Origin of the sequence: Yersinia enterocolitica (assembly GCA_002082245.2) — a bacterium.
Taxonomy (GTDB): Bacteria; Pseudomonadota; Gammaproteobacteria; order Enterobacterales; family Enterobacteriaceae; genus Yersinia; species Yersinia enterocolitica_E.
In genome coordinates this window covers 4,613,549-4,671,219 of the sequence record NBTC02000002.1, presented here as the reverse complement: position 1 = coordinate 4,671,219, position 57,671 = coordinate 4,613,549, and the positions used below count along the sequence as shown (strand labels likewise).

Genomic DNA, 57,671 nt, shown 5'->3' with positions numbered 1-57,671 from the left:
GCATGGGCCAATACCCAGCAGGCGATTGTGTTGAATATCCAGCGCCAGCCGGGGGTCAACGTCATTGCCACCGCGGACAGTATTCGCGAGATGCTGCCGGAGTTGATCAAAAGCTTGCCCAAGTCGGTTGATGTCAAGGTACTAACCGATCGCACTACCACCATCCGCGCCTCCGTCAGTGACGTGCAGTTTGAGTTATTGCTCGCCATTGTGCTGGTGGTGATGGTGATTTATCTGTTTCTGCGCAATGCCGCAGCCACCATTATCCCCAGTGTCGCAGTACCGCTGTCACTGATCGGGACCTTTGCGGCGATGTATTTTCTCGGGTTTTCAATCAATAACCTGACGTTAATGGCGCTGACCATTGCCACGGGCTTTGTGGTCGATGACGCCATCGTGGTGATAGAGAATATCTCCCGTTATATCGAAAAAGGCGAGAGACCGCTGGATGCGGCGCTGAAAGGGGCCGGAGAGATTGGCTTTACCATTATTTCACTCACCTTCTCATTAATTGCAGTGTTGATTCCGTTGCTATTTATGGGCGATATCGTGGGCCGGCTGTTCCGCGAATTTGCCGTAACACTGGCGGTGGCGATCCTGATTTCAGCGGTAGTTTCGCTGACGCTGACCCCAATGATGTGCGCGCGGATGCTCAGTTATGAGTCACTGCGTAAGCAAAACCGCCTGTCACGCGCCAGTGAGAAGTTCTTTAACTGGGTGATCGCCCATTATGCCGTGGCACTAAAAAAAGTGCTTAATCATCAATGGATAACCTTGGGTGTAGCGGTGAGCACACTGGTCCTGACGGTGCTGCTTTACTTGCTGATGCCGAAAGGTTTCTTCCCGTTGCAAGACAATGGTCTGATTCAAGGAACCCTGGAAGCACCGCAATCCGTTTCATTCAGTAATATGGCGGAACGCCAGCAACAAGTGGCCGCCATTATCCTTAAAGATCCAGCGGTAGAAAGCCTGACCTCATTTGTCGGCGTTGACGGTACCAATGCCACGCTGAACAATGGCCGGTTGCAGATTAACCTTAAACCACTCAACAGCCGTGACGATCGCATCCCACAGATCATTACCCGCTTACAGGAAAGCGTTACCGGCGTCCCAGGGATTAAACTTTACTTACAGCCGGTACAAGATCTGACCATTGATACGCAACTGAGCCGGACACAATATCAGTTCACCCTGCAAGCCACGACACTTGAGGAGTTGAGTACTTGGGTACCGAAGCTGGTTAGTCAGTTGCAGCAACAAGCTCCCTTCCAGGATGTCACCAGTGATTGGCAGGACCGAGGATTGGTGGCGTTTGTTAATGTCGATCGCGATAGCGCCAGCCGTTTAGGTATCACGATGGCAGCTATCGACAGCGCACTATATAACGCCTTTGGTCAACGCCTGATTTCCACCATTTATACCCAAGCCAACCAATACCGCGTGGTGCTAGAACATGACGTGCAGGCCACGCCGGGCTTGGCGGCGTTTAACGATATCCGCCTGACCGGCAGCGACGGTAAAGGGGTGCCGCTGAGCAGTATTGCCACCATTGAGGAGCGCTTCGGGCCATTATCGATTAACCATTTGAATCAATTCCCGTCAGCCACTATCTCCTTCAATCTGGCACCGGGATATTCCTTGGGTGAGGGGGTAAACGCGGTGACACAAGCTGAGCAGGCAATTCAGCTACCGGCGGATATCACCACCCGCTTCCAAGGCTCTACGCTGGCATTTCAGGCCGCACTCGGTAGCACGCTGTGGCTGATTATCGCCGCGATTGTGGCGATGTATATCGTGCTCGGCGTGTTATATGAAAGTTTTATTCATCCGGTCACTATCTTGTCAACTCTGCCCACCGCCGGTGTCGGTGCCTTGCTGGCGCTGATGCTGACCGGCAATGAGCTGGATGTGATTGCCATTATCGGTATTATTCTGCTGATCGGAATTGTAAAGAAGAATGCCATCATGATGATCGACTTTGCACTGGCCGCAGAGCGGGATCAGGGGATGACCCCGTATGATGCTATCTATCAGGCGTGCTTGTTACGTTTCCGCCCGATTCTGATGACCACATTGGCAGCGCTGTTTGGTGCATTGCCATTAATGCTCAGTACCGGGGCCGGGGCCGAGCTACGCCAACCGCTGGGTGTGTGTATGGTCGGCGGGCTGATTGTCAGTCAGGTACTAACCCTGTTTACCACTCCGGTTATCTATCTGTTGTTCGATAAACTGGCACGCAACTCCCATGGCAAAAATCGCTATCGCCATCAGGATACTGACACACCTGAATTACCCCATGGGCAGGAGCAGCCGTGAAATTCTTCGCTCTGTTCATCCATCGCCCGGTGGCTACCACCCTGCTGACACTGGCTATCACCCTCAGCGGAATTATCGGTTTTAGCTTATTGCCGGTATCACCGCTGCCGCAGGTGGATTATCCGGTGATTTCGGTGAGTGCATCGATGCCAGGGGCCGATCCTGAGACCATGGCGTCCTCAATTGCCACACCGCTGGAACGCGCACTGGGCAGAATTGCGGGCGTCAATGAAATGACCTCTACCAGTTCATTGGGCAGCACGCGGATCATTCTGCAATTCTCCCTCAATCGAGATATCAACGGTGCGGCCCGTGATGTGCAGGCAGCGCTTAATGCCGCGCAAAGCCTGCTCCCCACCGGCATGCCAAACCGCCCGACCTATCGCAAGATGAACCCGTCGGATGCGCCCATCATGATAATGACGCTGACCTCGGATACCTTTACCCAAGGTCAGTTGTATGATTTTGCCTCTACCAAATTGGCGCAGAAAATTGCTCAAACCGAGGGGGTCAGTGATGTCTCGGTGGGAGGCAGTTCCCTGCCTGCGGTGCGGGTTGAATTGAATCCTGGGGCGCTGTTTAACCAAGGCGTTTCGCTGGATGCGGTGCGACAAGCAATCAGCGCCGCCAACGTTCGCCGCCCACAAGGTGCTATCGATTCCAGCCAACAGCACTGGCAGGTGCAGGCCAATGATGAGATCAAAACCGCAGAGGGTTATCGCCCACTGGTGATTCATTACAACAATGGTTCAGCGGTACGGCTACAGGATGTCGCCACGGTGGTGGACTCAGTGCAAGATGTGCGTAACGCCGGGATGTCCGATGGTAAACCGGCGGTGCTGTTAGTAATCAGCCGCGAGCCGGGGGCAAATATTATCGCCACCGTCGACCGGATTCGAGCAGAACTTCCGGCCCTGCGTGCCTCGATCCCCGCCTCAATTCAGTTGACTATTGCACAAGATCGCTCGCCGACCATTCGTGCTTCGTTAGATGAAGTGGAGCGCTCATTGATGATAGCCGTAGCTTTGGTGATTCTGGTGGTATTCCTGTTTCTGCGCTCCGGCCGTGCCACGCTTATTCCCGCGGTTGCCGTGCCGGTTTCGTTGATCGGAACATTTACCGCTATGTATCTGTGCGGTTTTAGCCTGAATAACTTGTCATTGATGGCATTGACCATCGCCACCGGCTTCGTAGTTGATGATGCCATTGTGGTGCTGGAGAATATTTCCCGCCATCTGGAAGCGGGGGTAAAACCAATAGCCGCCGCCCTGCGCGGGGTGCGCGAAGTGGGCTTTACCGTGTTGTCGATGAGTATTTCGCTGGTGGCCGTATTTATTCCACTGCTGCTGATGGAAGGGTTACCGGGCCGTTTATTCCGCGAATTTGCCATAACACTGTCGGTGGCTATCGGCATCTCACTGGTCATTTCCCTCACCTTGACGCCAATGATGTGCGCCCATTTGCTACGATCACACCCGGTTGGTCAGCAACCCCGGATTCGCGGGTTTGGTAAAATGCTGCTGTCTATTCAGCAAGGTTATGGTCGCTCACTCAATTGGGTACTGGGTCATACACGTTGGGTGATGGTGGTGCTGCTTTCCACTATCGCGCTCAATGTTTGGCTCTATATCAGTATCCCGAAAACCTTTTTCCCCGAGCAGGATACTGGCCGGATGATGGGTTTTATTCAAGCTGATCAAAGTATTTCGTTTCAGTCGATGCAGCAGAAGCTGAAGGATTTCATGAAGATAGTCAACGATGATCCGGCGGTCGACAATGTCACCGGCTTCACCGGTGGCTCACGCACGAATAGCGGGTCGATGTTTATCTCGCTCAAACCCTTGAGTGAGCGCAGTGAGAGCGCTCAGCAAATTATCACTCGTCTGCGTGCCAAACTAGCCAAAGAACCGGGGGCGAGCCTGTTCCTTGCACCGGTGCAGGACATTCGCGTCGGTGGCCGTCAAGCCAACGCCAGTTATCAATTTACGCTGTTAGCAGACGATTTAGCCGCACTACGTGAATGGGAACCCAAAGTCCGCGCCGCGCTGGCTAAATTGCCGGAGCTGGCAGATGTTAACTCTGACCAGCAGGATAAAGGCTCGGAGATGGCACTGACTTACGATCGCGAGACCATGGCGCGCTTGGGGATTGATGTGTCCACAGCCAATGCCCTGTTAAACAACGCCTTTGGTCAACGGCAGATCTCCACCATTTATCAACCGTTGAACCAATACAAAGTGGTGATGGAAGTTGCCCCCCAATACACTCAGGATGTCAGTTCGCTCGATAAGATGTTTGTGATTAATAGCAGCGGTCAGTCAATTCCATTGTCTTATTTCGCCAAGTGGCAACCGGCCAATGCACCACTGTCGGTTAATCATCAAGGCTTATCCGCCGCCTCGACCATCTCATTTAACTTACCGGAAGGCGGAAGTTTATCTGAAGCAACCGCCGCCGTTGAGCGGGTAATGACGGAACTGGGGGTGCCTGCCACCGTGCGCGGCACCTTTACTGGTACCGCGCAGGTATTCCAGGAAACACTGAAATCGCAGTTGTGGCTGATTATGGCCGCTATCGCTACGGTGTATATCGTGCTCGGGATGTTGTATGAGAGCTATATTCATCCACTGACCATTCTGTCCACACTGCCCTCTGCTGGGGTGGGCGCGCTACTGGCGCTAGAACTGTTCGACGCCCCCTTTAGCCTGATCGCACTTATTGGCATTATGCTATTGATTGGTATCGTGAAAAAGAACGCCATTATGATGGTGGACTTTGCCCTCGACGCGCAACGTAATGGCAATCTCAGCGCCCGCGATGCTATTTTTCAGGCCAGTTTATTGCGCTTTCGGCCGATTCTAATGACCACATTGGCCGCCTTGTTCGGGGCGCTGCCACTGGTGCTAAGCAGTGGTGATGGGGCAGAGTTACGTCAACCACTGGGGATAACCATTGTCGGTGGGCTGGTAATGAGCCAACTGCTAACGCTGTATACCACACCGGTGGTTTACCTCTATTTTGACCGATTACGCAGCCGCTTTAGTAAGCAGCCGCTAATGAAGCTGGAATAGCCTATGGCGATATACCCAGGCGGCAAGCGAGAGAGTCCCGATGAGCTGACTTATATTTTAAGGTCAAAACCCGTAAGTGATTCGGGTAAGCGAATGCAGTCAACACAGCAGCAGGTTGAAAGATGACGGGTATACGCTGGCAACTGTGGATCGTTGCCTTCGGTTTCTTTATGCAGACGCTGGATACCACCATCGTCAATACCGCCCTGCCCTCGATTGCGGCCAGTTTGGGTGAAAACCCATTGCGTATGCAATCGGTCATTGTGTCGTATGTGTTGACGGTGGCTGTGATGCTGCCCGCTAGCGGGTGGTTGGCTGATCGTGTCGGGGTTAAATGGGTATTTTTCTCAGCAATCATTCTGTTTACCCTTGGTTCACTGATGTGTGCGCAATCTGAAACCCTGAATGAGCTTATCGCCTCTCGCGTGATTCAAGGGGTCGGTGGCGCAATGATGGTACCCGTGGGCCGCCTGACGGTGATGAAGATCGTGCCACGCGAACAATATATGTCGGCGATGGCCTTTGTCACCCTACCCGGCCAGATTGGGCCATTGGTTGGCCCGGCGCTGGGGGGATTTCTGGTGGAATACGCCAGTTGGCACTGGATCTTCTTGATCAACCTGCCAGTGGGGGTGATTGGCGCGTTAGCTACTCTGATGCTGATGCCTAACTACACCATGCGTACCCGTCGCTTTGATATCAGCGGCTTTATCATGCTGGCTATCGGCATGGCAACCCTAACACTGGCGTTAGATGGCCATAAAGGGCTGGGTTTGTCACCGCTGGCAATTGCGGGTTTAGTCTTGTCTGGGATGTTGGCTCTGGCCGGATATTGGTGGCATGCCCGAGGTAATAACGCTGCGCTATTTTCACTGCGATTGTTCAAAAACAAATCCTATGCCCTTGGCCTGACTGCAAGTATGACTGCGCGCATTGGCAGTGGCATGCTGCCCTTTATGACCCCGGTTTTCCTGCAAATCGGGCTGGGATTCACGCCGTTCCATGCAGGTTTAATGATGATCCCGATGATTATCGGCAGTATGGGCATGAAGCGAATTATCGTGCAGGTGGTTAACCGCTTCGGCTACCGGCAAGTGTTGGTCAGCGCGACATTGCTGCTGGCGGTGGTTAGTCTGAGCTTCCCACTGGTGGCACTGATGGGCTGGCTATGGCTACTGCCGGTGGTGCTATTTTTCCAGGGAATGGTTAACGCACTGCGCTTCTCCACCATGAATACCTTAACCCTGAAAGATTTACCAAACCGCCTTGCCAGTAGCGGCAATAGCTTGCTGTCGATGGTGATGCAACTCTCCATGAGTCTGGGGGTCAGCACCGCCGGGATATTATTGGGCGTGTTTGCGCATAATCAGGTGGTAACCAATACCTCGGCCACCCACAGCGCGTTCTTGTACAGCTATATGTGCATGGCCATTATCATTGCTCTGCCCGCCCTGATATTTAATCGCGTGCCACCGGATACCGGCACCAATCGTAATCTGGCCCGCCAACCCATTAAACCAGCCAACCGATAGAACAGGTGAAAACATAATGAGAATCGGCATTACCGGAAAACTGTTTATGGCGATATTTGCTACCTGCATGCTGGTGTTGATCACGATGCACTGGGGGGTTAGAGCCAGTTTCGAGCGCGGTTTCATTGACTACATCAAACAGAGCAATGAGCAGCGCATCGCCATGTTGGGAGATGCGCTTGAGGTACAATATCAACGTTACGGTAACTGGGATTTCCTGCGTAATAATGATCAGGTGATTTATCAGATCATGCGCTCTTTCGAGCAGAGCAGTGATAACAGCCGCAATCTGCCGCCACGAGGCTGGCGCGCTCAGTTCTGGGTGGTCGATAATCACAATAATCTACTGGCCGGGCACACCGGTCAGGTGCCGAAAGAAGCCAGCCGTCGCGCCATCAAGGTGAATAAACTCGTAGTGGGCTGGGTGATGTCGACTCCCCCCGAAAAACTGACGCGTAATGCAGATATTAACTTTGACCAGCAACAGCGCCGCACCAGTTGGATTATTGTCGGCTTATCAACCCTGCTGGCGGCAGCGGTGACCTGGATTTTATCCCGCGGGATGTTGGCACCGGTAAAACGGCTGGTGGAAGGCACTCACCGCTTAGCTGCCGGTGATTTCAGCACTCGAGTGGCGGTCAGTAGCCGTGACGAACTGGGCCGTTTGGCACAAGACTTTAACCAACTTGCCAGTTCGTTGGAGAAAAACGAGCAAATGCGGCGCGACTTTATGGCCGATGTCTCGCATGAATTACGCACGCCACTGGCGGTACTGCGCGGCGAGTTGGAGGCGCTACAGGATGGTGTGCGGCAACCAACACCTGAATCCTTGATCTCACTGCAAGCCGAGGTAGGAATTCTGACCAAACTGGTCAACGACCTGCATCAGTTATCGCTCTCAGATCGTGGTGCACTGGCCTACCGTAAAACCCAACTGGATGCCGTGCGTCTGTTACAAATCGCTATCGCCAGCTTCCATGGCCGTTTCCAAAGTAAAAATATCACCATTACTGCCCATCTGCCTGAACAGGCAATAATGTTCGGCGACCCCGACCGATTGAATCAGCTATTTCATAATTTACTGGAAAACAGTCTGCGTTATACCAATGAAGGCGGGCAGCTTGAGATTATCGCACTGCCAGAAGAAGAAACATTAACCCTACACTGGCAGGACAGTAAACCGGGCCTTAGTGATGAACAGCTGCAACGTATTTTTGAGCGTTTTTATCGCACCGAAAGCTCACGTAACCGCGCAAGCGGCGGCTCAGGACTAGGGCTGGCGATATGCCACAATATTGTCGAGGCCCACGGTGGCAAAATCAGCGCCGAACATTCACCTTTGGGTGGCCTGCGGATTACGGTAGTATTTCCGCTATTCCATTCCATAGGGTAATTCATTGTAATGCACGAGCCGCTTCAGTCTGCCAGCCAATCTGGCTCCGTATTGATTGTTGAAGATGAACCGAAGCTCGGCCAGTTATTGGTCGATTACCTACAGGCTGCGGGTTATCAGACCCAATGGCTCACCAGGGGTGACGAGGTAGTGGCGGCAGTCCGTCAGTCGCCACCGGCCATTATTTTGCTGGATTTAATGTTACCCGGTAGCGATGGCATTACCATTTGCCGAGAAATTCGCCGTTTCTCTGATGTGCCGATTATGATGGTGACGGCAAAAACCGAAGAGATTGATCGATTACTGGGGCTGGAGATCGGTGCTGACGACTATATCTGCAAACCCTATAGCCCGCGGGAAGTGGTGGCGCGGGTCAAAACCATTCTGCGCCGCTGCCGACCGCTACCGCAGCAGCCAAGTGATACGGTGCCACTGCTGATTGATGAATCCCGCTTTCAGGCCAGTTATCTGGGCCATCAGTTGGAATTGACCCCGGCAGAATTTCGTCTGCTGAAAATACTGGCAACTCAACCAGGCCATGTGTTTAGCCGTGAGCAACTGCTGAATAATCTGTATGACGATTACCGCGTAGTGACGGATCGCACTATCGATAGCCATATCAAAAATCTCCGGCGCAAGCTGGAATCACTCGATGGCAAGAAGCCATTTATCCGTGCAGTGTACGGTATGGGGTATCGCTGGGAAGCAGAGATCTGTCGTTTACTGTAATGCCGTCTTTGCCAAAGGTGCGTTATGTTGGTGGTGCATAGCGCATTGACCTGACATCCGGTCAACGTTGACTACACTCATTAGAGGTATCACAACCAACAGGAGAACCACTATGACCATGGGTCACTATGAGCTTAATAAGGCAAAGAATGGGCAGCACTATTTCAATCTAAAAGCCAGCAATGGCGAAACTATTCTCTCCAGTGAGATGTACGCCAGTAAGGCTTCGGCTGAAAACGGCATATCATCAGTGCAGAGTAACTCGCCACTGGAAAGCCAATATGAGCTGAAGCACAACGTCAAAAATGAACCTTATTTCGTTTTGAAAGCGAAAAACCATCAGGTTATTGGCGTCAGTGAATCCTACAGTTCTGACGCTGCTGCCAAAAAAGGCATTGCCTCCGTAATAAAAAATGGCCCGACCACCATAATTAAAGATCTGACGCTGTAATTTTTATTTATCTGATAGTGCTATTTTACCTACATTCGTTGCTTAAAGGTACCCGCGCGGGGCGAGTGACCGCGCATCTCATTTCAAACGCTCCTGATCTTCGGTTACCGCTGCAAACTCTTTCGCCAGCATTTTTTTCAATACTTGCTGGTTACGTGGCAATAAACCTATTTTCAAACCAAAAGGCCGAAAAACACGCCCAAGCACAGATAACGTCTGGCCCCCTTTATCAGTTTCAATATCAGACAGAGTACGTCGGCTGATATTAACCAAAGATGAAAACTCGTCCTGAGACATGGTTAGCATCTCTTTTCTAAGTTTGCGCAGTAATTCCCCTGTAGATATCTGTTCACTAAATAGCTGGCTTAGTAACATCAGTAACAAGTTCTCACGCTCTTGCGGTGAAAGTTTCACTTTCATAAATGTGCCCAGCGTTGTAATTTTTCATCCAAATAATCAAAAGCCATTCCCGGCATATTAAGAATGCTGTCCGGTACTCCTCGCATTTTAAGACGAACCTTCAAACCTATTAGATTTTCAGCCACTTGCTGGAATGCCAAAAAGACACTGTCAGGGTCAGCAAGATCAGATAACTCAGTAATAATACCCTTCCAGTCGAAATTCCCTCCCTCTTCATAAGGCGACCCCCATTGAGTCACTCTGGGAATACCTTCAGGATCTGCTTTCATCGGGGCAAAATCATAGATAGGCGAGAGCCAGATCCCCTCAGGCCGTTTAATTAATGCAGTATTGCGGCCATGATTGTCAGAATTACCAAAAGCGACGTTTAATAAATCTCGCTTAATCATTTCAATAACGAGAGCTTCAACATTTAAAGGCCGACCTAATTCATTAACTTGATACTGAGAAGTCAGTTTTTTTACTAAAGTTCGGATTACCTCAAAATGATTTAAATAGCTACCCGAAGCAACATCCATAACTGAATAAAGTGACTCCAGACCATATTGAACTCGCTTATTCTCAATTGAATCAATATCAAAGCGAGGTAACCATAAAGAAGGATAATTATCTCCCTCTATCAGCCTCATCTTTTCAGTCTTTATCGTATCGATACCAATGCTTGCCAGTTCCTGATAAAAGTGATACTCAGTACGTAAAATATCGCAATCAATAGTGCTACGCTTCCCTCTTGGGAATTTAATTAAATAATGAGTATCTTGGTTACTGATGCCATCCTGGAAAGTATCAATCCAGATTTCATCATTATCTGAACAACATAATAGTAGCTTCGGCGCTTCGCCACCGGCCCCTGTCGCCCCCCCTGCCGAGGCCCCTCTTTGCTGCGCATATTCCAAAAAAGATGAGTCACGCTCAACTACGTCCTGCAATGTAAAGCGGATATGGTTTAACTGGCTATCAGGATGTAACTCAGGTATTGCATCTTTTATTCGCATATTGCCAACAGGGGCGATAGTGCCCGTTTTCAGCAAAATATAATCCTGCTCGCTCGCTGACATTGATTGCAGACCAAGTTGGTTAACCCAATAGCGGCGGCTTGCGCCTGCGGGCATTATATCGTCAATAAAAGCAAACCAATGCTTAGACGAATAGGTGTGAGCTAATTCAACCGGTAAATTTATGCTACAACTGAATTCATCATCACGATACATCCACTCAATAGCATAATCGCCGTCATAGCCTAGCACTGCCGCGCCTTGCCTTCCACGAGCCGGCTCTGTAAAAGTCAGTTCAGCAGCATCATGCCAAAGGCCGTGATTGAAGATCTGTATCGTTAGTTTAGCCACAAACACCTCTTGAGCAAAAAACTGCTCATATAAAGAATAAATCAGTATTTATGTGCAAAATATTACTCAAAGAAAATCATTTAGTCAAAAAATGAGCAAAAAATCGCTCAATTAACGAATTTTTCCTTTATGCTCCAAGACATTAAAATCCGCTTAAACTGATCCAGATCATTTAAACCTTACAAAAATTGTGCGATGGCTGATTTTCCTGATTGGCAAGGTTACAATCCCCGGCTTTTAACCACCCCTTCGGGCGTGGTTCTGACTTGAACTCAGACTGAGAGCCACTTATATGTCTTCATCTATTCCTTTTACCCCGGAATTATTATCGCCTGCCGGTACCCTTAAAAACATGCGTTATGCCTTTGCTTATGGGGCAGATGCGGTTTACGCCGGCCAACCACGTTATAGCCTACGGGTGCGTAATAATGAATTTAATCACGAGAACCTGGCATTAGGTATTCAGGAAGCGCATGTCCTCGGTAAGCGCTTCTATGTGGTCGTAAATATTGCCCCCCACAACTCCAAACTGAAAACCTTTCTGCGTGATTTAAAACCGGTGATCGATATGGGGCCGGATGCACTGATTATGTCGGATCCCGGCTTGATCATGATGGTACGTGAGGCATTCCCGCAGATGGATATTCATCTGTCAGTACAAGCTAACGCCGTCAACTGGGCTACCGTCAAATTTTGGCAACAGATGGGGTTGACCCGCGTTATTCTCTCCCGCGAGTTATCACTGGAAGAAATTGCAGAAATACGCGCACAAGTTCCTGATATGGAACTGGAGATTTTTGTCCACGGCGCACTGTGCATGGCCTATTCCGGCCGTTGCCTACTATCTGGTTATATCAATAAACGCGACCCGAACCAGGGAACCTGCACCAATGCCTGCCGCTGGGAATATAATGTTCAGGAAGGCAAAGAAGATGAAATCGGCAACATCGTGCATATTCACCAACCGATTGCGGTAAAGAATATCGAGCCAACACTGGGTATCGGTGCACCAACCGATAAAGTGTTTATGATTGAGGAAGCACAGCGCCCTGGTGAGTACATGACCGCCACCGAAGATGAGCACGGCACTTACATCATGAACTCAAAAGACCTACGCGCTATTCAACATGTGGAACGCCTGACGCAATTAGGTGTGCATTCACTGAAAATTGAGGGTCGGACTAAATCCTTCTACTATTGCGCGCGTACCGCACAGGTTTACCGCCGTGCTATCGATGATGCCGTTGCGGGTAAACCTTTTGATCCAACCTTGTTGACCACACTGGAAGGCTTGGCTCACCGGGGTTATACCGAAGGCTTCCTGCGCCGTCATGTGCATGAAGAGCAACAAACTTACGATTACGGCTATTCAGTTTCTGAACGCCAGCAATTTGTCGGTGAGTTTACCGGAGTGCGTCGTGACGGCTTGGCTGAAGTGGTGGTCAAAAACAAATTCTCGGTTGGTGATAGTGTTGAGCTGATGACGCCAAACGGCAATATCCAGTTTATTCTCGACAGCATGCAAGATAAAAAAGGTCAGCCGGCAGATATTGCACCGGGTAATGGTCATATCATGTATTTGCCCATCCCCGCGGACATTAACGTGGAATATGGCTTACTGGTACGTAATCTAAATGGGACAAATAGCCGAAATCCCCATGAAAAAGCGTAACGTAAAGCGATAAAAAAATAATGCCATCGCCAAGATGGCATTTTTAGCAAATATTAGAAATGGATCACATCAATTATAATTACGCTGGGGTAGCATAGCTCGAGTACAATCAAGAACTAAAAAAGTTTTACAGCAAGACTAGGAACCACCTCCTTGGCTAGCCCAATCTCCCTTGGGCTGGCCTTTTCTTTTTTATGGCCCTATCCATCTGATTACTATTAATTTTTCCTAAATTTTATTATTAATGATTCTTGTTAAGCTATTAACTAATAATAAGAAAGCCTGTTTTATGAATAACCTCACCATCAAATAATAATTATCTCCGTTAAATAAATATCCCAACAAAAATAAAACCTCTTTTTATTAAACTTAAAGATAATTGATATTTGCAATATTGTCGGAATAATCTCATATAGCTAAAGAAGCCAAACCCACTACCAGCAAGTGATTCGCGCTGCATTTATGCTAGCCCCTCACTAATCCTGATGAGCTTACGCAGTCAGGTGATTCGGGTGACAAATCTGTCAGGAGCAGATTTGAATGCCGCTAACCCCGCTGCAAGTTCAAGTAAGAAGGGGATAGGTAAATTAAACAGCTATGGGTTACTGTTACTCCTATCGCAGAAACGATTGGAGCACGTTATGACCTCAATGCCACGTACCCTTCTCATCTTGAACGGTAAGGAATCGGGTAATCTTGAAGTTCGCAATGCCGTCAAGAACTTGCGTGATGAAGGCATTATGCTTCATGTTCGAGTCACTTGGGAACACGGGGATGCGAAGCGTTATGTTGGCGAAGCTGCCGGTCTGGGGGTCGATACGGTAATTGCCGGGGGTGGAGACGGCACTATTAATGAAGTCGCCAGCGCGCTGATGGCCCTGCCCTCCTACAATCGCCCCAATTTAGGTATTGTGCCCTTAGGTACAGCCAACGATTTTGCCACCAGTTGTAACATTCCCCTGCACATAGAAAATGCATTTCAATTGGCAGTCAAAGGCCGGGCGGTCACCATTGATATCGCGCGAGTAAATAGCGAGCACTACTTTATCAATATGGCGACCGGTGGCTTTGGCACTCGCATTACCACTGAGACACCGGAAAAACTCAAAGCCGTACTGGGTGGGGCTTCATACTTTATTCATGGCCTGATGCGCATGGATGCGATTAAAGCAGACAGTTGTGAAATACATGGGCCGGATTTCGAATGGGCGGGTGATGCACTGGTAATAGGTATCGGCAACGGTCGGCAAGCCGGTGGTGGACAGCCTCTCTGCCCCGATGCACTGATTAATGATGGCTTGCTGCAATTGCGGTTGCTGACCGCAGAAGAATTACTTCCTGCCCTACTGACCAGCGTGTTCAGTGGTGAGAAAAATAAAAATGTAGTGGAGGCTACCTTGCCTTGGCTGGAAATCACAGCCCCCCATGACATCACTTTTAATCTGGATGGCGAACCACTGGCAGGCAAGCATTTCCGTATCGAAATAATCCCCAATGCGATTGGCTGCCGTCTGCCGCCAAATTGTGAACTGCTGGGCTAAATATCAATCTGTGGGCTATCTTCGGTTAGCCCATGATTCTTCTAGATTTTATTACCCTTATCGCTCTGCCTAACTCAACGTTGACCTGGCTTTAGCTCGAGTTAACGCATTTTCTTACGCAAAAACCTTTCATTTCAAACCTCTTTTCTTTTACATTTAATTTTCACTTTGAAAGGTTTTACTTTCAAAGTGTGATCCATATGCAATAAATAGATCTAAAAAATGATTATGGTAGTTCACATGGCGACAGACAAGATGCTGAAGTCCATTCTGGAACCTCAGTATTTTGAATACCGCTTTATCACGCGGTTCCTGAAGTTTCTTTTCAAAACAAAAGTTTATAAAAACAGCCATAACCTCGATTACAGGAGAAAAAAATGATTGACCTCATAACCCATGGAGCCGAGTGGTTTATCGGACTCTTCCAAAAAGGGGGCGAAGTTTTTGTTGGCATGGTCACCGGGATCTTACCTTTATTAATCAGTTTGTTAGTAATCATGAATGCACTGATCAAGTTTGTTGGTCAGGATAGGATTGAACGATTGGCTCAACGCTGTGCCGGTAACCCTGTTTCCCGTTACCTGTTGCTGCCGCTGATCGGTACCTTTGTATTTTGTAACCCGATGACCTTAAGTCTCGGGCGTTTTATGCCAGAAAAATATAAACCAAGTTATTACGCGGCCGCCTCTTACAGTTGCCACTCAATGAATGGTTTGTTCCCACACATTAACCCAGGTGAGTTGTTCGTGTTCTTAGGTATTGCCAGTGGTTTAACCACACTGGGCTTACCCCTCGGCCCGCTGGCTGTTAGCTACTTCCTGGTTGGGTTGTTCACCAACTTCTTCCGTGGCTGGGTTACCGATCTGACGACCTCCATCTTTGAACGCAAAATGGGCATCCGTCTGGACCGTAACGTACAACTTTAATATGTAAATTAAATACATACTGTGTGGAGCAGAGCATGAGTGAATTCATCAGGATTGAAAAAGGCGAAGGCGGCTGGGGTGGCCCATTAGTGTTGCCAATCGTACCGGGTAAGAAAATTGTCTATATCACCGCGGGTACCCGCCCGGCCATTATTGACCGTATCAGTGAACTGACTGGCTGGGAAGCGGTGGATGGGTTCAAAGAAGGTGAACCACCAGCCGAAGAGATCGCCGTGGCGATTATTGACTGTGGTGGCACCCTGCGCTGTGGCCTGTATCCGAAACGCCGTATTCCAACCGTTAATATCCATTCAACCGGTCAATCCGGGCCGATGGCGCAATACATACTGGAAGATATTTATGTTTCCGGTGTGCGTGAAAAAAATATCCATAAAGTCAGTGGAACCGATCACGCCACCGCAACGGCTGCACCAGCAGAACCGGCAACCGCAACCGCAAGCAAAGCTGGCCGTGATTACGATACCAGCAAGAAAATTACCGAACAAAGTGACGGGTTACTGGCGAAAGTCGGGATGGGGATGGGGTCTGTTGTGGCGGTATTCTTCCAGTCAGGCCGCGACACCATCGATACCGTACTGAAAACTATCCTACCGTTTATGGCCTTCGTTTCGGCGTTAATCGGCATCATTATGGCATCCGGTTTGGGCGACTTTATCGCTCACGGCTTAACACCGCTGGCCAGCAGCCCGATAGGCTTAGTGCTCTTGGCACTGATCTGCTCCTTCCCGCTGTTGTCACCGTTCTTAGGCCCAGGGGCCGTTATCGCACAAGTTATCGGCGTATTGGTTGGGGTACAAATTGGTTTGGGGAATATTCCACCGCAATTAGCCCTGCCAGCGTTATTTGCAATTAATGCCCAAGCAGCATGTGACTTTATCCCAGTAGGTCTGTCTCTGGCCGAAGCGAAACAAGATACCGTTCGTGTCGGTGTCCCTTCGGTTCTGGTTGGCCGTTTCCTTACCGGAGCGCCAACAGTATTGATTGCCTGGGCAGCATCAGCCTTTATCTATCAGTAAGCACTAAATACAAAATTATCTGTAATACATTCAACGGTTAAGGATGTACGTATGAATACTATTTATCAGACAACTATTACCAATATCGGCGACAGCGCCCGCGAGGCGCTGCTTGATGACATGCTTATCACCTTCCGCGAAGGGGCACCCAAAGATATTGAAGAGTTCTGTTTTATCCATCAGCACAGCGACACCGATGGAGAGCTACAGGCTGGCAACATTATGGAACTGGCTGATCTGCGCTATGTCATCACCGCAGTTGGCGAGGTGGCAACTCAGAACCTGCGTGAATTGGGTCATGTCACCATTCGTTTTAATGGTGATAAGCAACCTGAGTTCCCCGGTTCTATCCATGTAATAGGGCCAACACCCGATGATATTCCTATCGGTAGCTCACTGAAATTTATTCGTTAATTTATTCATTTATACCCGATGTCATTAGCATCGCAGTTAACCCTGCGACAACTTCAAGTACTAAGGGTATTAGCCGAAGTAATTGGAATTGCAAAGGAAGTAGACGAACAAATCCCGATGAGCTGACTCTCGTCAGTGATTCGGGTGAGTGAGTTCGACTAACACCGCTGCAGTTTCAAGTACCAAGGATAATTTTGGAGGTAGTTATGTCACAAGTAGCAGTAGTTATTGGCGGTGGACAAACATTGGGCGCATTCTTGTGTCATGGTCTTGCCGAAGCAGGGTATAAAGTTGCAGTTGCTGATTTAAATTCAGATAACGCACAGTTAGTCGCTGATCAGATTAATGCCGAATACGGCGCAGATAGCGCCCGTGGTTTTCAGGTTGATGCCACCAATGAAAGCAGCGTGCAGATGCTGGCAAAAGCAGTAGATCAAAGTTTCCATCAAACTAACCTGCTCGTTTACAGCGCAGGCATTGCCAAGGCCGCACCGATTACTGATTTCCCACTGGATGATTTTGACCGTTCACTACAGGTCAATCTGGTCGGTTACTTCTTATGTGCTCGTGAATTCTCTCGCCTGATGATCCGTGATGGCGTTGCCGGGCGAATTATCCAGATCAACTCCAAATCAGGTAAAGTGGGCAGTAAACACAACTCGGGTTACAGTGCTGCCAAGTTTGGTGGCGTTGGTTTGACCCAATCATTGGCTCTGGACTTGGCTGACTACGGTATCACGGTACATTCCTTGATGTTAGGCAATCTGTTGAAATCACCGATGTTCCAATCTCTTTTACCGCAGTACGCTGCAAAGTTGGGTATTCAACCGGAAGAAGTTGAAAAATATTACACCGATAAAGTGCCACTAAAACGGGGTTGTGATTATCAGGATGTGCTTAACATGCTGTTGTTCTACGCTAGCGATAAAGCCGCCTATTGCACCGGACAATCAATTAATATTACCGGTGGTCAGGTGATGTTTTAAGTTTGATGTTGTCTGAAAAAACAGTTTGTCATCCCAGCAAGCTAAGGGGACTGTTTCTAGCGGTCTCACAGAGGCGAGGCCCAAGGATGGGCCAAGCAACGAACGCAGCTAACACTGCTGCAACGTCAAGTAAGAAGGATAAAAATATGTCTCCAACATCAGCACTGATCACTATTGTTATCATCGCCTGGGTGCTGCAAATCATGCTTGGCTGGTGGCAAATCAATCGGTTTAACCGTGCTTTTGATCGCCTGTGTCAGCACAGTAAATCAGTTGGTGTTGGCCGATCTGGTGGGCGCTTTAAGCCCCGCGTGGTAATGGCGCTGGCTTTCGATGAGAATATGCGGGTCAGTGACAGCATGATCATGCGTGGCATTAGCGTTTTCGCCCGCCCACGCCCATTACCTCAGCTTCATGGCTTACATCAGCAGGATTTAATCCCGGATGTGATCTTCCCTACGGATAAAGCATGTCAAACTGCACTATTATTAGCGATTAAACCGAAATCATGATATTTTCACAATGAAAGCTATTCTTTTTCATGTGAAAGTTATGCCTGAAAAAGAGGCAATGGAAATACTTGAGCGGGGATCGTTATGAAGCCAAAGCAGCGACAGGTTGCAATACTGGAATATCTCCAACAACACGGAAAGACGGCCGTCGATCAACTCGCCGCACATTTTTCAACCACCGGTACCACAATTCGTAAGGATTTAACCAGTCTTGAAAATGAAGGGGCGGTTATCCGTACCTACGGTGGGGTTGTATTAAATCGTGATGATATAGAACAACCCATTGACCGTAAAACTCACATTAATACCGATAAGAAAAAGCAAATTGCTCAAGCTGCCAGCAAACTGATTAAAGACGGTGATAGCCTGGTTTTTGATGCCGGTAGTACCGTGTTGCAAATGGTTCCCCACCTGACAAAGTTCAACAATATCACGGTGATGACCAACAGCCTGCATATCGTCAATGAACTGGTTGAGCTGGATAACGATCAAACTATCTTGATGCCGGGTGGCACTTACCGTAAAGGTTCAGCCTCTTTTCATGGTAGTCTGGCAGAATCTGCATTTGATAATTTTAGTTTCGATCAACTGTTTATCGGTGCAGATGGTGTCGATCTGAAAGCAGGTGTCACCACGTTTAACGAAGTTTATCATGTTAGTACGGCGATGTGCCGTGCCGCTAGCCGCATTATTTTGCTGGTCGATTCCTCCAAATTTGGCCGTAAAAGCCCAAATGTAGTGTGCCCGTTAAGTGCAGTTGATATCCTGATTACAGATAAGGGTATTAGCCCAGAATATTTGCAAGCGCTACAGGACATGGGCATTAACATCATTCTGGTTGATAAAAATGACTAATCCATTGATTACCTATGCCCGTGAAACACTGGAAATTGAACTGACAGAAGCGCATAAGCTGCTGTCACGTTTAGATGATAATTTTATCCGCGCCTGTGAGTTATTATTAGCCTGCACCGGTAAGGCTGTAGTTTCAGGGATTGGCAAATCTGGCCATATTGGTAAAAAGATTGCTGCATCACTGGCCAGCACTGGCACCCCCTCCTTCTTTGTACATCCGGCGGAAGCATTGCACGGCGATTTGGGCATGATTGGCCCTCAGGATGTGGTGATTTTTATCTCCTACTCAGGGCGCGCCAAAGAACTGGACCTGATTCTGCCCTTGTTGGCGGATAGCCAGATCCCCGTGATTGCCATCACTGGCGGCAAAGAGTCCCCGCTGGCGCTGGGTGCTGCCTGTGTATTGGATATCAGTGTCGAACACGAAGCTTGCCCGATGGGATTGGCTCCTACCTCCAGCGCGGTTAATACCCTGATGATGGGGGACGCTCTGGCAATGGCATTAATGCGCCATCGCGGTTTCGGTGCAGAAGATTTTGCCCGCTCACATCCTGGCGGCAGCTTGGGCGCAAGGCTACTTAATCGAGTCCATCACTTAATGAGAACCGGTGATCGCCTGCCGATGGTGAATGAATCCGACAGCGTAATGGAAGCCATGTTAGAACTGAGCCGTACAGGACTAGGGCTGGTGGCTGTATGTGATCCGGAGCAACGGGTTGTGGGGGTATTCACTGACGGTGATTTACGCCGCTGGCTGGTAAAAGGTGGCACCTTACAGCAACCCTTAGAAAATGCCATCACACGGCCAGGCTACCGATTACCTGAGCAATGGCGCGCAGGAGAAGCGCTGGAGGCACTGCATCAGCACCATCTCAGTGCCGCACCGGTGGTGAATCTGGATGGGAAACTGGTCGGAGCCATTAATCTGCACGACCTGCATCAAGCTGGCGTTGGTTGATATCCCCGTCATCGTTCAAGTTGTAGCTGTGTTGGTTGCATTCACGATTCAGGCCTCGCTGCTGCGAGGCCGCTGCAACCAGCATTCAAATCCGCCAGTGACATCTTCATCAATATAATCAATTAATCTAGATAAATTTACTTATTAGCGGCCTGCCTCAATCAGTGCCAATTAGGATCTTGCTGTAACTGCTTTTTGAGCATGGCCTGGATACTGTCATTGGGACGACCGAGCCATTGATAGGTCGCGAACTCACTCGGTTTATCAAGTGCTTGTGGCTTGTCTGCCACGGAAATACGCATTCCCCATGCCTGCCATACTTGTTTTTTATCCTGACTAAACGCCACCCACATAAAGTTATTACTGCAATCATGAGGTTTACAAATTCGCCCCACCTTATATTGCTGCCCTTGCCAATTTATCACCTCATAAGGTGCTGACGTCCCCACCCCTTTGCGTGCCCAGGCGGGGAGATTCTTTTGGCTTTTCACCATTTTTTGCCAGCTATTTTTATACACCGGCTGTTGCAGCAGATCCGCCGTGGTCGGGCGGCTTTTGACAGGAGAAGTCTGGGCAACTGACGTGGCTGTGACAGTTGTGGTGGCTGGCTGCGCGAAAGCCCAGGAGCTGACACTGAGCATCACCGCAGCCACAAGACAATGGCGGGTTTTGTTACCTTTCATTATCGAAATCCTTATTATCTGATTAATCTACTCGCCGGACAGTGAGCCAGGCTCTGTGCAACGGCTTAGCGGGCGTGGTATTAGCTTGCCTGTCTATGACCATCAACCGGCGAAAAAGTTGATCCATAGCACGAATTTTCATCCTAATTCCAGTTATATCACAATCTGTATGACAGCTTGAGTTAAGCTATGAACCAGATAGCTATCAGCCGAGCCCACCCGATAAAAGGCCATGCCATGTTAACCGTTGAGTTACCCGAAGAACCCGAGAAGCTGTATTACTCTGCCGGGGATGCCCACCCGCTGGCTAAGCTTGAAACGGATAAAATTATCCAGATGGTTATCGATCTGGATGTTGCCAATTCCGACAGCGAGCATTATGTCACTGGCTGGATGGGGCTAAATAGCGTGGTGGTGGTACGTAATTACCAAAATAAGCGCGGTACAGCCAATGGTTTTGTGGTGAATAAAGGCGATCGCTATCGTCTGAGCATTCAATCCATTGAATTTCGCATTCCGAAGGCCGTGTTGTGGATGAGCTTTCGCCGTAAACCCCGCACCATGGAGTTAATCACCTACGAAACATTGGGCGAACAACCCAGCGGTATGCAGCAGTACCGTAATATCCTCGATGAAGAGTTGCTACAGCAACTCGATGCCGATTGGCGCGAATTGAATGATTATCTTGGTGCAGCCTGCTGGCAACTTGAAAATGACACCCCGCTGTGGCAACAAACCCGACAACAGATAACGCCCGAGACTATCCGTCAGTTAGTCGATGCGCCTATTTTTCGCACCAAACATCTACAGGCTGATGGGGATTACGCCGGGTTCTGGGCCGGAGAGTACTTTTTTGCCGTTCGCCAACCTAGCGCAGGCAACCCATTACCTGCGGTACAAATCTCCTGGCGTGAAGATGAAAAAGATATCGGCAGTTATCAATTTGATCTGATTAACGATGAAACAGGCGAGCCAAAACTCTCACTGTGTATCCGCCCACGCAAAGGCGCGGACAGCTATCTGCTTAACCGTTTTGATGCCCATCACTTGCAACGTGCTATCGCGATGTTTGCGATGACTCAGCGCTATTTATTGGCATAAAAATCTCTGCCATTTCAATAAATAAGGCATGCACTTCGTCATTGGAGCTACAGGTAGGCGGCAAGTGAACACATCCCGATAAGCTGACTCAAGTCAGTGATTCGGGGGGTGAGCGCAGCTAACACCCCAGCGACTTCAAGGACGAAGGATCCCCAAAGTCATTGGAGCTACAGGTAGGCGGCAAGTGAACACATCCCGATGAGCTGACTCAAGTCAGTGATTCGGGGGGGTGAGCGCAGCTAACACCCCGGCGACTTCAACGACGAAGGGGATTACCACCACCGGTGAAAATGATGCACCGGCCCGACCCCCTGTCCGACTTCAAGGGTATCGGCTTGTTCTAATGCACCTTGCAGATAGTGTTTGGCGGCATTCACTGTATCTGCCCAATCGTGGAGCCGTGGCCGTAAGGCCGCCAATGCGGCCGATAAGGTGCAGCCGGTGCCGTGGGTATGGCGAGTATTTACTCTGCGGGTAACAAAACGCTGTTCGCCTTGTGCCGTAAACAGCCAATCGGGGCTATCTTCACCGCTCAAATGCCCTCCTTTCATCAATACTCCCTGACACCCCAGAGCCAACAGTGCTCGCCCCTGTTCACACATTTGTTGCTCATCGCGCGCAGGCTGGCAATTGAGTAGCGCGGCTGCTTCTGGCAGATTCGGGGTAATCAAAGCCACTCGCGGTAACAGCAGTTGACGTACTGCGTCTACGGCCTCTGGTGCCAATAATGGATCACCGCTTTTGGCGACCATAACGGTATCTAGCACCACAAATGGGATGGGATAACGTTGCAGTTGTGTGGCAACAATCTCGACAATGTCAGCATTAGCCAACATACCGATTTTCGCGCTATCGATGCGCACATCACTGAGAACAGAATCGAGTTGAGCTGCAACAAACGCCGGTTCGATGGGATAAACTGACTGCACACCACAGGTATTTTGTGCCACCAAGGCGGTGATCACACTGGTGCCGTAAGCTTGCAAAGCAGAGAAAGTTTTCAAATCAGCCTGAATACCGGCCCCACCGCTAGGGTCAGTTCCGGCAATCGTGAGTGCATTAATTCGCTTCATGAATATCTCTCCACACTCATATCAATGGGAGATCGAATGGCAGCAACAGCGAGAATAGCTAAAGAGAAAACGGCAGGTTGAACGAACATATTCCTCCTAACCGGCGGTCAAGAAGGCGGAACCCTAAGGTGCCGAGACTTCCCTACGCTGGCATAATCCAGATCAGGTAATACGGGTAATATCTCAGCCATGCCACTGTTTGTGGCAGGCACCCCGAGTCAGAATTGTTATTATCATGGGCAGATGGTAGAAGATCAATCATGTATTGGCTCAACCAATGATCAATTTCGCAAAAGCACCCTGTTTTGGAGGTATAACCATAGGATGAGTATCAAGATTCGTCAGTATCAGGAAAGTGACCGGCCATTCCTGCGCACCTTGTATCTGGCATCACGTAAAGCAGCCTTTACCTGGCTGGACGTTGAACACTTTAGGCTGGAAGATTTTGATCGCTCAACCATTGGTGAAACTGTGCTGGTCGCCGTTGATGGCGATCAACACTTAGGTTTTGCCTCAATTTTTATGGAAGAGAGTTTCCTGCATCATCTGTTTATTGCCCCTGAACTACAACAGTCCGGTACGGGAAAAGCCTTATTGCAGGCAGCACAACAGCTATTTACCAGCCACGGCTCACTCAAATGTCTGGCAAAAAACCAGCAGGCGCTGGCGTTTTATCAAAAACAGGGGTGGGTAGCTATTGCCACCGGCATCAGTAATGATGGCGAATATACATTAATGCATTGGCATAATGAGAAGGTTAAATAAGAACAATATTGATAATATTAGTTAAAAAATAAAATTTAATATCTAACTTACTATCAAACATCGCTGCATCGTTATATGGGTTATTTTCCCCTCACAGATAAATCAGAAATAAGCACAAGGGAACTGGGTTTCCTTGTGCTTATTTTCTATTCCCCGCGCAGCGCCTTCACATCATCGGCTTTTATATTCAGTGCCGGTTGTCCGAATTGCTGTAGCAGATAATGACTCAAACTAACAACCTGCTCATCGGTTAAGGTGTTAGCAAATCCGGGCATAAATACTTCACCGTCATTGGTTTTGCGTGACACACCGTGGAGAATCACATTAATCAGGTTATTGGGCTCGGATGCCCCGACCACCGAGTTTTTCATCAATGAAGGGTAATAACCGTCTTTCACGCCCTCACCGGTGAAACTGTGGCAACTGGCACAGTTCCCCAAATACAGGCGCGCGCCGTCAGTGTTGTTATCTGCCGTGAAAGGCATACCGCGTAAGGAATTAACACTACTTGCCGCTTGCCCCCAATCCGAACGACTCTTGGTTTCGTCATCTGGATTTAATGGCTCCAGGGTACGCAGATACACCGCCATGGCATTGAGATCACTCTCGCTCAGGTGGCGAGTACTGTTCTCAATAACTTCAGCCATCGGCCCGGCAGCTTGTGCTTTACCGTCAACATGGCCGGTGCGCAGATATTGCACCACCTGCTGCTGACTCCAGCCGCCAATACCGGCATGTGGATCAGAGGTAATATTAAACGCCGTCCAACCATTAATCTCTGCCCCCCCATAGGCTTTGCTCTCTTTCATCCCCATGGTGATATTACGCGGGGTATGGCACTCAGCGCAGTGCCCCAATGCTTCAACAAAGTAAGCACCCTGATTCCATTGTGCATCTTTAGTGTTGTCCGGCTGAAAGCGCTCCCCCTCGAAATTGACCAAATTCCAGAACCACAATCCCCAACGCTGGTTGAATGGGAAAGGCATGTCATTTTCGCGGTTAGCTTGATGCACTGCTGGCAGACTAAACAGATAGGCTTTAATGGCTTTGACGTCAGCATCCGTCAACAAGGTATATGAGGTGTAAGGGAATGCTGGGTAGAGATTCTCACCATTTTTCCCTTTCCCTTCATGTAATGCGCGCAAGAACTCTTCATCCGTCCAATTGCCAATTCCGGTCTCTTTATCGGGCGTGATGTTGGGCGAATATAGCGTGCCCATCGGCGTCTTGAAGGCAAGTCCACCGGCAAAAGGCTTACCGTCTTTGGTGGTATGGCAGGCCACACAGTCAGCGGCCTTAGTCAGGTACTCACCACGTGCAATTAGGTCAGCATCAGCACTGGCATACCCAGTTACGGCTAAACCTAATGCGATAAGCAGGAGATTCACTGAACAGCCCAAGGTTTGTTTTCTCATCTTACACCTCGGCCTTTAATGTTTCAGCGATACGCAGCGAGAGTGCGGCAATCGTCAAAGTACAATTAACTGAACCGACAGTTGGCATCACACTACTACTGGCGATAAACAGGTTTTTATGGTCATGGGTGCGACAATCGCTGTCCACTACCGAGTCTTTCGGGTCACTGCCCATAATGGTGGTACCCGTAATATGATTGTTATTGGCGAAGTTATTGTTGAATTTAACCTCGGTTCCCCCCATCAACTTTGCCGCCTCGGCATAGACCTGCTGAGTGTGTACCGCACTTTTTCGCACATAATCATCCATTGCATAGTAAAACTCGGGTTTCGCAATGCCGATGGCGTCTTTCTCGCTAGCGCTGGGGATAATGCGATTTTCGACATGAGGCAAAATCTCGTGGAAGCTGTCGAATTGTACAAAACGCGCGGCCCTGTCACGGATTTTGGCCTCAAGCTGTGGCCCGAGTTGCAAATCCCCCTGTTTGAGTAATTCAATCGTGACTTGATCGGTACGTGACAAATTGGATAAATGAATTTTTTTCGCTGCAAAATCAGCACGAAATGCACCATCACGGAAGCCGATCATCGACGTCATTTCCTGCGGCCCACGCCCTGGCCACAAGGGTTCACTGGCCATAAAAGTCACCCCGGTTCCGGGGTGATCCATTAGATTGCGCCCCACCATATCGGAACTATTACCCACTCCCCGTGGATTTTTCTCATCGGTGGACATCAGCATCAGTTTCGGAATTTCAATCCCATTAGCGGCCAGTACGAAGTATTTACCCTCAGCCCGATGCTCATTGCCTTGTTCATCTTTAAACAGTGCCGCAGTAATCTGTTGTTTATCATTAACTTCTAACTTATAAACCACAGCTTTGGGGCGCACGACTGCCCCCGCCTGCTCGGCTTTTTCGACATGAGTGATACCGTTATACATGGCGCCAATCGGGCAAATAGGCATGCAGTTGTTATTACCACAACAGGTTGGCCGGCCATCATAAGGTCGACTGTTACGGGCGACCGGTTCAGTGACCACATTGAAACTTCCGCCGTTAAAGCTGCCACCGTTAAAAACATGGCTATTTAACACCGTCTTGATGCGCTGTTCATTCCACGATAATGGCAATGGTGCCATCGGATAGGGTTCACTGCGGGGTGATCCTAGATCTTCATCACTTGGCCCCCAAACACCTAATTCCTGTTCAGCGCGCAGATACCACTTTTCCAACACGGCATACTCAATTGGCCAATCTCGCCCGACGCCATACACGGTTTTCAGTTTGAAATCGTTAGGCAAAAAGCGCCACGCAGAAGCCGCCCAGTGCCAGGTTGTGCCACCCACTGCGCGGATATATTGCACATCATACGGATGTTCACCCTTTTGAATCAGATAGTTATTATTTGGGTTAGATTCAGGATGAGGCGCATACGCGGTGGAAGGATATGGCGCCATGTTGTCTGATTTATCCGGCTGATTACGGAAGTTTTCTACAATTTCCCAGCGAGAGAGGCGCGGACCTGCCTCTAAAACCAGTACTGACTTGCCAGCCATGGCCAGTTGATGGGCAACCAGCCCTCCTGCAACACCCGAGCCAATAACGACGATATCCGCCTTTAGTGTGTCAGCCATAAATGTATTCTCCAAAATTATAAGGCGACATCAGGCTTTACAGCCCAGTATCCGGGTTTATTCGGGCAATAAGAGCGAATAACCAACACATCGGATACCGCATCGAACATCAACGCATTCTCATAGCTGATTACCGCCGCATCGGTTCCCTCACCGATCACGCCGATATACCAGCCTTGCAATATTTGCCGGGCGATTTGTTGTTGCAGGGGTAGCCATTGCTGAGGTTCACCCGAAGGCAACGGTTGTAACAAGGAGAGTTTTTGGTCAAAACCGCCTATTTTCCCGAGCAGAACCTGATAGATTCGTTGACCAATCTGCGCATTAAGCTGGCGCTTACCGGTCAATGCGCGTGATACCAACATGAATCTTTCTAAATTCTGCGGCGAGGTTTGGGTCGATGCCGCGAAAGCATCTAGTGAAAGGGGACTCATCAGGCTACTGACTAGCCCGACGCCGATATATCCCAGCAGACGGCGGCGTGAAATACCCCGCACCTGAGGTATCGGAGAGAGATTTACCGACATGTTTTTTCTCCACAAAACAGCACGCACGCAGTATTCATCCGTTGTATTTAGGAACATGCTGCTAATCGGCATGTGCTAACAGATGCGGGCTACTGCGAGCTAAACTACCCTGCGTTTTACACAGCGGCAGTGGCAATCTTGACTAATAATGAATGGACTTCTCGTCTTATTGACGATGTAAGTTATGAGATGCGGATGTTAAATATTTAGTTGAGTTGTAAAGATTCGTCAAGATTATACCTCATCAGTGAAGGGGTAAAGCAAAACGTGATTCATATCACATTTTGTAACTATAGAGCCGGATCATGCCTTCACCTCAATCATTACTTCAATACGATTAAGGACATATGCCACTTGATGCCAAACTTGCTGATATTCGGTTGAGTTATAGGTACGTAAAAACTCCACCAGCAGTGTTTTGGTTTGTTGCCATATTGCATCATCGACCGGATGCTCTTTATTTGTCTCAAAGAAGGTTTCCAGTGTTTCAACTTTTTGCAGGTAAGCATCCAACGCAGCAGTCCATTCACTTGTATGCAACTTGTGAGAAATTTGCGCCAGCAGCCAGGGCATATAGTCGCGACTGAGGCTAACATCCCAACTATCAGCATCTGTTACAGACCATGTGGCACTTAGATCACCACAATGTGTGCCTTGATCATCGGTAAATCCGTGCAATGCACAAATAGCCTTTTCTACATCAAGCACATAGCCTAAGGCCGGATTATTAATGAATACAGCATCATGAGGGGTTCGCTCATTAAAATTCACTACAGCACCTATATATTCACCTAATTTTGGCCCCGTCAGCACACCTTTGAAGTTAATATATGATGTTTTTTCATTCATATAAAAATGCAAAAGTTTATTTTTATATCCATTAACGAGATAATGATATTCCCAGTCAGCCATAAAGTACCATTTTTTGCTGTATATATTATAAGCTACTCCATTATCACAACGGTACTCTAAACTATTATCACTGTAGTTACTGCGATGGTAGGTAAAGCTAATCGCCGAAGGTTGGTCAGTGCCATCATTCAATAATGAAAGGCACGAGGACTCTATTAACGCTTTACCCTCACTTAATTTATTATAAGCCATCAGTAATTGAGTTTCTGCATTATAATAAATATGATTCCTACCTTTTTTACTCCCCAAATAAATATAGGTATCATCTGGTTGGTCCAAACGATGGGTTATTACCTCACGTTGGTCATTTACACCCCTTGATTCAAGCGTTTCCTTATATTGTAAAAAGGGTCTTACTGCCTTTTCCTGCCACGTTTCAATAGTAGACGCATCAAACCATAGAGTGTATTTATTCACGGTCCCCTGCTGAGAATGTTGTTCCCTGCCATGTAGAATATTAATCGGGCTAGTATGTAAGCTCACATAGAAACCGATTTGATCTAATGATAACGCGGTACCCGTCCCTTGATTGACTAATCTTATTTCATTTTCTACCACCTGAGGGAACCAATACTGGCCAGAATTATTAAAATCACAATAGGTAAATGCCACATCAGCATCAAGCTGGGAACTACGCCGAACCACCGGTGACAAACAGTAAAGGTTGCGATCAAACCCTTGCCCGATAAAGGCCGTCATTATCTGCCCTGCATGACTATAAAAGAAGTAAGAACTTTGTCCATCAGCACCAATAGGCTGACTTTGCTTGGTTAAAAAGATGCTATGACCATTGTTAACATAATAATCATAGCTGAAATATTTTTCAGCTAAAATGTCTGAATGGTAATTGAATGTCACCCTCTTATTCTCAGGATATAAACTCTTTGGTAATACACGATAAGAACTGATATCTGCTGTTAATCCATACTGAGCCAACTCAGCCGCATTGGTGTTTTTATAAAGCGAAGCAGACTTCCCCAAAAATGAATAATCACTAAAAACCTCAACCCGTAAATTTAGCGGAATTTTTATTGATGCAATATTATTATTCCATTGGCTAAATAGCCATTCATCCTCGGTATAATAAGGCACGCAAAATTTTGTGCCGTCCTCCTTTTCAGAGTAATTATCTTTTGAATAAAAACAGACATTATCTTCATTATTATGCTCTGCTATTGTGGATATTGATATAAAGATCCAAGGAACAATCAAAATACTAATTTTAGCATTCATATTTCACCTGTTAATTATAAAGAAACCAAATATAATCTTTCACATCAAATGGGAAGGTAAGCGTTACAATTTTTATATTCACATATAGTAATCTTACCTAAAAGCGATACTCACAAAAGCATCGTTCATTTTTTATTTATCCGTGAAGGTAAAATATAAATTTTTATTTCATCGCAGCCAAAATAAAAAGCCCCCGAAAGTTCGGAGGCTTAATTAATGTCAGAACACTATCTTATCGACGAGTGATAGTATTTATTCCCACTCAATGGTAGCTGGTGGCTTGCCACTGATATCGTAAACTACACGGGAAATACCATTCACTTCATTGATAATGCGGTTTGAAACGCGGCCCAAGAAGTCGTATGGAAGATGCGCCCAATGTGCGGTCATAAAATCAATGGTTTCTACTGCGCGCAGTGAAACCACCCAATCGTATTTACGCCCATCGCCCATCACACCAACAGAACGCACTGGCAGGAATACGGTAAAGGCTTGGCTCACTTTATTGTACAGATCAGCTTTATGCAGCTCTTCGATAAAGATGGCATCAGCGCGGCGCAGCAAGTCACAATACTCTTTTTTTACTTCGCCCAGAACACGTACACCCAAACCTGGACCTGGGAATGGATGGCGATATAGCATGTCGTACGGCAGACCTAATTCCAGACCAATTTTGCGTACTTCATCTTTAAACAGCTCTTTCAGTGGCTCAACCAGCCCCAGTTTCATCTCTTTCGGCAAACCGCCCACATTGTGGTGAGATTTAATTACGTGTGCTTTACCAGTAGCAGACGCTGCTGATTCAATCACATCAGGGTAGATGGTGCCTTGTGCCAACCACTTCACTTGATCTTGCTTACACGCTTCTTCATCAAACAGTTCGACAAACACGCGACCAATGATTTTACGCTTCGCTTCAGGTTCATCGACACCAGCCAGCGCTGCAAGGAAACGATTTTCGGCGGCAACATGAACAATATTCAGGCCGAATTTATCACCGAACATTTCCAGCACTTGGTCGGCTTCATTCAACCGTAGCAGCCCGTTATCGACAAACACACAAGTCAGGCGGTCACCAATAGCGCGATGCAGCAGCATTGCCGTCACAGAGGAGTCAACACCACCGGACAGGCCAAGAATCACATGGTCTTCACCAATTTGCTCACGCAGACGAACAATGGCGTCTTCGATAATGGTGGCCGGGGTCCATAAGGCTTCGCAGCCGCAGATATCCAACACAAAGCGCTCTAACAGGCGTTGGCCTTGTTTGGTATGTGTGACTTCTGGATGGAACTGCACGCCATAAAAACGCTTCTCTTCGTTGGCCATAATGGCAAACGGGCAGGTATCGGTGCTGGCAACCGTCACAAAATCAGCAGGGATGGCAGTGACTTTGTCACCATGGCTCATCCATACATCCAATATTGCTTCGTTGGCTGGATTGATAGCATCTTTGATATCGCGGATCAGTGCGCTGTCAGTTTTGATTTCCACCTGCGCATAACCGAACTCGCGCTGATTTGAACCTTCAACTTTGCCCCCCAGTTGCATCGCCATAGTCTGCATGCCGTAGCACACACCTAATACCGGGACACCCGCAGTGAACACGTAATCAGGCGCGCGTGGGCTGTCGTGCTCAGTAGTGCTTTCAGGACCGCCAGAAAGAATGATGCCGCTTGGATTAAATTCGCGGATCTGAGCTTCGGTTACGTCCCACGCCCATAGTTCACAATAGACACCGATTTCACGAACGCGTCGCGCCACCAGTTGGGTGTATTGCGAGCCGAAATCAAGAATAAGGATGCGATGCTTATGGATATTTTTTGTCATGTGCGGCGTATTCCACAGAGAAATAATAAAATTAAATAGTTACCATAATTATTTATGAATCATTCCAGTCGGCGAAGCCAAAAAGTTAGTTACCGCCCGCAGCACAGCATACGCAGTTGACACTAAGTCAATGAGCAATGCGAGCCGCGAACGATGACCAAATTCGCCGGTTTAAGCCCCTGGAATTAGCCCATGCGATAGTTAGGGGATTCTTTAGTGATAGTCACATCATGCACATGGCTTTCTTGAATCCCTGCACCACTGATGCGCACAAACTCAGCTTTGGTACGCAATTCATTGATAGTGGCACAACCGGTAAGCCCCATGCAGGAGCGCAAGCCCCCCATTTGCTGATGTACAATCTCTTTCAACAAACCTTTGTATGCGACACGACCTTCAATACCTTCCGGTACCAGTTTATCGGCAGCATTGTCAGTTTGGAAGTAACGGTCAGAAGAGCCTTTGGACATCGCGCCCAGTGAGCCCATACCACGGTAAGATTTGAATGAACGGCCCTGATAGAGTTCGATTTCGCCCGGAGACTCTTCAGTCCCTGCCAGCATAGACCCCACCATGACACAGGAAGCACCCGCGGCAATGGCTTTAGAAATATCGCCAGAGAAACGGATACCGCCATCGGCAATCACCGGAATACCGGTACCTTCCAGTGCTTCGACTGCATCAGCAATCGCCGTTATCTGTGGCACACCTACACCAGTCACAATACGGGTGGTGCAGATTGAACCTGGACCAATCCCTACTTTTACGGCACTTACACCGGCATCAGCCAAGGCTTTTGCACCCGCGCCCGTCGCAACGTTACCGCCAACGATTTGCAGGTTAGGATATTTGGCACGGGTTTCACGGATTCGTTGCAGAACACCTTCAGAGTGACCATGGGATGAGTCAATCAGTAAAACATCAACACCCGCGGTGACCAGCGCGTCGATACGCTCTTCATTGCCAGCACCGGCACCCACAGCAGCCCCAACACGCAGACGGCCATGCTCGTCCTTACAGGCGTTAGGCTTGCGCTCTGCCTTCTGGAAGTCTTTTACAGTAATCATGCCGCGCAGATGGAAGCTATCATCAACAACCAATGCTTTCTCGACACGTTTTTCATGCATTTTTTGCAAGACAATTTCACGAGCTTCGCCTTCCTTGACGGTAACCAGACGCTCTTTCGGTGTCATCACCGCCGTCACGGGTTGGTCTAAGTCAGTCACAAAACGCACATCACGGCCAGTGATAATGCCAACCAGCTCATAATCTTCGGTTACCACCGGGTAACCTGCAAAACCGTTACGGGCAGTCAATTCTTTCACTTGGCGCAGGGTGGTGGTTGGGGTAACAGTCTGCGGCTCGGTAACAACGCCACTTTCGTGTTTTTTCACGCGGCTGACTTCTTCAGCCTGGCGCTCAATGGACATATTTTTGTGAATGAAACCTAAACCGCCCTCTTGTGCCAGCGCAATGGCCAGACGAGCTTCGGTAACGGTATCCATGGCTGCGGACAGCATAGGGATATTTAGGCGGATAGTTGCGGTCAGTTGAGTGCCAAGTTCGGCCGTATTAGGCAAAACTGTGGAGTGGGCTGGAACCAGGAGAACGTCGTCAAATGTCAGAGCTTCTTTCTTGATACGTAGCATGGGCAATATCTCACCAAGGTGGATGTGAAAAGATAAAATATTGCCGTGGCATTATACAGAGCGTAATCGGTTGCCTCCAGCACTTTCTCATAATTTTTCTTGCCAACCGGTCTGAGGTAGGTAATATCGATCAATTAAGTGCTTGTTTTAAAATTTGATCCAGGTCACATGTCACAATCTTCCGCATCAACAATTTTTACTGTTAGCCGTCTTAATCAGACGGTGCGACAACTGCTGGAAATGGAAATGGGCCAGATTTGGCTCACGGCCGAGATATCCAATTTCTCCCAACCGTCATCCGGTCACTGGTATTTCACCCTAAAAGACGCCCAAGCGCAGGTGCGTTGCGCGATGTTTCGCAACACTAACCGCCGTACTACGTTTCGCCCACAAAATGGTCAACAAGTGTTGGTTAGGGCATCGATTACCCTGTACGAGCCGCGTGGCGATTATCAGTTAATTGCGGAAAGCATGCAGCCTGCCGGTGACGGATTGCTGCAACAACAGTTTGATCAACTCAAGCAACAACTGGCGACAGAAGGGCTATTTGATCAGCATCATAAACAACCGTTGCCAAGTCCTGCCAGGCAAGTTGGCGTCATCACCTCTGCCAGTGGTGCGGCGCTGCATGATGTTCTACAGGTTTTGCAACGCCGTGACCCATCATTGCCAGTAATTATTTACCCAACAGCAGTGCAAGGCGTTGATGCTCCATTGCAGATAGTCCGTGCCATTCAGTTAGCTAACCTACGTGCCGAGTGCGATATATTAATCGTCGGGCGCGGCGGCGGGTCGCTGGAAGACCTGTGGAGTTTTAACGACGAACGGGTCGCCCGCGCTATTTTCAATAGCCACATCCCAATAGTCAGTGCAGTCGGCCATGAAACCGACATCACTATTGCTGATTTTGTTGCTGACTTGCGGGCGCCAACACCGTCTGCTGCCGCAGAATTAGTGAGCCGTAACCAGATTGAGCTGGTCAGGCAAATTCAAGGACAGCAGCAGCGGATGGAAATGGCGATGGATTATTATCTGGCACAGCGCGGCCAGCAATTCACCCGCCTTGAACACCGTTTACAGCAACAACACCCACATTTGCGACTGGCACGTCAGCAGACCCTGTTATTAAAGCTGCAACGCCGTCTGGAAGAGAGCGCGCAAAACCAAATCCGCTGGTTAAGCCGGCGCACCGAAAGGCTCCAGCAGCGCCTCGCGCAAGTGCAACCGCAAGGGCAAATTCACCGTTACAGCCAACAAGTACAGCAGCAGGAATACCGTTTGCGCCAGGCATTAGAGCGCCAGCTTAATGGTTACCGGCAGCGTTTTGGTATCGCCTGCTCGCAGTTAGAGGCCGTCAGCCCATTAGCAACCTTGGCCCGTGGCTACAGTGTCACGCAGACTCCGGCTGGGGTAGTGCTGAAAACCACTAAGCAGGTGCAGGCTGGTGATAAGCTGACCACCCGATTGCAGGACGGTTGGGTAGAAAGTGAAATCACCCAAATCAATGTGGCGAAGAAGGCTCGTCAACGGAAAGCGGCAAAAGAGTAACGCCGCCTGGCTCAATTGCTGCCAGTCAAATCGTCGGCAAGTAACTAAAGTGAACGCGGCTTTTCGAAATGAGTCCGTGACCGTGCTGGCAGAAATAATCAATCGCGCCACACGCCTTCAGTACCTGCAACGGTTTGACGCAATCAGGGCACTCTGCCTGTTGCTGATAGTTGCCATGGCAATTAGAGCAATGAAAGTGGCCACTTACTTCGGTCATCAGTTTTTGGCAAACCGGGCATAATGCATCCATCGACTTCTCCTTAAAAACTACATCACCCCGAGCGATCGTAGGAAGTAAATCCCCAGCGCGGTGGTAAAGAATGAACCGACCGTGGTGATGGCAATGATATTCGCCGCCAGGGTGGCATTGCCTCCCATGGCGCGGGTCATAACATAACTGCCAGCCGCCGTTGGGGTGGCAGAGAACAGAAATATAATCCCTAATGTCGCCCCACGAAAGCCCATCAACAAGCCACCAACGGTCATCAATATTGGCACCACAAATAATTTAGCTGTTGAAGATAACGCTGCCACATTGGAAGAACGGAACATCGCGTGCCAGTCGAGGCTCGCTCCGGTGCACAACAGAGCCAATGGTAATGCCAAAGCAGAGATATAACTCCCCGTCTGGACAATCACCTGAGGAAGAGGTAATTGCGTTTGTGCGTAGAGTAAACCGCACAGTAGCCCAATTATCAGCGGATTAGTCACAATACTGCGTAACAGTGCCAATTTACTGATTTTGCCGCCCTGCCCAGCTTGCAGACTGCGAGTCAGGGTGATCACCGACAGCATATTAAATAAAATCACTGTCACCGTCAGATACATCGAGCCGAGTGCCACCCCTTCGGCACCATATGCCGTCATGGCAAAAGCCAACCCCACGATAGCGGTATTGGCTCTGAACCCTCCCTGCACGAATACACCACGCTCTTTTGGGTCTTTTACCAACCACTTGGCGGCGACTTCCAACAGCAAGAAGGTCACCAACGTACCAATAGCGCCATAAACAACCAAGGGTAGGTTATCCAATAAGCTGACATGATTGGTCGCGACACTAAAAAACAGCAGACAAGGGAGGGCGAGATTGAAGACCAGCTTGGTGGCACCATCGCAGAAACGATCATCCATCAAGCCAAAGCGCCGTAACAGCACACCGAGTAACATCATCAGCAAGTTAGGCATCGTAACACTAAATGCAAAACTCCAGGTTTCCCAAGACATGACTGACTTTCAACTCCCTTTGTTTACGGTTAAGCGGCCAAAGCTGCGTTTTACTGACGGCGGTCGTTAAATGTGCAAAAAGCGCGGAATGCCCGCGCTTTGCTGTTACTACTTACCTTTTTTCAGGTGCGACATCAAACGTTTACGTTTACGCATCTGATTTGGTGTTAATGGATTGCGCTTACCCGCGAATGGGTTCTCGCCCTCTTTAAACTGGATGCGAATTGGCGTACCCATTACTTTTAGTGAACGACGGAAGTAATTCATTAGGTAGCGTTTATACGAATCCGACAGGTCAGTAACCTGGTTGCCGTGGATTACGACAATCGGCGGGTTGTAACCCCCAGCATGGGCATACTTCAATTTGACGCGACGGCCACGCACCAAAGGAGGCTGATGGTCTTCTTCGGCCATCTGCATAATGCGGGTCAGTAAGGAAGTGCCCACACGTTTGGTTGAGCAGTCATAGGCTTCTTGAATAGATTCAAACAGATTACCCACGCCACTGCCATGTAAGGCTGAGATAAAGTGAATCCGCGCAAAATCGACAAAACCAAGACGCAGATCCAGCATATCTTTAACCTGCGCACGCGCTTCTTCTGTCATGCCATCCCATTTGTTCACCGCAATAACAAGTGAGCGCCCACTATTGAGAATAAAGCCCAACAGCGACAGGTCCTGATCCGAAATACCATCACGAGCATCAATAACCAACAGTACAACATTGGAATCTTCGATTGCCTGCAAGGTTTTAATTACTGAGAATTTTTCCACCGTTTCGGTGATTTTGCCGCGTTTACGCACACCCGCAGTATCAATCAGGATATATTCACGCTCATCGCGGGTCATAGGAATATAAATGCTGTCACGCGTGGTGCCCGGCATATCATAAACCACCACCCGATCTTCACCGAGAATGCGGTTGGTTAGTGTGGACTTACCTACATTAGGACGCCCGACAATTGCCAGTTTGATTGGCAGAGTCCGTGGGTCAAAATCATCTTCTGCGTCATCTTCAGGAACAGCGTCGTCCTCAGCTTCCTGTGCGGCCCAATAAGCCGCATTCGCTTCTTCATCGGTCAATTCAACTTCAGACTCTACAGCATCCATATAAGGTGCCATAACATCTTCAATCAACTGAGTCACACCACGACCATGGGACGCCGCGATAGCATGAACTTCACCTAAGCCCAATGAATAGAAATCTGCTGTAGCAGTATCTGGATCAATACCATCAGTTTTGTTGGCAACCAGGAAAGTCGCTTTTTCACGACTGCGCAGATGCTGGGCAATCCCCTGATCCGCAGGCATCAAGCCTGCACGGGCATCAACCATAAACAGGACAATATCGGCCTCTTCAATCGCCAATAACGATTGACCTGCCATCTTGGTTTCTACGCCATCTTCTGTGCCATCAATACCTCCGGTATCGATAACAATAAACTCATGCCCCTCGACCTCGGCACGACCATATTTACGGTCACGCGTTAGCCCGGGAAAGTCCGCAACTAACGCATCACGGGTGTGCGTTAAACGGTTAAATAGAGTGGATTTACCCACATTCGGGCGCCCGACCAGCGCGATGACAGGTATCATTGTTGAAGCCTCATTACTTAATTTTCAAATCATTACAGCGCTGTACCAAACCTGCAACAGCGCAGTTTTTAGAAGACAAACGGCCCCTGAATCTCAGGAGCCGCTTAAAACCCTGCGTTTTGAACGTTGCTGCGATATTAGCGGCATTCACTAACCCGAATAACTGACGGTATCAGTTCATTAGGGTTCATTCGTTTGCTGCCTTGCTGCAACACCAATAACTTTGGGTATTGACCTATTATTGGCCTGTTAAACAGGCACTAAATCAGGATTAACGGGTGAACGCGTATACCGTGCCGCCTCTCGCCTGAACCAGCAACTTATCGCTGGCAACCACTGGCGCACTCAGGAAGCCGGAGCTGTCTACGCTCTGTTGAGCTACAAAACGGCCATCATCGGTATTCACCCAGTGCAGATAACCTTCGGCATCACCTACAACCAGATACCCATTATACATCACAGGAGCTGTCAAGTTACGATGTAATAAATCGCTTTGACTCCAAAGGGTTATACCGCCATCTGTTTTCAGCGCAACAATTCGGTCATTTTGATCGACCAGATAAATGCGACCCGCGTCGACAATGATGTCATTCACTGATCCCATTTCACGCTTCCACAGGATCTGGCCGGAACGCAGATCTAATGCAGTCAAGTTACCATTGTATGCCAAAGCATAAACCACACCATCAACAACCACAGGCGTGGTATCAACGTCGTTCAGGCGGTCAATTTCAGTGGTACCTGTCACTTGGGAAATACGCTGTTGCCAGATCAACTGGCCCTGTTCCATCATTACCGCACTGACGCGGCCATTGTCACCACCGACAATCGCTGCACCGAATGCGACTGCTGGTGCAGATTCACCGCGCAGAGACAGCGCTGGTGTATCGAGGTTTAATGTCCACTTAATCGCACCGTCTGATTCATTCAGTGCTTGCAGCATGCCATTTGATGTATGGATCAGTACCACCCCATCGCTGACAACCGGACGAGATAATGCTTCACCCGCCACCACGGTCTGCCATGCAACCTGACCATCATCGGAATTAAGCGCATAAACTACCGCTTTCTCGCTGCCGACATACACATGGGCACCTGATGCAGTGACGCCACCAGATAACATTGCAGAACGGTTGCTGGAAAGGAAGTTGGTTTTTTCAGACAAATCGGTTTGCCAGATTTGCTTACCGCTGTCGGCGTCCATGGCTTTCACCAAGCCTTTACGGTCGGCGGCAAAGACAGTCGTCCCCTGCCAGGCTGGGCGCAAATGGGAGTAATAATCACCGACACCACCACCTACTGAGGTACTCCACACTTTAGTTGGTGTGAATTGATTCTCAATTTTTGGCAGTGGTGACATGGTAACCACATCTTCTTCACTGTTAAACAGTGAACAACCGCTCAATAGGGCAACAGATACCAGTCCTACTAAGAGTGTTTTACGCAATTGCATGGGAATACCCCTTAGCTGGACAAATTATTCAATTTCATGCGCAGCAAAGCTTGCAGCGCCTGAGAAGCATTTGATTCGACGCCTTTGCTGTAAGCAGCTCGCGCACCTGCGGTATCACCTTTACTCAATAGCGCATCGCCACGGACATCCTGAGCCATCGCAGTCCAACCATCACCCTGCACCGCATCCAGCGTTTTCAATGCGTCGTCTGGTTTCTTCAATTGCAATTGCAGACGTGCAAGACGCAAATTAATCAGTGACAACAGATTTTCATCTTTGGTCTGACCCAGCGCCTGAGTGAGTTGTTGCGCCGCTTTATCAAACTCATTTAGCTCAACAAAGTGATGAGCCAGCTCTAACCCGGCCAGTACGCCGTAGTTATTGCTATTGCCCTGAACAAATTTTTCAGCAAGAGCAACACCATCAGCACTGTTAGCTGACAAAGCATCACTGGCTTGCTGATAGGCAGAGGAGGCTTCCGTCAAGACAGTGTTCTGATGACTCTGCCAGTAACGCCAACCCACTAATGCACCAATCCCGAGCACCACACCCACGGCCAGCGCTTTACCATTCTCACTAAAGAAACGGCGCACTGCATCAACCTGGTCATTTTCAGTGGTATAGACTTCCACGGTGTCTCTCTCCTTAACCCAACATCAAAGCCAGACGCGCAGCAACATCCGCTTGCGCCAGCGTTTCTTGTTCACCATTTCGCAAATCTTTTACGACCACTTGCTGTGCTGCTACTTCGCTTTCGCCAAGCATTAATGCAACACGGGCACCCCACTTATCAGCGCGGGTAAATTGCTTTTTGACATTACCACCGCCGTAATTGGTCATTAATTTCAGCGTTGGCATGGCATCACGCAGGTTCTCAGCAAGTAGCATTGCAGCACTTTGCGTATCCTGACCAGACGAAATGACATAAACATCTACTGTCGCTGGTACCTGGAAGTCAGCATTTACGGCCTGCACTAACAGAACCAAACGCTCAAGGCCCATGGCAAAACCAACCGCAGGCGTTGCACGCCCACCGAGTTGTTCAACCAAACCGTCGTAACGCCCACCGGCACACACAGTGCCCTGGGCGCCCAAGCTATTGGTGACCCACTCAAATACCGTACGGTTATAATAATCTAAACCACGAACTAAACGCTCATTGACGGTATATGGGATGCTGGCCTGGTCTAAAAGTTCACACAGACCTGCAAAATGTTGTTTTGACTCTTCATCCAGATATTCAGATAGCTTAGGCGCATCATTTAGCAGCAATTGAACATCGGGATTTTTGGAGTCCAGCACTCTCAGCGGATTACTGTACATCCGGCGCTTACAATCTTCGTCCAGTACCTCAACGTGTTGCTCGAGGAAAGTCACCAGCGCTTCACGGTAATCAGCACGCGCATCCAATGATCCAATGGAGTTCAGTTCAAGTTGCACATGCTCTGAGATACCTAAAGCACGCCACCACCGGGCAGTCAGCAAAATTAATTCGGCATCAATATCCGGCCCTTGCAGACCGAAAACTTCCGCACCCAACTGATGGAATTGACGATAGCGGCCTTTCTGTGGGCGCTCATAGCGGAACATCGGACCGATGTACCACAGACGCTGTTCCTGATTGTACAGCAGACCATGTTCAATACCTGCACGTACACACCCTGCGGTTCCCTCAGGACGCAGTGTCAGACTTTCGCCATTGCGATCATCAAAGGTATACATCTCTTTTTCAACCACGTCGGTGACTTCACCGATCGCGCGCTTGAATAACGGGGTCTGCTCTACAATCGGCATGCGAATTTCGCTATAACCGTAGCCTGCAAGTACTTGCTTCAAGATACTTTCAATGCGCTGCCATACTGCCGTATCGGCTGGCAGGTAGTCGTTCATACCACGGATGGCTTGAATGTTCTTTGCCACGTCTGTTCTCTGTAGTTTTATACCCTATTTACTTGAAGCAGCAGCGCCGTTCGCAGCCACTCTAATTACTTTGGGCATGGTGCAAAAAATAAAGCCGATTATAGAGGCTTGCCACCCATATATTCAATGATGACAACTTGTTACCCCTACAGGCGCAATGTAAAGCGGGCTAAAACCCGCTTTTGTGCTGACCGACAACCCATGACCAACGATGTTTATTCATCATCCAATTGATTGATAACAATCCGATTATTAGCATCAAGCATTGATGCTTTAGCCCGAATTTTGGCTTCCAACTGGTCAATCATATTTTTGTTATCAAAGCGTTCTTTTTGACGAACACCATCTTCGTAGAAACCGCTTTTGTTATGAGCACCGGTCACACCGATAGTCGACACTAAAGCCTCACCCGGGCCATTGACCACACAACCGATGATAGAGACATCCATAGGTGTAATCAGATCTTCTAACCGCTGTTCTAAAGCATTCACAGTACCGATAACGTCAAACTCTTGGCGCGAGCATGTTGGGCAAGCGATAAAGTTAATCCCACGGGCACGGATACGCAAAGATTTAAGAATATCGAAACCGACTTTGACTTCTTCAACCGGATCAGCCGCCAGCGAGATACGCAACGTATCGCCAATACCTTCAGACAGCAACAAACCTAATCCAATGGCAGATTTAACTGAACCACTGCGCGCACCACCCGCTTCGGTAATACCCAAATGCAAAGGTTGGTCGATTTTTTTGGCTAACAAACGATAGGAGTTTACCGCCAGGAAAACATCTGAGGCTTTAACACTGACTTTAAACTGATCAAAATTGAGGCGGTCAAGAATGTCGACATGCCGCATCGCGGATTCAAGCAGGGCTTCCGGCGTAGGTTCACCGTATTTCTCCTGAATATCTTTCTCCAGCGATCCACCATTGATACCGATACGGATAGGGATGTTGTAGTGGCGAGCGCTAGCAACCACGTCTCGGATACGGGCTTCGTTGCCAATATTACCGGGGTTAATACGCAAGCAATCAACACCGTACTCAGCCACTTTCAGGGCGATACGGTAGTCAAAATGAATATCGGCAACCAGCGGCACAATGACGTCTTTATGCTGCTTGATTAATTTAAACGCCTCAGCCGCTTCCATGGTGGGTACTGAGACTCGCACGATATCCACACCAACACGTTGCAATGCTACGATTTGGGCAACAGTCGCAGCAACATCCGTGGTTTTAGTATTGGTCATCGATTGCACTGCAATCGGCGCACCATCACCAATTGGCACTTTACCGACGTAAATCCGGGTAGATTTACGTCGGATAATTGGGGGTTCGTTATGCATTACACACTCTCCTTTACAGTCGTGTAGTTTATACAACAAAGCAGTTTTTCAAAACTACAGTGGCGGTTTAGCTGAACCACAACATAGTTTGTCAAAACCACAATATTACTCTACACCGACAGTCAGGCGGGCTACGCGATTAGCCTTAATAAACTTACTCAAATCAACCGGATTACCCTGATATGTGATTGTCAGCGCACCAGGTGCACCGATAGTCAGTTTATAAGGGGATTTCCCCGATAGGTTGAGGGTCGCGCCTCCTTTTTGGATACCGCTAAACAATGTTTTTCCACTCGCATCAACAACCTGTAACCAGCAATCAGCTTTGAAGTTCATTACCAATGAACCCACAGATGATGCCGCACCATTTACCCCAGCGTCTGCTGTAGGTAGTGGTGATTGCGCGGTAGAAGCATCAGGCACAACTGCCTGACTCGGGGAAACGACCACAGACTCCGCCGGAGTCGCTCCCTGATTAGTTGCTGTCTCGACACGGTTATTTACCGTATCCACAGGTGCTGTACTGTTTGTTACCGGTGCAGTACCACTTGCCGTAGGTGTAGAGGCAGGCTGACTATTCGCAATCGGAGCCTGGGTATCGGTCGGCGCGTTAGGATCGCTATTCTCATCAGACAGCGGCACAGATTGCCCGCCATTTTGCAACAGCTGGGCAGAGGATTGATCAGCCATAGTGGCTATCTCTGCTTGCTGCGCCTGATGATTTTGCCACCACCATGCTCCTGTCAACCCCAGCACAACCAACACAATAAGCCAGGTGAAACTCATCAACCAGCCATCACGTTTTTTATGCTTTTTCCCCAATGAAAAACTTTGCATTGGGGCCACTTTTGTTGCCCTGATTGGTGCTTGTTTTTCCAACATGGGTAACAGTTCATCTTCAGGGAGGTGAACCAATTTGGCGTAAGAACGAATGTAACCACGGTGGAATGTTGAGGCGAGATTAGCTTGCGCTTTATCCTCCTCAAGATCACGGATTGTGGATACCTTCAGACACAGACGTTCTGCAACCGTCTGCTGAGTTAGCCCTAGAGCTTCGCGGGCTTGACGCAGGCGCACACCTGTCGTCTCTGGAACTGTTTGATCTTGGGAGGCTTCAGTATTCATTAGCTAGAAAATGCTGGTACTGTTTGGATTGTGGAAAACTTCGCGCAAGCTGCTTGCCATAGCGTTGAACACTATCTTGACGGCCTGCTAGCGCGGCGAAACGAATTTGTAACCATAAACTTTCAGCACTGGCCGGAAGTGTATGTTGGTAAACATCCAGTAATAGTTGCGCCTGAGCGCGATTCCCTTCTCCAAAATGCCTTTGAGCTTCTGCAAGCAGCGGCTCACCTTTATCAGGATCATACTTCAATGCCCGACTCAACAGTATCCGAGCCTGGTCATTTTGATTGGCCCGTAAAAAGCAATATCCAGCGTTTTCCAGACTATCTGCCACCTGACCGTAATCGGGCAGCAGCGCTGCTGCGCTAAACTGTTGTTGGGCCGGTACATACTGCCCTAAACCACACAGAAACGCACCGTAATTATTCAGTACCGTGCCATTTCCAGGTGCCAGTTTCATCGCTTGCTGATAACGCTGCTCTGCGGCACTGTTTTCACCGATACGTTGTTCGTAAAACGCCATACCCAATTGAGCGCGATAATCCTGTGGATCAGCCTCTACAGCCTTCTCAAGATTCTGCCGCGCGGCATTAAGATCACCCTGCGCCAAATACTCTAAACCCAGTTGTAAACGCGTCTGCCCGGCGGCGGGTTGGCTAACCTTTTCCGGCGATGAACCGGAACAACCAGCCAATACGGTCACAATCAGGCAAACTCTCCACAGTCTTGTCAGCTTCATGCTTTCTCAATTGTCCTTATATGTGAAGATACCTGTCATACCTCAAGCGTCATGCACGTTCGCAATACTCACGACTTGAATTATTTAGGGTATAGCTTTTTCAGTATTGAGCATCTAACAAATTATAAGTTAAATAACAATTAGTTATATAGAACAAATCAATACTTTCAATCAGACTGTCTTAATAGCGATAGGTTCACCGGCCATTTTCTTTTTCAAGGTACGCTTGGTGCGGTCAATCACCTCACCCGCTAACTGCCCACATGCAGCATCTATATCGTCACCACGCGTTTTACGAACAATGGTGGTAAAACCATATTCCATCAATACCTTAGAAAAACGATCCACCCGGCTGTTTGAACTACGGCCATAAGGTGCGCCAGGGAACGGGTTCCATGGGATCAAGTTAATCTTACATGGTGTGTCTTTCAGACATTCCGCCAGTTGATGAGCTTGTTCCACGCTGTCATTGATGTGATCCAGCATAACGTATTCGACGGTAACCCGCCCACCATTGGCTTTGGATTTATCCAAATAACGCCGTACCGCAGCCAGGAAGGTTTCAATATTGTATTTACGATTGATTGGCACGATTTCATCGCGGATATCATCGGTCGGCGCGTGCAATGAGATAGCCAACGCCACATCAATCATATCACCCAGCTTGTCCAACGCCGGAACCACGCCGGAAGTAGACAAGGTCACACGGCGTTTAGATAAGCCGAAACCAAAGTCATCCATCATGATATCCATGGCCGGCACCACGTTATTCAGATTGAGCAAAGGTTCACCCATCCCCATCATCACCACATTGGTGATTGGGCGGATACCGGTGGCTTTTACTGCGCCGATAATTTTGGCCGCACGCCATACCTGACCGATGATTTCCGATACCCGCAGGTTACGGTTAAAGCCCTGTTGTGCCGTGGAGCAGAATTTACACTCCAGTGCGCAGCCTACCTGAGATGACACACACAGCGTTGCGCGGTCGCCTTCTGGGATATAGACGGTTTCAACTTGCTGATCACCCACTTTGATGGCCCATTTAATGGTGCCATCCGTTGATCGCTGCTCTTCAGTCACTTCCGGTGCACGGATTTCTGCTACCCGCTGCAATTTGGCGCGTAGCACTTTATTAATGTCGGTCATTTGCTCGAAATCATCAAAGCAATAGTGATATATCCACTTCATGACCTGATCTGCACGGAAAGGCTTCTCGCCCATTTCAGCAAAGAATTGGCGCATTTGCTGGCGATTTAAGTCGAGCAAATTAATTTTGCCAGTGACGGGCGCGGCAATGGCGGGCGCGTTGTCTGGCGTAGGGACAGCATCAATTGGTGCTGATGAAGTTAATAATTGTTCAGACATGAGTTGTCGTGGCCTCGTTGTTACACTTTACGGCGCTGCGTGTTAAACCGGATAGGCTTTCGAAACGGCGATAAATAAATAATAGAGCGCCCCGGGAGAGATGTCTCCACCGGGGCGCGGCATTGTACGAATTTTAGAGCATGGATTCCATGATTGGAAAGGCGTCCGGGCAACTTTATTGTTTCAGTTGATTAAATCCTGGCCATTTCTACACAGAATCAACTCATTAGCGACGAGAAATAATCTCATCCGCAGCGAAGAAATAGGCAATTTCACGCTGAGCTGATTCAACCGCATCAGAACCGTGTACTGCGTTAGCGGTAAAACTGTCGGCAAAGTCAGCACGCAGAGTGCCTGCTAGTGCGTTAGCTGGATTAGTTGCCCCCATGATATCACGGTGGCGCTGAACGGCATTCTCACCTTCCAGAACTTGTACCATAATTGGGCCAGAGGTCATAAATTCAACCAAACCATCGAAGAACGGGCGGCCTTTATGTTCTGCGTAAAAACCTTCTGCTTGTTCTTTGGTCAGGCGCAGCATTTTTGCAGCAATGATTTCGAAACCAGCACTTTCAAAACGCGCATAAATAGCACCAATGTCGTTATTGATAACAGCATTGGGTTTGATGATGGAGAAAGTACGTTCTAAAGCCATGATAACCTCTATTGAATTTCTAATATTGACCGGACGTGGAACCCGCCCCGCTAACTACCCTAAATAAGGATATAAACTTGGCTGGCGAACGGTTCCTTTACTACAAAATTATGCCGACCCCTGTACAGTGGCCGCCGATTATAAGTGCGCGATTAACGCTTGCATACGGGAATCACAACATTTCATTAAAAAATATTTATCTTAATTACTCATTTTTGCGTACAACTCACACTTTGTATAAAAAACCGTTTGCCATACTCGCAGTGCTTTGCAGGTAAAACGTTATTAATATCAAAGTTCATTGATAAATTGAAAGCCCACCTTCTTTTTCACAATGGCTGAAGGTTGGCTGATCACATCCGATACCAGTGCGCGTTTCCCTTTTTTGGCTAAATAGTCGGCTAATGCTCTGATAGCCGCTGTACCTGCGCCTCTGATAACGCCTTCAGCCGTTGGATATAGCACATAAGCTGGATGAGTCAGCGAGCCGGCGACACCAACATCAAACTCATTAATATCAACGGCCAGCGTGATGCTAATAACCTCTCCTGATAGACGAACGATCACATAGATATAATCATCACGAGGTGTTATTAGCCAACTCAGCACCACGTCACTCACCAAATTCGAGGCAGAAATAACCACATCCATCCCCTCATACGGATTGAGATTGCCAATATTTTCAATATTCGTTGCGCTTTTTAAGGTCTGCGCGGCCTCACTGTAGCGCCGTTGCCATTCTTCGATATCTGCGAGGACATGTTGCCTGGCAGCCAGCGTGCCTTCGGTTGCGCCGCTAATGATTTCAATATCAAAGTGCATTTCAGGCTGTTCTAGCCATTGATTGTGTTGCCGTCTTCTGGGGATGGTTTCGACAAACTCGAAATTTTGCAGTGCCAACTCATAGCGCCCTTGAGGTAGTAGCTGTGCTACTTGTGGTGTTTCGACATTAAAATCCAGATTATTGTGATGTAAATAAACAGCATAGCTAAGTTGTGAAAAATCAAATGCTGTCTTTAACAGGGCGATATTATCAATATTCTCCGCGATATAGGTTCGGACACTTTCAATAAACCGCGCATCGGTCGCTGTATCTAATGCCGCATAGCCGGTATCACCTGAGCTGATAATCCGCGCAATAACCCGACCAAAATTTTCAGCGTTCCAACTATCAAGACTGTCACCAAAGAGCAGTGTAAAATCAGTCAAAATATTCAATGTCCAATCAATGCAGGGGGGAATAAGCTGGCGGCGAAAGCGTAAATGAGGGAGCACTTCATCTTTCATTGAAACTTTACAGGCCCGTGCACTGGCCGGTACTGTCAATGATTTACCGTTCATATCAGAATTAATTTGAGTCAATATACCGACCGGCTCAGTTGACAACTCCGTCAAAAAAAACATCAGCAGACAACGCTTCATTCGTCATTAATTTAGGGAAGGGCTTCGAAGAACCGGATACTTGTAATATCTTATTGTTATCGCCATTGAAAAAATCATAAGCATTAGTGACAAACCGGTCTACCTGATTACACCGCCCTTGGATAACATAATTATAAATATTAAGCAGGGGAACTAACCAACAAGCGGTTTTTCCAACCAGACTTCGCCCTGCCCTACTTTTATTTTTTTCAGCCGTCAACACTATTTTATTTATAATTAATGGTTGAGTTTCATTTGCGTTATTAATAAAAAACTTAACACTCGTTTTATCCGCATCAAACAAATAGGTGATCAGTGGATAGTAATAGACTACCTGTTCACCAATAGACTCCATAAATTGAACTTCGAAATAGCCACCATTAAATGTCGATAACATTGACAATGTATCGCTTTCATTGCTCAATTTGAATATAGAACTATTATTTCTGCTTTCATGAATAAAAAAAACCTCACGATCTCTTATTTTAAATATACCACCGCCGATTATTTCTATAGAATAATCACCTTGATCATTCAAATCAAAACTGACCAAAGCTTGTTTTGGACCTATTCGTTCATCACCCCAATATCGACCAAAGGTGTATTGTATCGGGATAATAACTCTATCTTTTACAGCACAATATTGATCGCAAATAAAATATTCTTGCTGAGAAACATGAATACTGCTAATTCCATTATCCATGCCTATTTTTTTTAAGTCAAAAGTTAAGTAATCATCAGTCAGAGTAAAATAATCACCACTATAGTTATCATTTTTATAAACTGTTACTTGGGTATTTTGTGGTAGTTTTATCGAACTAATTTGATCATTAAGTGGGTTTAAAATATGTGATTGCTTCCTACGGCGATCAGTATTATTAAACAGATCAACGTACTCGTTACCAGAGAGGCAAATTGATTCACCTAAAAAGTTATCTTGCTCATAAAAACAGGCAGCGCTTCGAACTCTAAAGGAGCTAATCTCATTATTTAAATCAGCCCAACTGCGAGAGGAAAATAAATCAACATCATCTCTAAATGTCAATAATTTTCCTGAGAAATCATTATTTTCATAAACCGTGACAATCATACCTGAGGGAACAAAAATAGATGATATTTTGTCATTCCATTCATCCTTAAGATCACTTACTTCTTGCCCCTGCCCCGCGCAAATTGATTTTCCCGTATAGTTATTATTAGCAAAGAAACACACTTTTCCCTGTTGAGCAGAAACGTTTTCAGTTAATATTAGCGTGAAAAATATCATTAAGTAATTATGGTTCATCTAATAATCCCCAGCAATAAGTAGCAGTGCTAAAAACCATGATGTAATTACTTTATCTGGCTAATAAAAGCATTGATATCATTTTATTTATCACAGGGATGTTATTTTAATGATAAATACAAAAATTAATTAGCCATTGTTATTAATTAATTTTATCAGTATGACTATTCCATACGGAACATTATATTACCCACCTGGCCACTTTCATCCAATACATTAAGCTGATAGCCGCCCGGCACAGATAAGCTTTGTACCCATGACTGATTATTCTCGGTTACCGCCACCTGCTCCCCATTGAGGAACCACCAATGTTGACCTCTCCCGCCTTGCGCCACCAGGCGCAGATCAAGGCTATTATGACCAGGTAAGCGCTTAACTACAGCACCATCACGTATACCTAAAATCAGCAATGGTGCAGCACTGCCTTCCCCTTGCGGTGGACATTGCTGGCTTGCTGCGGGTAACCGTTGATTACGCCGTTCAGCCAGTGGCAACCATGGTTCCAGTGGCAGTGGCCACAAGGCCACTTGCGTTGGCTTGGCTCCTAAGCAATCCGCGGCAACCCGCTCGCCTTGCTGATTTAGCCAGATACTGAGTTGACTACCCTGCATATTTTCCTGGCCGGGTGCGGTCAGTGTGGGCGGTACCGTGCCATCGAGCACCCAGCTTTGACGCCGCTGTCGACAGTTGCTATCACCAACCGCTAGCGGTTGCCCACCCGGCCAACAAATCTCTTCCCGACTGACTGACGATGGCCTTGGATCTGACGGTAACCTGCGAATGCTTTGCTGTAACCCTGCCATCAACAGGTTATTGACCTGATTAAGTATCGGTATCGCAGTAGCATAACCAAACTGCCCGGCAACCGGAGTGCCATCTGGACGCCCCACCCACACGCCTATTGTATAACGCGCATTGATGCCAATAGCCCAAGCATCACGATAGCCGTAGCTGGTACCGGTTTTCCATGCCAGTGGCACGGTAGCTGGCAAAATGTCATCCGGTAATGGTCTGGCTTCACCGGCCATAATGCGCCGGGTAATCCATGCCGCTCCCGGTGAGAATAGTCGCCGTTCTTGTATTTGTTGCTGCGGTTCAAAACGCAATGTTGCTGCCATTCCGCCACGGGCGAAAGCGCTATACGCGGCAACCAATTGATCCAACCGTGAACCGGTTCCGCCTAAAATGACCGCCAGACTGGGTTCACTGTGAGAGGGGAAACGTAAGTTCAGACCACCATTGCGTAAATTGGCGGTAAAACGTTTTGGGCCGTAGGCTTCCAGTAATTGAACCGCCGGTAAATTCAGCGAACGCACCAGAGCTTCACTAGCACTGACCGGCCCATGGAATCCGGTATCAAAATTGCCAGGCCGGTAATCACCAAAGCGACGTGGCACGTCCTGAAGCAGAGATTCAGCATGGATCAGGCCGTCATCCAGTGCCATGGCATACAGGAAAGGTTTGAGTGTCGACCCCGGTGAGCGCCATGCACTGACCATATCCACATGACCAAAGCGGCTGTTGTCCTGAAAATCCACCGACCCAAGATAAGCACGCACCTTCATCGTGGTATGGTCAACCACCAGCAAGCCTAGCGAGGTTTTCTCAGGTAATTGATGACGCCAACTCGCCGCCATATCTTCCAATTGGCGCTGTAATCCGGTATCAAGTGTGGTGTGGATCACTTCGCGCTGATTACCACTGGTTAAACGGCGAGCCAGTAAAGGAGCCAATTGTGGCATCTGACGCGGTGCCAGCCAGACCTCTTCTTGTTTAATATCAGCCACATCCTTTGCTGTCCAAACCTGATAATCCGCCAGTCGGGTTAACACTTTGTCTCGAGCAGCCTTTGCCCGTAGAGGATAGCGATCGGGACGTAGCCGACTAGGGGCTTGCGGTAATGCTGCCAGCAATGCGGCTTCTGCCGCGGTTAATTGAGAGGGCGGCTTAGCTAAATAGGTCCAACTGGCAGCGCCAATCCCTTGTAGGGTGCCACCAAATGGAGCGCGATTAAGGTAGATTTCGAGAATTTGAACTTTGGAAAAATGCCATTCCAACTGAAAAGTACGCCAGACTTGACGCAATTTGCCAGCTAACGTGCGCGGATGTGGGTCGATCAAGCGGGCAACCTGCATAGATAGCGTGCTGCCACCTGAAAGTATCTTACCAGCGCGCAGATCCTGCCAGGCGGCACGCGCTAGCGCCAATGGGTTTACCCCGGGATGAGAGTAAAACCAGCGGTCTTCAAAAGTGAGCAGTGCTTGTAGATAATACGGCGAAACCTGACTCAACGTCACCGGATAACGCCATACGCCGTCAGCATCGGCAAAACGCCATAACGGTGTACCATCTTCACCAACCACTACCCGCGCGACCTGGACCTCGGCCAGAGGCAATGGCCAAAGTCTATCTGCCAGCCAAAGAGTGGCCGGAAACAACACCAAGATAAGCACCAACGCCCAGCCCATACGCCGATAGCGGGAATAGATATTTTTGCGCATGAATCGTATTACTTCCCCCGACAACTGTTTCGTCGCTCAGGGGAAGTGAGTATTCACTTAACGATTTCAAGCTGCGCTGGAGTACTCCCTAGCGCACGCCAATCGGGTACATACATCGATTCTACTTGTGGCGCAGGTACCTGGTAGAGGCCTGGCGTGACCGCCCGCGCCAGATAGAGCAACGTGGTGTGACGGTAACCATCGACATTGACGGCAGCGACATAACGGTCATCACGAAACTCCTGATGTTTGATATCCGATTGCTGCATATCCTGTAATAGCTCAGTCACGCTGCTGGCACTCTCTCCCAAACTGGCGCTGCTATCGCCCAGATTCTGGTTTTCCAGTTCCAGACCAGCAGGCAGCAAATCAACCACCAGCGCATCCGGTACCCGCCTATCGGCCCAAACATCCAGATGCACCAAGACTAACTCACCACTTTTCAGTTGTGATAACTGCAACGGATTGCCATCTAGCCCAATGTAACTCCGGGTGATATGCAAATTATTACTGAATCGTGCCGGGGTTTGCTGCGGATATCCCACCACTGCAACGCGGCTATACAATGGTGTATCACCCCGATTTTGCAGTTGCATCCCCGCAGCCAGTTGTGATGCCGACCAGTTTTGGTTTAACGCGGTACTTTGGGTCAGCGTCACGCTATCCGCAATTGGCTCAGCTTGTGGCCCGATAGCAACCTGCCACGGCGTTTCAGCGCCATTCATCAAGGTGCGCCCCGCAAGGAATATAGCATTGCTCTCCTGCGTTGACAGGTAGTTGCGGCTGGTCAAGGCATCAGACAGGGCCAACAGACGACTATCACGTGCTTGCGGCAGTAGATTGTTGTCGGTTAACAGTGCCAGAATAAGGGCATCATCGCGTATCGGGCTACCGTAATCCTCCAGCCAGTAATCCTTATCACTGCGTATGGTATTTAGCCCCTGAGTGATGGCTTCTTTGGCACGCGGCATGTCGCCCATCAATTTCAATGCCACACCCAACTGCACCAGTGGTAAGCCAGAACGCGCTTCACTGTTGCGGCTATATAACTGCCGTAATGCGCCGAGCGAAGCCTGCTGCTGCTGCGCCAATACCAGCCCCGCATAGGCTTGCACCGCAAAGCGGGTATGCTTGGTTTGCTCGCTGTAGCGAATTTCAACCTGATTAGGATCCTGTAAATAACGCTGTAATCGGGTATTCGCCGCCGTCAGTGCCGCCGCAGGCACGCTGTAGCCTTGTTGGCTGGCACGATACAGGAAGTCAGTGGCATAGGCGGTGAGCCAGAACTCTTCCGGGCTGTCGTTGCTCCACAAACCAAAGCCGCCGTTGTAGCGCTGCATACTGAGCAAATGCTCAATCCCGACATCAATCGTCTGTCGCCGTTTTTCATCGCTATCGGCCTTAATACCCAGCGCAGTCAACTGTGCATGGTTGCTGTACAGTGAGGGATACAGTCCACTGACTGTCTGCTCCAGACAGCCATAAGGATAGGCGTATAACTCGCTGATATAACGAGCCAAGTTGAGAGGTGGGCGGCTGGTTATCAGCAGTTGACCTTGCAATGTTTCAGCACTCAATCCCGCCGTAGCCTGCTCAGGCAGGCTCCAGCTTTCACCACTGCGCAGCACATTAGTGAAATGGCGCGTTTGGGCCGGATAGGCTGGCCGCACGCCAATTTTCCAATGATGCTGGTAATCTGGCAGTTCTTCATTTGGCAGTACCATGCCACTGATCGTCAGACCAAGATCACCCTGCCCAAACCCGTTCAGCGCCCGAACCGGGATCAGTACCGTTTTACGCTCACCGTTCGCCAGCGTAACGGACTGAGTTTGCGCGCCATTTAGCGCCAGTAAATCACTGGCGGCCAATTTCAGCGCTAAGGTTTGTGCCTGACCAGATAAATTACTTAAGTCCAGAGCCAGTTGGGTACTGTCGCCACCGGCCAGAAAACGTGGCGCTGCCAGTTGAGCAATCAATGGTGCTGCCACCACCACTTTCGACTCTGCTTTGCCAAAATCTTCATCACTCCAGGCTTGGGCCATTAAACGTAACTCACCGTTAAAATCTGGAATCGCCAGCTCAACGGTACCCTCACCCTGCGCGTTTAATGTCACCGGTTGGGCTTGCTGCGCTACAATAGTCACTTCGGTAATGGGTTTCTTGCCCCCACGGGACAGCGCATCTTCCTCATCACCATCACCACCAAAACGTAAGCTGGCTAAACGCCCTTGCCCTTCTATCAATTGCCCATAGACATCATAGCGATCGGCGCTGTAGCGCTTACGGCCAAAAAAGGCATCGTAAGGATCTGGCGTGGCGTAATCCGTAATATTCAAGATCCCGCTGTCAACGGCTGACAGTAAAACTTGCACTTTCTCCGGCAACGGCGCGCCACTGCGGCTGGCCTTCACTTTTACCGTTAAAGTTTGATTGGGCCGGATACGCTCGGGGGCATCCAATTGCAATGCCAACTTGCGGGTTTCATCCACCAACGGCAGATGCAATAAACCAATCGCTCGTTTTGGCGTCGCCTGTTGTGATTTATCACCGGGGCGAATCACTGTGGCACTGAGATACAGGTCATGCCGATTCCACTCTTTGTTAATCGGCACTTCGACCTCTGCACCACCCGCAGGAATAGTCACTTCCTGCCACCACAGCGGGCCGTCGCTGGATTCCACCAGCAGATAGCCATTACCCGCCGCTGGCGCTTCAATATGTAACTTCACTTTTTCGCCTGGGCGGTAAGCGGGTTTATCCAATGTTAATTTGACCTGATCAGGACGCACCGCACCACTGCCAGCGGTATTATCCTGCCAACTGTAACCGGCCCAGAAACGAGAACTGCTGATCAATTCATTATCTGGGTTACTCACCTCAATGCGGTATGCGCCCCACTCCACCGGGAAACTGACTTTAGCGCTCCCGTTGGCGGCGATATTCACGCTTTGCTCTGCCAGAGTCAGATCTTTTTTATCAAATAACGACTGCCAGCCATCACTTTCTGACCACTGCCAGTAGTAATCACGCCGCTCACGTACCAACTTCACTTTAATACCATTGGCGGCCAGTTTTTCGCCGCTGGCATTTGCATAGATAATTTCAAAATCAGCCTGCGTATCCTGATCCACCATCGCCTGTGATTTATAGCTGTCACTGCGGTAATCATAAACCTGCTGTTTATTGAACAGCGGGCGAATCCCCACCAACGCCTCAGCAGGCCACACTGCTTGCTCCGCACGGCGAGTGACTGGCCGGCCCCCCGACTCCAACAAGCTGGCCTGTAATATCAATTTCAGCGGCGATTGGGCATGCTGCCAACTGTTATCCACCGCAATATCTGTCTGCCCCTCGTTATCTAAGGTGGTATCAAACTCATCTAAGGTGCGGGAGAGGTTCTCTTCGATAATCGAACCAAATTCAAAACCGGGCAGTGTGGCAACAGCTTCACGAAGTGGGCGCAGGAATAATTGGCCTTGCAGACGGTTGCCCGAGGCCGGGGCACCGTATAAGTAACGGCCAGTGACGGCAAAGTTAGCCTCACTGTCAGTGGCGATCGGTTCTTTACTGGTGGCAATATCGAGCGCCATACGCTCTGGCAGAAAATCCTCTACCTTGAATTTGTACAATCGTGGCTGGTTATCACCCACATTCAAGCGTAGTGACCACTCGCCAGTTGGGCCACCTTCAGGTATGGCATATTGGTATTGATACAGGCCATCCTGTGGTTGCCAGGTAAAGCTGCGCACCACTTGATTATCCGGTTTGAGGATATCGACTTTAACTGGTTGGGTTGTTAGGGGTTTACCGTCAGCATCGCGCAGTAACCCATTAACAATTAAGGTTTCACCTGGCCGATACAGGTCACGGGGGCCAAAGACAAAGAACTGCTTCTGGAAACCCTCTGGACCGGCAATATCAAACTCGGCCAGATCTAAAGCGGGCGCATTAAGGTCGATCAGACTGGTCTGCCCATTTTGCGCGGCGAGTAGCAGTTTGGCGTTAGCGTTTTTTTCCAACTGCGCATGGCCCTTGCCGTCGGTTTCGGCCTGAGTCAACACCTGGCCTTTATCATCCAACAGTTGCAGTGACACGCCTTTCAATGCCGCACCACCGGCTAATGCCTGAGTGAACACATCCATCTGGTTATGGTAGCTATGTAGCGAAACACCGATATCACTCAGGGTAAATAGGGTAGCAGCATTGGTATAGCTGTAGTGACCGGCTTGCTGCATGACAGCCAGATAGACGCCAGATTCTTGTAACGGCTTGATATCGGCTAAGGGCAGCAACAGCTTTTCACGGGTATTAACCGCAGGATTGAGATCAAAACGGCCGGTATAGACTAAATCAGCCATTTTCAGCAGTTCGTCCGATTCCCAGTTAGAGAGCGCACTGCGGTTCTGCCAGTTAGCGAGGAAGTTAGCCAGGCTGCTTTGCTTAATGCGAAAGAAGTTAACATCGACGCTATCAACATTGAGCGCCATCACCGGCAAGCCCTGCGCCAGTTTGCCCGGCAGCAAAGAGCCTTTGCTGGCAAAGCCGACACTCGGTTTAATATCACGCGTGGTGATTTGTTGCTGTTGTTGTGCACCCAGTTGCGCGCCACCTACCCCTTGCAGCGTGCTGTCGACAGTCAACAGCAATTTACGCTCCGGTTTGAGATGGCGTAAACGCAGCTCCATTAGATTATCGGATAGCTCCCAGGCACCGTCGATGTTGCCACTGACAGTATCAACCAAATGCACCTGCGCGGCGAAGTCCTGATTTGGATTCAGTGGTTGCGAGAAGGTCAGTACCATGGCACTGGCCCCGTCAAGTTGCAGCTCAGAGGCATCCAGCAAGGTGAGCGGCTGACCAGCATGGCGTTTTGCCAGCTCCGCCAGTACCACCGTATCTGTGGGTTTACTCGCCGGTGTTTTTGCCGCCGAGGTACTGGCTTGAGCCGCAGGCGGTGTGACCACGCCCTTATTATTGCTGTCATCACAAGCGGCTAATAACAACGCCGCAGCGAGCAATATAGCCGCCCGCCCCCCCTTAATTCCTGACATTAACCGACGCAAACCATTGTGATTCATATCTTGCTCCCTGGCTGATAGCAAGATTATAGCATTGGTATGAAAGGGAATATAGGGAGGGAAGAGTCAAGTGATTATCTTCATAAAAAAATGCGCATTGGCTCGCATTTATATCGCCCTTTCTAAACAACGCACACCAAAAACCTATTTAATATTTTTTTAATAAAAATTAAATTATTCAATCCGCCAATGAAAGACAAGGCAGAACATAAAATAAAAACCAATAAAATCAACATAAAAACAAGGAAATCCTCACAAAAAAATAAAATTAAAAATCAAATTAATATAAACCACCCGAATTAATATTTTAATAAATAGGAATGGGTAGCTTACTTCTTTATATTTCATCCAACATTTTGTCGTCATTACCCCTCTTGAGTATTTCGTCTTTTAAATTCATCTGTAAATAGGAATGTATAAAACCATGGGTCATCGCAACACATTAAACACACGTTTATTGCCGTTATCTATTTTGGTCTCATCATTGATATCTGGTGGGGCAATTGCTGCGTCAACATCTACGTTTATACCCGGTGCAACTCTCGGTATGGGCAATGCTGGCAGCTTTTCCATACCCGCTAACACCCCGGTGGTTAACACCAAAGCCCCTGAAGATATCTTGCTGGAAAGCATCTTTCCTGAAAGCCCAAAAATCACACCAAAGATGATTGCCGAGGCTGAGTCGCAAATTACAACAATGCGACAGGATCACCAGCAGCAGATTAAGGATATTGAAACCAACATTGCTGCATTAGCACCGGCACAAAAAGAACAAGCGAACAAAGAACTAGACTCATTTAAAGGTGTATTTGAAAAAAATATCACGCAGTTAGAAGCCGTTGTTGCTTATGCAAAAGACGATACCGAAGACAACAAGAACAAACTCAATGCAGCAGCAGCAGATGCTTTTACAGCCTCGCTCAATAGCAAAGCACCGGGCCAGTTCACCGCTGAAGAAGCCAACTCACTGTTTACTGCGTCATTAACCAACGATAACTCAGCTATTTCGCCAGAACTTAAGCAAAAAGCCACGGCAGTTACACAGCGGCAACAAGCAAGCCAAAATACTCTGACTAAGGTACAAAACTACCTGACTCAAGGTGTGATTAGCCAGGAACAAAAGGAAAAACTGGCGGCTTATTTTGCCGATAAACAAGTTAAGTTCAACGAGCTGGCTGTTGCTGAACAGGCAGAGGAAGAAGCCAAAAAAACAAATACCAAGGCAAAAGCTGATGCTGCAGTCCTGAATGTTAAATCCGTTCTTCTTAAGACAAGTGTTGAAAACGCTGAGAAAGAAAAAATTCAAGCTGAAGATAACTTAAAACAACTTGATACTGAAAAAACCACGGCAATTAAAGCTGTCAATGCAGCCTGGGATGATAAGACACCAGATCTCGTCAACGAGCTACAAAAACTGATTGATGATAC

General features: G+C 48.5%; 43 protein-coding genes, 1 pseudogene and 1 riboswitch (2 of these 45 running past the window's edge). Of the genes and pseudogenes, 20 read left to right on the top strand and 24 right to left on the bottom strand.

Annotated elements, in window-relative coordinates; all coding sequences use genetic code 11:
• The 6 genes from A6J66_022820 to A6J66_022795 all read left to right on the top strand — a co-directional run.
• A protein-coding gene (locus A6J66_022820) for a multidrug transporter subunit MdtB (GenBank protein ID PNM26731.1) crosses the window boundary here: on the top strand, positions 1 to 2,316 show its 3' portion. 843 nt of this gene lie to the left of the window's left edge; the window shows 2,316 of its 3,159 coding nt (coding positions 844–3,159); its start codon lies off the left edge, out of view; it ends in the stop codon at positions 2,314 to 2,316.
• Positions 2,313 to 5,387: a multidrug transporter subunit MdtC gene (locus A6J66_022815; protein PNM26730.1), complete on the top strand. Its 3,075-nt coding sequence runs from the start codon at positions 2,313 to 2,315 to the stop codon at positions 5,385 to 5,387. The genes A6J66_022820 and A6J66_022815 overlap by 4 nt, the downstream gene beginning before the upstream one ends.
• Positions 5,388 to 5,509: 122 nt before the next feature.
• On the top strand, positions 5,510 to 6,919 hold the full coding sequence (locus tag A6J66_022810) for an MFS transporter (GenBank protein PNM26729.1): 1,410 nt from the start codon (positions 5,510 to 5,512) through the stop codon (positions 6,917 to 6,919).
• A gap of 16 nt (positions 6,920 to 6,935) precedes the next feature.
• Complete coding sequence (locus A6J66_022805; GenBank protein PNM26728.1) at positions 6,936 to 8,312, top strand: two-component system sensor histidine kinase BaeA; 1,377 nt, start codon at positions 6,936 to 6,938, stop codon at positions 8,310 to 8,312.
• Between the two features lie 9 nt (positions 8,313 to 8,321).
• Positions 8,322 to 9,041 (top strand): two-component system response regulator BaeR, encoded by a 720-nt coding sequence (locus A6J66_022800; GenBank protein ID PNM26727.1) that lies wholly within the window; start codon positions 8,322 to 8,324, stop codon positions 9,039 to 9,041.
• Between the two features lie 112 nt (positions 9,042 to 9,153).
• Positions 9,154 to 9,492, top strand: coding sequence for a DUF1508 domain-containing protein (locus tag A6J66_022795; GenBank protein ID PNM26726.1), 339 nt, complete (start codon positions 9,154 to 9,156; stop codon positions 9,490 to 9,492).
• A gap of 78 nt (positions 9,493 to 9,570) precedes the next feature.
• On the opposite strand, the gene A6J66_022790 is transcribed toward A6J66_022795, so the two are convergent.
• Positions 9,571 to 9,912 carry an XRE family transcriptional regulator gene (locus A6J66_022790; GenBank protein PNM26725.1) on the bottom strand — a complete coding sequence of 114 codons (342 nt, stop codon included), beginning with the start codon at positions 9,910 to 9,912 and terminating at the stop codon, positions 9,571 to 9,573.
• Positions 9,909 to 11,258, bottom strand: a complete 1,350-nt coding sequence (locus A6J66_022785) for a type II toxin-antitoxin system HipA family toxin (GenBank protein PNM26724.1) — start codon at positions 11,256 to 11,258, stop codon at positions 9,909 to 9,911. The genes A6J66_022790 and A6J66_022785 overlap by 4 nt, the downstream gene beginning before the upstream one ends.
• A 277-nt stretch (positions 11,259 to 11,535) precedes the next feature.
• Between A6J66_022785 and A6J66_022780 the strand changes: the two genes are divergently transcribed.
• The 9 genes from A6J66_022780 (at position 11,536) to A6J66_022740 (ending at position 20,159) form a co-directional block, all read left to right on the top strand.
• The gene (locus A6J66_022780) at positions 11,536 to 12,930 is read left to right on the top strand and encodes a U32 family peptidase (GenBank protein ID PNM26723.1); all 1,395 of its coding nucleotides are present in this window, start codon (positions 11,536 to 11,538) and stop codon (positions 12,928 to 12,930) included.
• Positions 12,931 to 13,580: 650 nt separating this feature from the next.
• Positions 13,581 to 14,471: a lipid kinase YegS gene (yegS, locus tag A6J66_022775; protein ID PNM27134.1), complete on the top strand. Its 891-nt coding sequence runs from the start codon at positions 13,581 to 13,583 to the stop codon at positions 14,469 to 14,471.
• A gap of 377 nt (positions 14,472 to 14,848) precedes the next feature.
• Entirely contained in the window at positions 14,849 to 15,397 is a 549-nt protein-coding gene (srlA, locus tag A6J66_022770) for a PTS glucitol/sorbitol transporter subunit IIC (protein PNM26722.1), read from the top strand.
• A gap of 35 nt (positions 15,398 to 15,432) precedes the next feature.
• Complete coding sequence (gene srlE / locus A6J66_022765) at positions 15,433 to 16,434, top strand: PTS glucitol/sorbitol transporter subunit IIB (protein PNM26721.1); 1,002 nt, start codon at positions 15,433 to 15,435, stop codon at positions 16,432 to 16,434.
• A gap of 51 nt (positions 16,435 to 16,485) precedes the next feature.
• Positions 16,486 to 16,848, top strand: a complete 363-nt coding sequence (locus A6J66_022760; protein ID PNM26720.1) for a PTS glucitol/sorbitol transporter subunit IIA — start codon at positions 16,486 to 16,488, stop codon at positions 16,846 to 16,848.
• A gap of 206 nt (positions 16,849 to 17,054) precedes the next feature.
• The gene (locus A6J66_022755; GenBank protein ID PNM26719.1) at positions 17,055 to 17,834 is read left to right on the top strand and encodes a sorbitol 6-phosphate dehydrogenase; all 780 of its coding nucleotides are present in this window, start codon (positions 17,055 to 17,057) and stop codon (positions 17,832 to 17,834) included.
• A 146-nt stretch (positions 17,835 to 17,980) separates the two neighbouring features.
• On the top strand, positions 17,981 to 18,346 hold the full coding sequence (locus A6J66_022750) for a transcriptional regulator GutM (GenBank protein ID PNM26718.1): 366 nt from the start codon (positions 17,981 to 17,983) through the stop codon (positions 18,344 to 18,346).
• 84 nt (positions 18,347 to 18,430) lie between these two features.
• A complete protein-coding gene (srlR, locus tag A6J66_022745; protein PNM26717.1) occupies positions 18,431 to 19,201 on the top strand; it encodes an HTH domain-containing protein in 771 nt (256 codons plus the stop codon).
• Positions 19,194 to 20,159 (top strand): arabinose-5-phosphate isomerase GutQ, encoded by a 966-nt coding sequence (locus A6J66_022740; protein PNM26716.1) that lies wholly within the window; start codon positions 19,194 to 19,196, stop codon positions 20,157 to 20,159. The genes srlR and A6J66_022740 overlap by 8 nt, the downstream gene beginning before the upstream one ends.
• 161 nt (positions 20,160 to 20,320) lie before the next feature.
• Here A6J66_022740 and A6J66_022735 read toward each other — a convergent pair whose 3' ends face one another.
• Positions 20,321 to 20,842 carry an inhibitor of vertebrate lysozyme gene (locus A6J66_022735; protein ID PNM26715.1) on the bottom strand — a complete coding sequence of 174 codons (522 nt, stop codon included), beginning with the start codon at positions 20,840 to 20,842 and terminating at the stop codon, positions 20,321 to 20,323.
• Between the two features lie 336 nt (positions 20,843 to 21,178).
• Between A6J66_022735 and A6J66_022730 the strand changes: the two genes are divergently transcribed.
• On the top strand, positions 21,179 to 21,943 hold the full coding sequence (locus A6J66_022730; protein ID PNM27133.1) for a hypothetical protein: 765 nt from the start codon (positions 21,179 to 21,181) through the stop codon (positions 21,941 to 21,943).
• 272 nt (positions 21,944 to 22,215) lie between these two features.
• Here the strand turns inward: A6J66_022730 and thiD are convergent, their stop codons facing one another.
• The gene (thiD, locus tag A6J66_022725; GenBank protein PNM26714.1) at positions 22,216 to 23,016 is read right to left on the bottom strand and encodes a bifunctional hydroxymethylpyrimidine kinase/phosphomethylpyrimidine kinase; all 801 of its coding nucleotides are present in this window, start codon (positions 23,014 to 23,016) and stop codon (positions 22,216 to 22,218) included.
• 122 nt (positions 23,017 to 23,138) lie between these two features.
• Positions 23,139 to 23,242, bottom strand: a riboswitch (TPP riboswitch).
• A gap of 98 nt (positions 23,243 to 23,340) precedes the next feature.
• Here thiD and A6J66_022720 point away from each other — a divergent pair.
• The gene (locus tag A6J66_022720) at positions 23,341 to 23,781 is read left to right on the top strand and encodes a GNAT family N-acetyltransferase (GenBank protein ID PNM26713.1); all 441 of its coding nucleotides are present in this window, start codon (positions 23,341 to 23,343) and stop codon (positions 23,779 to 23,781) included.
• Positions 23,782 to 23,927: 146 nt separating this feature from the next.
• On the opposite strand, the gene A6J66_022715 is transcribed toward A6J66_022720, so the two are convergent.
• From A6J66_022715 to A6J66_022690, 6 genes are all read right to left on the bottom strand, one after another.
• A complete protein-coding gene (locus A6J66_022715) occupies positions 23,928 to 25,196 on the bottom strand; it encodes a gluconate 2-dehydrogenase (protein PNM26712.1) in 1,269 nt (422 codons plus the stop codon).
• Position 25,197: 1 nt separating this feature from the next.
• Positions 25,198 to 26,832 carry a GMC family oxidoreductase gene (locus A6J66_022710; protein PNM26711.1) on the bottom strand — a complete coding sequence of 545 codons (1,635 nt, stop codon included), beginning with the start codon at positions 26,830 to 26,832 and terminating at the stop codon, positions 25,198 to 25,200.
• A gap of 17 nt (positions 26,833 to 26,849) precedes the next feature.
• Positions 26,850 to 27,416, bottom strand: coding sequence for a 2-keto-D-gluconate dehydrogenase (locus tag A6J66_022705; GenBank protein PNM27132.1), 567 nt, complete (start codon positions 27,414 to 27,416; stop codon positions 26,850 to 26,852).
• A gap of 246 nt (positions 27,417 to 27,662) precedes the next feature.
• Complete coding sequence (locus tag A6J66_022700; GenBank protein ID PNM27131.1) at positions 27,663 to 29,456, bottom strand: hypothetical protein; 1,794 nt, start codon at positions 29,454 to 29,456, stop codon at positions 27,663 to 27,665.
• 300 nt (positions 29,457 to 29,756) lie between these two features.
• A complete protein-coding gene (guaA, locus tag A6J66_022695) occupies positions 29,757 to 31,334 on the bottom strand; it encodes a glutamine-hydrolyzing GMP synthase (protein ID PNM26710.1) in 1,578 nt (525 codons plus the stop codon).
• Between the two features lie 185 nt (positions 31,335 to 31,519).
• Positions 31,520 to 32,983, bottom strand: a complete 1,464-nt coding sequence (locus A6J66_022690; protein PNM26709.1) for an IMP dehydrogenase — start codon at positions 32,981 to 32,983, stop codon at positions 31,520 to 31,522.
• Positions 32,984 to 33,151: 168 nt separating this feature from the next.
• On the opposite strand from A6J66_022690, the gene A6J66_022685 reads away from it, so the two are divergent.
• Positions 33,152 to 34,531: an exodeoxyribonuclease VII large subunit gene (locus A6J66_022685; GenBank protein PNM26708.1), complete on the top strand. Its 1,380-nt coding sequence runs from the start codon at positions 33,152 to 33,154 to the stop codon at positions 34,529 to 34,531.
• 25 nt (positions 34,532 to 34,556) lie between these two features.
• Here A6J66_022685 and A6J66_022680 read toward each other — a convergent pair whose 3' ends face one another.
• The 10 genes from A6J66_022680 to A6J66_022635 form a co-directional block, all read right to left on the bottom strand.
• Positions 34,557 to 34,781 carry a primosomal protein N' (replication factor Y) - superfamily II helicase gene (locus A6J66_022680; protein ID PNM26707.1) on the bottom strand — a complete coding sequence of 75 codons (225 nt, stop codon included), beginning with the start codon at positions 34,779 to 34,781 and terminating at the stop codon, positions 34,557 to 34,559.
• Between the two features lie 17 nt (positions 34,782 to 34,798).
• Complete coding sequence (locus tag A6J66_022675; protein ID PNM26706.1) at positions 34,799 to 35,755, bottom strand: AEC family transporter; 957 nt, start codon at positions 35,753 to 35,755, stop codon at positions 34,799 to 34,801.
• A 108-nt stretch (positions 35,756 to 35,863) separates the two neighbouring features.
• Positions 35,864 to 37,351: a ribosome biogenesis GTPase Der gene (gene der / locus A6J66_022670; GenBank protein ID PNM26705.1), complete on the bottom strand. Its 1,488-nt coding sequence runs from the start codon at positions 37,349 to 37,351 to the stop codon at positions 35,864 to 35,866.
• A 271-nt stretch (positions 37,352 to 37,622) separates the two neighbouring features.
• The gene (locus A6J66_022665; protein PNM26704.1) at positions 37,623 to 38,804 is read right to left on the bottom strand and encodes an outer membrane protein assembly factor BamB; all 1,182 of its coding nucleotides are present in this window, start codon (positions 38,802 to 38,804) and stop codon (positions 37,623 to 37,625) included.
• An 11-nt stretch (positions 38,805 to 38,815) separates the two neighbouring features.
• Positions 38,816 to 39,436: a hypothetical protein gene (locus A6J66_022660; GenBank protein ID PNM26703.1), complete on the bottom strand. Its 621-nt coding sequence runs from the start codon at positions 39,434 to 39,436 to the stop codon at positions 38,816 to 38,818.
• 13 nt (positions 39,437 to 39,449) lie between these two features.
• Positions 39,450 to 40,724 carry a histidine--tRNA ligase gene (locus A6J66_022655; GenBank protein ID PNM26702.1) on the bottom strand — a complete coding sequence of 425 codons (1,275 nt, stop codon included), beginning with the start codon at positions 40,722 to 40,724 and terminating at the stop codon, positions 39,450 to 39,452.
• A 215-nt stretch (positions 40,725 to 40,939) separates the two neighbouring features.
• Positions 40,940 to 42,070, bottom strand: a complete 1,131-nt coding sequence (locus A6J66_022650; GenBank protein PNM26701.1) for a flavodoxin-dependent (E)-4-hydroxy-3-methylbut-2-enyl-diphosphate synthase — start codon at positions 42,068 to 42,070, stop codon at positions 40,940 to 40,942.
• A gap of 105 nt (positions 42,071 to 42,175) precedes the next feature.
• Positions 42,176 to 43,195: a cytoskeleton protein RodZ gene (locus A6J66_022645; protein ID PNM26700.1), complete on the bottom strand. Its 1,020-nt coding sequence runs from the start codon at positions 43,193 to 43,195 to the stop codon at positions 42,176 to 42,178.
• Positions 43,185 to 43,934 carry a type IV pilus biogenesis/stability protein PilW gene (locus A6J66_022640; GenBank protein PNM26699.1) on the bottom strand — a complete coding sequence of 250 codons (750 nt, stop codon included), beginning with the start codon at positions 43,932 to 43,934 and terminating at the stop codon, positions 43,185 to 43,187. Before A6J66_022640 ends, A6J66_022645 begins: the two co-directional genes overlap by 11 nt.
• Before the next feature lie 171 nt (positions 43,935 to 44,105).
• Positions 44,106 to 45,302 carry a bifunctional tRNA (adenosine(37)-C2)-methyltransferase TrmG/ribosomal RNA large subunit methyltransferase RlmN gene (locus tag A6J66_022635; protein ID PNM26698.1) on the bottom strand — a complete coding sequence of 399 codons (1,197 nt, stop codon included), beginning with the start codon at positions 45,300 to 45,302 and terminating at the stop codon, positions 44,106 to 44,108.
• Positions 45,303 to 45,402: 100 nt separating this feature from the next.
• Between A6J66_022635 and A6J66_022630 the strand changes: the two genes are divergently transcribed.
• Positions 45,403 to 45,588 carry a hypothetical protein gene (locus tag A6J66_022630; protein PNM26697.1) on the top strand — a complete coding sequence of 62 codons (186 nt, stop codon included), beginning with the start codon at positions 45,403 to 45,405 and terminating at the stop codon, positions 45,586 to 45,588.
• Here the strand turns inward: A6J66_022630 and A6J66_022625 are convergent.
• The 4 genes and pseudogenes from A6J66_022625 to A6J66_022610 form a co-directional block, all read right to left on the bottom strand.
• Positions 45,529 to 45,957, bottom strand: coding sequence for a nucleoside-diphosphate kinase (locus tag A6J66_022625; protein ID PNM26696.1), 429 nt, complete (start codon positions 45,955 to 45,957; stop codon positions 45,529 to 45,531). The genes A6J66_022630 and A6J66_022625 overlap by 60 nt on opposite strands.
• Before the next feature lie 291 nt (positions 45,958 to 46,248).
• Positions 46,249 to 48,664: pseudogene (locus A6J66_022620) on the bottom strand (exotoxin).
• 164 nt (positions 48,665 to 48,828) lie between these two features.
• The gene (locus A6J66_022615; protein ID PNM26695.1) at positions 48,829 to 51,165 is read right to left on the bottom strand and encodes a penicillin-binding protein 1C; all 2,337 of its coding nucleotides are present in this window, start codon (positions 51,163 to 51,165) and stop codon (positions 48,829 to 48,831) included.
• Between the two features lie 53 nt (positions 51,166 to 51,218).
• Positions 51,219 to 56,243, bottom strand: a complete 5,025-nt coding sequence (locus tag A6J66_022610; GenBank protein PNM26694.1) for an alpha-2-macroglobulin family protein — start codon at positions 56,241 to 56,243, stop codon at positions 51,219 to 51,221.
• A 424-nt stretch (positions 56,244 to 56,667) separates the two neighbouring features.
• Between A6J66_022610 and A6J66_022605 the strand changes: the two genes are divergently transcribed.
• On the top strand, positions 56,668 to 57,671 hold the 5' portion of the coding sequence (locus tag A6J66_022605; GenBank protein ID PNM26693.1) for an autotransporter outer membrane beta-barrel domain-containing protein. The gene runs 2,641 nt beyond the window's last position; only the first 1,004 of its 3,645 coding nucleotides appear in the window; its start codon is at positions 56,668 to 56,670; its stop codon lies off the right edge, out of view.

Excerpts from the sequence above, each read along its gene's own strand:
- A6J66_022810 (PNM26729.1), top strand. The coding sequence starts at position 5,510 with ATGACGGGTATACGCTGGCAACTGTGGATCGTTGCCTTCGGTTTCTTT.
- A6J66_022805 (PNM26728.1), top strand. The coding sequence starts at position 6,936 with ATGAGAATCGGCATTACCGGAAAACTGTTTATGGCGATATTTGCTACC.
- A6J66_022800 (PNM26727.1), top strand. The coding sequence starts at position 8,322 with ATGCACGAGCCGCTTCAGTCTGCCAGCCAATCTGGCTCCGTATTGATT.
- A6J66_022795 (PNM26726.1), top strand. The coding sequence starts at position 9,154 with ATGACCATGGGTCACTATGAGCTTAATAAGGCAAAGAATGGGCAGCAC.
- A6J66_022790 (PNM26725.1), bottom strand. The coding sequence starts at position 9,912 with ATGAAAGTGAAACTTTCACCGCAAGAGCGTGAGAACTTGTTACTGATG.
- yegS (PNM27134.1), top strand. The coding sequence starts at position 13,581 with ATGCCACGTACCCTTCTCATCTTGAACGGTAAGGAATCGGGTAATCTT.
- srlA (PNM26722.1), top strand. The coding sequence starts at position 14,849 with ATGATTGACCTCATAACCCATGGAGCCGAGTGGTTTATCGGACTCTTC.
- srlE (PNM26721.1), top strand. The coding sequence starts at position 15,433 with ATGAGTGAATTCATCAGGATTGAAAAAGGCGAAGGCGGCTGGGGTGGC.
- A6J66_022760 (PNM26720.1), top strand. The coding sequence starts at position 16,486 with ATGAATACTATTTATCAGACAACTATTACCAATATCGGCGACAGCGCC.
- A6J66_022755 (PNM26719.1), top strand. The coding sequence starts at position 17,055 with ATGTCACAAGTAGCAGTAGTTATTGGCGGTGGACAAACATTGGGCGCA.
- A6J66_022750 (PNM26718.1), top strand. The coding sequence starts at position 17,981 with ATGTCTCCAACATCAGCACTGATCACTATTGTTATCATCGCCTGGGTG.
- srlR (PNM26717.1), top strand. The coding sequence starts at position 18,431 with ATGAAGCCAAAGCAGCGACAGGTTGCAATACTGGAATATCTCCAACAA.
- A6J66_022740 (PNM26716.1), top strand. The coding sequence starts at position 19,194 with ATGACTAATCCATTGATTACCTATGCCCGTGAAACACTGGAAATTGAA.
- A6J66_022735 (PNM26715.1), bottom strand. The coding sequence starts at position 20,842 with ATGAAAGGTAACAAAACCCGCCATTGTCTTGTGGCTGCGGTGATGCTC.
- A6J66_022730 (PNM27133.1), top strand. The coding sequence starts at position 21,179 with ATGGTTATCGATCTGGATGTTGCCAATTCCGACAGCGAGCATTATGTC.
- thiD (PNM26714.1), bottom strand. The coding sequence starts at position 23,016 with ATGAAGCGAATTAATGCACTCACGATTGCCGGAACTGACCCTAGCGGT.
- A6J66_022720 (PNM26713.1), top strand. The coding sequence starts at position 23,341 with ATGAGTATCAAGATTCGTCAGTATCAGGAAAGTGACCGGCCATTCCTG.
- A6J66_022715 (PNM26712.1), bottom strand. The coding sequence starts at position 25,196 with ATGAGAAAACAAACCTTGGGCTGTTCAGTGAATCTCCTGCTTATCGCA.
- A6J66_022710 (PNM26711.1), bottom strand. The coding sequence starts at position 26,832 with ATGGCTGACACACTAAAGGCGGATATCGTCGTTATTGGCTCGGGTGTT.
- A6J66_022705 (PNM27132.1), bottom strand. The coding sequence starts at position 27,416 with ATGTTCCTAAATACAACGGATGAATACTGCGTGCGTGCTGTTTTGTGG.
- guaA (PNM26710.1), bottom strand. The coding sequence starts at position 31,334 with ATGACAAAAAATATCCATAAGCATCGCATCCTTATTCTTGATTTCGGC.
- A6J66_022690 (PNM26709.1), bottom strand. The coding sequence starts at position 32,983 with ATGCTACGTATCAAGAAAGAAGCTCTGACATTTGACGACGTTCTCCTG.
- A6J66_022685 (PNM26708.1), top strand. The coding sequence starts at position 33,152 with ATGTCACAATCTTCCGCATCAACAATTTTTACTGTTAGCCGTCTTAAT.
- A6J66_022680 (PNM26707.1), bottom strand. The coding sequence starts at position 34,781 with ATGGATGCATTATGCCCGGTTTGCCAAAAACTGATGACCGAAGTAAGT.
- A6J66_022675 (PNM26706.1), bottom strand. The coding sequence starts at position 35,755 with ATGTCTTGGGAAACCTGGAGTTTTGCATTTAGTGTTACGATGCCTAAC.
- der (PNM26705.1), bottom strand. The coding sequence starts at position 37,351 with ATGATACCTGTCATCGCGCTGGTCGGGCGCCCGAATGTGGGTAAATCC.
- A6J66_022665 (PNM26704.1), bottom strand. The coding sequence starts at position 38,804 with ATGCAATTGCGTAAAACACTCTTAGTAGGACTGGTATCTGTTGCCCTA.
- A6J66_022650 (PNM26701.1), bottom strand. The coding sequence starts at position 42,070 with ATGCATAACGAACCCCCAATTATCCGACGTAAATCTACCCGGATTTAC.
- A6J66_022645 (PNM26700.1), bottom strand. The coding sequence starts at position 43,195 with ATGAATACTGAAGCCTCCCAAGATCAAACAGTTCCAGAGACGACAGGT.
- A6J66_022640 (PNM26699.1), bottom strand. The coding sequence starts at position 43,934 with ATGAAGCTGACAAGACTGTGGAGAGTTTGCCTGATTGTGACCGTATTG.
- A6J66_022635 (PNM26698.1), bottom strand. The coding sequence starts at position 45,302 with ATGTCTGAACAATTATTAACTTCATCAGCACCAATTGATGCTGTCCCT.
- A6J66_022630 (PNM26697.1), top strand. The coding sequence starts at position 45,403 with ATGTCTCCACCGGGGCGCGGCATTGTACGAATTTTAGAGCATGGATTC.
- A6J66_022625 (PNM26696.1), bottom strand. The coding sequence starts at position 45,957 with ATGGCTTTAGAACGTACTTTCTCCATCATCAAACCCAATGCTGTTATC.
- A6J66_022615 (PNM26695.1), bottom strand. The coding sequence starts at position 51,165 with ATGCGCAAAAATATCTATTCCCGCTATCGGCGTATGGGCTGGGCGTTG.
- A6J66_022610 (PNM26694.1), bottom strand. The coding sequence starts at position 56,243 with ATGAATCACAATGGTTTGCGTCGGTTAATGTCAGGAATTAAGGGGGGG.